We start from the raw sequence: 57,399 nt of genomic DNA, 5'->3' as shown, positions 1-57,399 counted from the left end.
ACGTCGAGGTAGAGCGTGCCGCCCATGACCCCCTGCGGAACAGCCAGATTGAGGAAACCGTGCAGCTGGGGTGTGACGCGGTCGTCGGTGAGAAGATGGTCCAGCACGGCTGACCAGACGGGGACATCCGGTACTTCGTGCAGAGACATATCCCCTCCGGGACCTAGACGCGACGGGCGATCGACGAGTCGCGCCGAACCTGTGGATAACTTCCGGGGCCACGCTAGTTCGCGGCTCTCGCGGAGCAAAATCCACTGTAGGACCCGGCCGCGTGTCTTTGCCACGGTTGTGGACAACGCCTGGGGATAATGGGCGGTCGCGTTCTGGGTTTGAGTTAACGCCCCTCACGACGTAGCCTTAGTCGGTTGACTTATGCCTATCAGGCAGTCCCGACCCCGTCCCCGGCAGAAGAGCATCGGGCGACACCACCTCCGGAGTGACCCATGAGCAAGCGCACCTTCCAGCCCAACAACCGCCGCCGCGCCAAGAAGCACGGCTTCCGTGCCCGCATGCGCACGCGTGCCGGCCGCGGCATCCTTTCGGCGCGTCGCGCCAAGGGCCGCACCGAGCTCTCGGCCTGACAGACCCGGTGCTCGCGAAGCCGAACCGACTCACCCGCGGATCGGACTACAAAGCCACAGTCCGACGGGGCTCTCGTTGTGCCGGAGCGCATACCGTCACCTATGTCGGAACCTCGGCTGAGACCGATGCACCTCGTTTCGGCTTCATCGTGAGCCGGCAGGTCGGCTCCGCGGTCACACGCAACACCATTCGCCGCCGCCTCAAAGCGGTGTGCGCTGAGGCGCTCCCGTCCATCCGCGGGGGCGCCTCGATCGTCATCCGCGTCCTCCCCTCAGCGGCGGCGACCGACTACGCGACGCTCCGCGCCGACGTGGTGCGGTGCCTGGAACGGAAAGCGTCGGCATGAGCGCCTCGACTCTTCCCACATCAGCCACGGGGTCCGGCCGGCTCACGGCCGCGGCAGCGCTGGCATCCGTTCCGCTCCTCCCCCGGAACGCCGGTCTCGCCCTGCTGCACGCGTACCGGTCTACGATCTCGCATGTCTACGGCGACGTGTGCAAGTACTACCCCTCGTGCTCCGCCTACTCGGTGGGCGCCGTGCAGCAGCACGGACTCGTGAAGGGCGTCGCGTTCACCGCCGCCCGTCTCGCACGGTGTCATCCCTGGGCTCAGGGTGGCATCGACGACGTCCGTCCTCATCGGGCCTTCCGTCACGAACTCACTCGGCACGGATTCGTCGTGCCCGCCCGAAAGGACTGATCGTGCAATTCGATCTCATTGGGACCATTCTGTGGCCGCTGAAATGGGCGGTCGAGCTCGTGCTCGTCGGCTGGCACTCGCTCTTCACCGCATTCGGCATGGCGCCCGCGGCCGGTCTGACGTGGGTGCTCTCGATCGTCGGCCTCGTCCTCATCGTGCGGGCGGCGCTGATCCCCCTCTTCGTCAAGCAGATCAAGAGCCAGCGCAAGATGATGGAGATCGCTCCGGAGCTGCGCAAGGTCCAGGAGAAGTACCGCGGGAAGAAGGACCAGCTCTCCCGCGAGGCCATGAGCCGCGAGACCATGGCGCTGTACAAGAAGCACGGCACCACACCTGTCTCCAGCTGTCTGCCGCTGCTCGTGCAGATGCCGATCTTCTTCGCCCTCTTCAGCGTGCTGAACGATGTTGCGAAGCACGCGACCAACAACCAGGGTGGCGTCGGACTGCTGACGCCCGAGCTGACCCGAGAGTTCTACGACGCCCGCCTGTTCGACGTGGCATCGATGCACGTGAACCTGGTCACGGCATGGGGCCAGGCCGACGGTCAGATCACCGTCGCGATTCTTCTGACGCTCGTCGTGCTGATGATCGCGTCGCAGTTCTTCACGCAGCTGCAGATCATCTCGAAGAACCTGTCGCCCGAGGCCAAGACCGGTCAGGCGTACCAGATGCAGAAGATCATGCTGTACATCCTGCCGCTGGCCTTCATCTTCTCGGGCGTCTTCTTCCCGCTCGGCGTCGTCATCTACTGGTTCGTCAGCAACCTGTGGACGATGGTTCAGCAGTTCATCGTCATCCGCGAGATGCCGACTCCCGGTTCCGACGCGGCGAAGGCACGCGAAGAGCGCCTGGCGCGCAAGGGCAAAGCTATCGACGCCGCGGGCAAGGTCGTGCCGATGGAGAAGTACCAGGCCGAGCAGCAGCGTCTGCTCGAGGAAGCCGAGCGCGTACGCGCGGCGGCTCCGAAGCGTCAGCAGCCCGTGGGCAAGCAGCGCGCCAAGAAGCAACAGTCCACCAAGAACACCGGTGCTGGGGGCGGAGCCGCCGGCGGTTCTGGATCCGCACCCGCTTCCTGACCTCCGGAGATCATGATGACGACGTCCGATCAGATTGCCCCCGAGCAGACCGCCGCCACCGAAGAGCAGCTCGAGCAGGAAGGCGACATCGCCGCCGACTACCTCGAGGGTTTGCTCGACATCGCGGACATCGACGGAGACCTCGCCATGGATGTGCGCGCCGGCCGCGCGTACGTCTCGGTCGAAGCCGATGACGCCGAGTCGCTGTCGAGTCTCGCGCATCCCGACACGGTGCAGGCACTGCAGGAGCTCACCCGCCTGGCTGTGCAGAGCGCGACGGGTCGGTTCTCACGGCTCATCCTCGACATCGGCGGATCGCGTGATGCCCGCCAGCGTCAGCTCGAGATGCTCGTCGACCGCGCCATCGAGCGTCTCGTCGAGGGCGCTTCCCAGGCCTCCCTGCCGGCGATGTCGAGCTATGAGCGCAAGCTCGTGCATGACATCGCTGCTGATCGCGGCTACGACTCCGAGTCGTTCGGCGAGGGTGCGGACAGGCACACCGTCTTGCGTCGGGGCTGATCCGCGGATGCCGGAACAGCTCGAGGCGGAGCCCGTCGCGGCCGCGGACATCTTCGGTGACCGCATCGACACCGCGCGCAGGTTCACCGCTAATCTTGCTGCGTACGGCGAGGAACGGGGACTGATCGGTCCGTTGGAGGTGCCGCGTCTGTGGACGCGACACATCCTCAACAGTGCGATCGCTGCTCCGTTCTTCGCGGGGGCTGCCGTCGACGTCGGATCGGGAGCAGGGCTGCCGGGGCTTGTGCTGGCCATCGCGCGACCCGACGTGGAGTGGACCCTCATCGAGCCGATGGAGCGCCGCACGGCATGGCTGTCGGAGCAGGTTGCCGATCTCGAGCTCGAGAATGTCAGCGTGGAGCGCATGCGCGGTGAGGAGTGGGCGCGAGGGCGCGTCTTCGACATTGCGACGGCGCGGGCAGTCAGTGCGTTGCGCACCCTTCTCCCCTACACCGCTCCCCTGGTGCGTCCCGGTGGTCGGCTTGTATTCCTCAAGGGCGCGAACGTGGGGCGCGAGATCGACGCCGCAGCTAAGCAGATCAGACAGTATGGTCTGCAGGACGTGTCGGTCGAGATCGTCGGAGAGGGCGTCTTGGACGAGCCCACTCGGGTATTTCTGGCCACTGTCACTCGTTGAGTCGGTAACATGTAGACATGTGTTGACCCGGTGATGAGCTCGTTGCCGTAGTAGACGTCCGTCGAGGTGATCGATGACGTCCCCTCCCATCCGATGAGGGTTCCGAGCCGCTCACACTTCGGCGCTTCACTGTTTTCGCGAGTCGGAGGCTCCATCGTTCTCCTCCGATGCAAGTCCCGAAGCGGTTCGTGAATGCCGTGCCGATAAGTTTCTGCGGTCTCTGTGCCCGGATCGCTCTGTCCCAGGATCGGGCTCGATTTGCGAGCCGTGCAGCGCGGATAGCTGCGCCGGCTTACGGGTCAGGATCGCGGCGGCCGGCACCGCACTACGCCCGGTGTGAGGTGATGTGGGCTCGCCCAACGCTACGGTGGTGAGGCACTGTCAACGCACGCGGTGCGTGGCGGCGACACAAGCGTGAGCTGGGCCGGATGATCTCCTCGTGCCGCTCAGGGTGGGTGTGATGCGGTGGATGCCGGTGTTCCGGTGAACCCGGGGCCCGGGAACAGGCGAGCGGCGGGTAAGGGCCTTGGCGTGCCGTGAACGTTTGCGTTTGGTCGTGTTCCCGACACGCTGGCTCGCGAGGTACTTCGATCGCGGACGGCGAGCGGTGCTCCTCATCCCCGGGGCCAGGAATGTCGGCACGCGTAGGCAGTTGCGTGGAGGGGCGGGTCGTGTGGCCTGACCTGCTGCCGCGACACCGCATCACCGAGGACCACCGGCCTGGTGAACCTGTGACGTGTGTCAGCCCGCGCGGGATGAGGCACTGCCTCGGATCGGCGGCGGGTGTTTCACGTGGAACACTTCGCGAAGTTCGATCTACGGGACCGAGGCGGTGAAGCGCCGCTGCGCGGGCTGTCATCGCTTCCGCTCCCCTGCCCCGTGGGCGGCCCGTGGGACCATCGCCCCCTGCGCGCTTGCTCGCTCTTCCCCGTCCGCCGCGGCGTCCCGTCACGCGGGTAGGCGTCGAAAAGAGTGGCGTGAAGTCGTGGCTTCGGCGCCGCGGCGTTGCAGTGTCAGGACGGGAACGGCGGAGCCGGCGTTGATGTGTCACGTCACGTCGCCCGCTAGCGCAGCATCTGGGTGATGTTTCACGTGAAACACGGCCGCGAGATTCGGCCTGAGGGAGCCGCGCCGCCCCAAAGTTCATATCGATCCACCTGATGATTGTCGCCATGAAGAGCCTCGAGAGCCCGCGACTTCGTGCACGTCGTGGCGGACAGAGAACCGTTCTGGTCAAGCCCGCTGCAATGCCTGTCCGGTCAACACTGGTTCCGCAAGAGACGCGGCATTGCAAGGCACGTCGGCAGGCATTTGGGAGCTTAGGGGAATGCGGCTGTCCTGTCGGGCTCACTCGCAGAGTATGCGTGAGGAGCCAGCTTCTTGAACTTGCGCTCGGCGGCACTTGCCAGGTGCCGAACAGAGATGCGGCCCTGCGAAGCCCACGGTCATTTGGTGTGGGGCACGTACACGTACACGCGGCGTGTTCGGAATGGGAGAGAGGCTGCTGAGGCCGAGCTCAGTCGCAGCAACGATGTCGGCTGCCGGGACGACGACGGTAGGAAGAGCTGGAAAATGTCGACGACGCCCGAGCACTAGGGAAAGTTCGAGACGAGACGCGTTCAGTGCTCCCCGCCATAGCCCAGCGCCTTTCGATGGAGTGCCCCTCTCACCGGGGTTGAGCCAGCAGCCAGCTCGTGCGACAAGAGGATCGCCCTCGCACCAGCTGGTGATGATGTCGTCGCGCCTGATAATTGCAGGTCGGTCCAGTCGCGGCGCCGCGCCGTCCATGAATCGGCGAGTCCTGCGTCCTGCGACCGCTCGCCCGTCAGTCTTGTCGTGCAGCTGGGTTGCGAACCGGCCGCACCGCTACCGGGCCCCAGTTGATGAGCCCCGTACATGCTCCGCTACTCTTGCGAGGGTCGCAAAGCGTTGCGCGCGACGTTTTCACGTGAAACGTAGTTCGACAGGACCCAGCGGGGTCTTTGGCGGTGCAACACGAGTGCTGTGGGTGCGTGGCGTCGAGAGGACGCCTGGCTCCCCGTCGGCTGCCGCGGCTGCTTCGGCCCGACCACGTCGTCCACGGACGGCCCCTTCCCTCTCTGGTGGCGGCGGAGTCTTGGCCAGCACAGCGGATGCGCGGGGGATACAACTGACATTTCCGCCTGCTCGTTCGTCAGCGAGGTCCGCCCCGAGTCGAGGTTGAGATCTGCACGAGCGGATGGCCACAACTCTGGCGCAGCTCCGCCCACGCCGCACTGTTGACGCGTCCGTCGGACATACGAGATCGCACGCGGTCCTTGTTGCGGGGCGATACGTCGGGACCATCGGGGGCGACTCGCTACCACTCGAGACGGTGACGATTGACAGGCGGCAGGGTGGGCGCCTCACTATCCGGAGAGCCCATAGTCGTCAGCTGGTGCGGCGCCAGCAGAAAGGAACGCACTCCTGCTCGTCGACAGTCTCGATTTCACCGCGCTGAGACCGTCCCCGACGTCATCTCAGTCTGTCGCCGCCGGGGTCACAGACGTAGGCGGTTGCATAATAGACGTTTCTCGTGAACCACCCGGCGGCAGGTACTGGCTTGACGCAGTGCAGCCCGCACGCGACCCCTGCGGTGAGTTGGCGAGACCGGGGTCGCGCGCTCTCGGTCGCGTGATGGCGATCGGCCCGGCGTGTATGAGTTCGTCTCGACACCGAGCGTCCGAACCACGGTCGGCCAGTGCGTCCTGGGGGAGCTTCCTAGCCTTCGACCCAACCCTCGAATGCCGTCACGACCCCGGTGAACGTCGCTTCCTGTCTGCCTCCGGCGCCGACACGCATGTGAAGGCTCATGTTTCACGTGAAACACTTTCCGACGAACGCACGCGTCCGGGTCGTCCATGACCGACGCACTATGGCAGGAGGCGTGTCACCCGAGACCGCGGGATTGCGGGTCGAGCGCTCATTTGTCTTCGTCAGCCAGTCACGCAGGTGGGCGGTCAGTCACACGTTCGCAGTGAGAAACCCGATGCCGCGAGGTTCCGTGTCCGGACCCTACACGCTCTCGAGCCTGCGAATCTGGCCGCGAACCTGAAGACGCGAGGCATTGTTTGTGAGACGTATGCTTCCCTCGCTGACATCGACCGCCTCGCGGAGCGTGCTTTGGTGCCTAAGCGACCGGGCCGTACGGGGTACGTCTCGGCCCATGACCGGATGCGAACGCAGCTCAGCTCAGAACGGGGTGCCACGCGTGGCGGGCGTTCGATAGACGCTCGGCCGCTGGGCATTCTTTGGAACGACGGCGATCGGTATGAGAGAGCCCGCGTGCGGGAGGGGTGGTGACAGGGGTCAGCTCTCCTATGAGTTCAGTCCACCAGCGTCCGTGAGACCTGCTCACGACATCCGTTCGCCGCTTTCAAGCAGCGATACCGCCCATGTTTCACGTGAAACAACGAGATTTTGGGCGTCGACGGGATATAAACGGATCCGCAGCAACGTCGGGATCTCAGACGCACGCTCCACACGTATCAGCAGTCAGGGGCGACCGGAAACTTCCGAACGCCACCATGATTCGTCACGACGACCCGACACGCCCGCCAGCGAGCAGAGGGCGCGGTTCTCGACGGGCGCAGCGCACCGCACTGTGCACGACGCGGGCCCACGTCTAGCGCCACACTGTCACTCCACGCAGCGGCATTCTCGATGGCCACTCTCGCAGTAGCGAGCGCGATGGGAGGCGATGTCAGGGGCCACAGGTAGACTGAGCGAGTTCGCGAAGGTGAGAGGTGTTTCACGTGAAACAATCCGGTGAGGCGTCTTCGTCCTTTTCGCTCGATGACTCCCCCATCGCTCGTGAGATCGCTGACCTATCGGCACGACGACGTGCGCTCGAAGTGGCCGACGTCAAACTGACGGGGCGCACCCGCGTGTTCACGGTGTCGAATCAGAAAGGCGGGGTCGGGAAGACCACCACCGCTGTTAACATGGGCGCAGCTCTCGCGTCGGTGGGTGCCCGCGTTCTCGTTATCGACCTCGACCCCCAGGGCAACGCGTCGACGGCCCTCGGTGTCGCCCACAACGCCGAGACCCCGAGCGTCTACGACGTTCTCATCAACGATGTTCCGCTCGTCGACATTATTCAGACGAGCCCGGAGTCCCCTGATCTGCTCTGCGCACCGAGCACCATCCATCTCGCCGGCGCAGAAATCGAGCTCGTCTCACAGGTCGCACGCGAGCATCGCCTGCGGGGGGCGCTTCGCGAGTACCTGGAGATCGAAAACAATCACCTCGACTTCGTGATCATCGACTGCCCGCCGTCACTCGGACTTCTGACGATCAACGCGTTCACAGCGGCTGACGAGGTGATGATCCCCATCCAGTGCGAGTACTACGCGCTAGAGGGGCTGAGCCAGCTGCTCGGCAGTGTGCAGATGATTCAGAAGCACCTCAATCCGAAGCTTCACATCTCGACCATCTTGCTGACGATGTACGACGGGCGCACACGGCTTGCACAGCAGGTCGCGGAAGAGGTTCGTTCGCACTTCTCGCACGAGGTGCTCAACACGGTCATTCCCCGCTCCGTTCGCGTCTCAGAGGCACCGAGCTTCGGGCAGACGGTCATCGCGTACGATGGCCAGTCGGCGGGCGCCATCGCTTATCGCGAAGCCGCGGTAGAAATCGTCGCTCGCGACACCATCGAAAAGGATTCCTGATGGCTAAGAGGACCGGACTGGGTCGTGGCATCGGTGCGCTGATCCCCACCGCCGAACCGTCGGAGGCTCGTCCCGTCGATGTGTTCTTCCCGGGTGCGTCGACATCCGAGAAAGAGAAGACGTCGTCGGGAACGGTTGACCCCGCGGCGGGCGATGATGCGCAGCTCGTCTCCGTTCCGGGCGCGCGCCTCATCCACGTCGACCCGGCGTCGATCGTTCCGAATCCTCGTCAGCCTCGAACCCATTTCGATTCGGACGACCTCGCTGAGCTGGTGCACTCCGTCCGCGAGTTCGGCGTGCTGCAGCCCGTCGTCGTGCGTGACAAGGGCGACGGGACGTACGAGCTCATCATGGGTGAGAGGCGAACGCGTGCGTCGCGTGAAGCGGGTCTCGCCACGATTCCAGCGGTCGTTCGTGAGACCGATGACGAGTACCTGCTTCGTGACGCACTCCTCGAGAACCTGCACCGGTCTCAGCTCAACCCCCTCGAAGAGGCATCGGCGTATCAGCAGCTGCTCGAGGATTTCGGCATCACTCAGGAGGAACTGGCGACGCGGATCGGGCGTTCGCGTCCTCAGATCAGCAACACCATTCGTCTTCTGAAGTTGCCTGTCCCCGTGCAGCAGCGCGTCGCCGCGGGTGTCCTGAGCGCGGGCCACGCTCGCGCCATTCTGTCGCTCGACGACCCGCGCGAGATGCAGAAACTCGCGGACAAGATCGTGAATGAGGACCTGTCGGTGCGCGCCGCCGAGGCGGCCGCGAAGATGCCCGGTGTGGTGCCGGTCCGCCAGAAGCCGAGATCCGGTGCCCGTCAGGCAGGACTCGACCAGATCGCCGACCGACTCGGCGACCGGTTCGACACGAAGGTCCGAGTGTCTCTCAGTGCTAAAAAAGGCCAGATCAGCATAGATTTCGCGTCCATTCAGGATCTGAATCGCATTCTCTCCACTCTCGGTGAAGACGGCTACACCGGCTAAATCGTCCGCGGCCGCGGTTAGTACCGTCGTGGCGAGGTGATCGCGGGCCCCGGTGTCGGCGGCCCGTCGTACGCTGGAATGGTGACAGCGAACGACGACACCCTGCGCCGCCGCGCCAGCCTCGAGCTGCTGCGCGCGGAGGCGTCCGACGAGCTGGCCGTGCTCATTCACGAGCGTCTGCGCGGCGGTGAAGACCCGTGGGACTTCATGGAAGATCTGCCGAGCGTCGACGAACTCGTCGTGCTCACTCTGCGCGCGGAGAACATCGCGGAGAACGGGGGCCAGCGTCCGAGCCGGTCGCGCAACTACCGCGTGCTCCGGCAGATCTCTCTTGATTACCCACCGCTGACACGCGCTGTGTGGCGCATCCTGGGCGATGAAGAGCCGCACCGCCGCTGGGACGCCAGCGCACGTCTCGACGCGTCCTGAGGGCGCTCGGCGCGTTTCAGCGCCCAACGCGCTCGAACGCATAGCGCGCTCGAACGCGTAGCGCGCTCGAACGCGTAGCGCGCATGAACGCGTGACGCGCATGAACGCAACGCGCATGATCGCATAGCGCGATCGAACGTTCAACTCACGTGATCTCGATGCGAGGGTTCGACCGCAAGTCTGTCCGGTGTGCGATGTCGTTCCGGCCGAGTCCTCGGCATCCGGAAGGCGGTCACACCGTCGATACGACGGGACGGTCGGCGCCCGGGCCGTGCGGCGAGTCCCGGGTACGACGAAGGCCCCGAGTCCGTGAGGAATCGGGGCCTTCGTCAGCAACGTCTCAGCCGAGGAACGGTGCGAGATCCTGCTCCAGCGCGAACTTCGGCTTCGCGCCGATGATCGTGGTCTTCACCTCGCCGCCCTGGAACACCTTCATCGCGGGGATCGAGGTGATCTGGTACTTCATCGCCAGATCGGGGTTCTCATCGACGTTGAGCTTGAGGACCGTGATCTTGCCCGCGTTCTCGTTCTGGATCTCATCGAGGACGGGAGCGACCATGCGACACGGTCCGCACCACTCGGCCCAGAAGTCCACGAGCACGGGTCCGTCAGCCTGCAGGACGTCCTGCTCGAACGTGGCGGAGGTCGTCGCCTTGGCAGTCATTGCATATCTCCTTAGATGGAAGCTTCAGTGAGTCGAAACGCCGGTTGGCGCGGATTTGTTCCTCAGACGACCGCAGCGTCAGGGAGACCCTCGAGGGGGCTCTCCGAGACGGCGGGCGCACCGGCTTCGCCGCGCGCGGCGAGGTAGTGCTCTACGTCGAGGGCAGCGACGGTGCCGCTGCCCGCGGCGGTGATGGCCTGGCGGTACGTCGGGTCGATCACGTCACCGGCGGCGAAGACACCCTCGACCGACGTGCGCGAGGAACGTCCGTCGACCCAGATGGTGCCCTGGTCGGTCAGCTGCAGCTTGTCATGGACCAGGTGCGTGCGCGGATCGTTGCCGATCGCGACGAACAGGCCGTCGAGGGGCAGCTCACTCGTCGAGTCGTCGACGGTCGAGCGAAGACGCACGCCGTTGACGGCTTCGTCACCGAGGATCTCGTCGACCGCGCTGTTCCAGATGAACTCGATCTTGGGGTTGGCGAAGGCGCGCTCCTGCATGATCTTGGAGGCGCGCAGCGAGTCCTTGCGGTGGATGACGTAGACCTTCGACGCGAACTTGGTGAGGAAGTTCGCCTCTTCCATCGCCGAGTCACCGCCGCCGACGACGGCGATGGTGCGGTCACGGAAGAAGAAGCCGTCGCACGTGGCACACCACGAAACACCGCGGCCCGACAGACGCTCTTCGCCCTCGAGACCCAACTTGCGGTAAGCGGATCCGGTGGCGTAGATGACCGAGACGGCCTCTTCGACCCTGCCGCTACCGAGCGTGATCGTCTTGACGGGGCCGTCGAGCTGAAGCGAGACGACGTCGTCGTACAGGACGTCGGCACCGAAACGCTCGGCTTGCGCCTGCATCTTGGCCATGAGGTCGGGGCCCTGAATGCCGTCGGGGAACCCGGGGAAGTTCTCGACCTCGGTGGTGTTCATGAGGTCTCCGCCGGCTTCGACGGAGCTCGCGACGACGAGGGGTTCCAGATTGGCTCGGGCGGCGTAGATGGCAGCGGTGTACCCGGCCGGGCCCGATCCGATGATGATGACGTGACGCACGGTTGCGCCTTCCTCTCGTTGATTCCGTCGGATGAAACCCATGCTAGCCGCGGGGTATTCCACGGCTGCGGGGCTAGCGCTTGGGGAGGAACCGTCGGCCCAGCGCGAACGCCGGTTCGAGCTCCGGCGTTCGCAGAAGTGCCAGGATGCCGATGTACACCGCGAGTACGACCGATCCGACCAGTGCGGCTCCCAGAGCGCCCGACACCACGGATGCCGACAGCCAGCCCTCGGGGCCGCCGCACAGCAGCACGACGCCCCAGCCCGCCGCGGCAGCGGGCACGGCGACGAGAACGAAACGCCCGAGCGGGGTCAGCCAGGCGCGCACACCGATGCCCCCGAGGCGTCGGTGCAGGATCACCGTGGCGACCACTACCTGCACGACGCTCGCAAGAGACTGACCCAGTGCGACCCCCGCCGCCAGCTGGGCAAGGGGAAGAGCCCCGGCGCCGACCGCGGCTCCGGCGATCAGGGCCGTCACGGCGACCAGCACGCCCTGCGCGAGGGTGAAGAAGAACGGCGTCCGTGTGTCGTTGTAGGCGTAGAAGGTGCGTTGGATGACGAAGAGCACGGCCAGCGGCAGCAGACAGACGAGGAAGCACAGCAGGACGGGGGCCGCGGCGAGAGCCTCGTCGGAGCTGTTCGTGAAGACGCGGGTCGCCGGCACGGCAGCGACGGCCAGCGCGGCGGTGGCGACGACGATGAACAGCCCGAGGACGCGGATGCTGCGGACGATGTCGGACTTCACCTCGTCGTGACGCCCGGCTGCGGCGTGCTCGCTGAGCTGCGTGAAGTACGGCGTCCCGATCGACAGCACGATGATCGAGTAGGGCAGCATGAACACCAGCCACGCGTTCTGCGTGGCGATGATCGCGGGTCCGGTCCCCGAAGCGCCGGACAGCACCCGTGTCTGGACGATTCCGGCCAGCTGTCCCACGATGACCATGAGGAACGTCCAACCGGCCAGTCGTCCGATGTGGCGCAGGCCCACGCCGCGCCAGTGGAAGTCGGGACGCAGCTGCAGACCGGCTCGGCGCCAGAACACCAGCAGCACGACGGTCTGCAACACGATCCCGCCTGTGGCGACACCACCGAGCAGAGCGATCATCGTGGGTGTCCACAGCAGGACGTCGGGGCTCGGCCCCCCGAACAGCAGCAGGAAGATGCCGAAACCGACGATGGAGACGACGTTGTTGACGATGGGTGCCCACGTGTACGGGCCGAACACCTTGCGCGCGTTGAGGATCTCCCCCAGAAGCGCATAGAGGCCGTAGAAGAAGATCTGCGGCAGGCACCAATAGGCGAATGCGGTGGCCAGCGCGATCTGATCGGGCTCGACCTTCGCCGGGTCGATGTAGACGGTGACGATCAACGGAGCGGCGATCATCGCAAGGGCGGTCGCCGCGAGCAGGATCACCGTTCCCAGCGTGAAGAGCTTCGAGACGAAGGCCCGGCCGCCGTCGGCGTGCGCGGCGGCCTTCACGATCTGCGGGACGATCACCGCCGTGAGTACACCGGTCGAGATCACCGTGTAGATGTTGTTCGGCAGCTGATTTGCGAGACCGAACGCGTCACCCGCGGCGCTGCCCACCGAGCCGACGATCGCGACGAGCACGACGATGCGCAGCAGCCCGCTCACGCGGGAGACGATCGTCCCCGCCCCGATGAGCACACTCGCCCGTCCGATACTGCTCACGGGCGGATCTCCTCTTCGTCGGGTGCGGTGTCGTCCGCGGACTCGGCGGGGCTGCGCCCGTCGTCATCCGGACCCTTCACGCCGATGCCGTCGACGGGGGTGTCGGCATCCTGAGTGGGGGTCGACTCCTCTTCCGCCCGCGTGCGACGTCGACGCGCGATCGTCCGGACGACGCCGAGGCCGAGGAAGGCCACCACGAGCACGACGATGACGATCAGCCCGATGCTCTCCCACTCGGCGCGCACCTCGACGTCGACCCTTTGCGGGGCCCCGACCGGCTGGTCGGTGGGGCTGTAGAGCTGCAGGTCGACGCTGACCTCGCCGTTGGCGATGCGTGCTTCGACGGGCACCTCGACGCGGGTGTTGGCCGCGGCCTGCGCCTCGACCATCGTGCGGTCCTGCACACGCAGACGCGCGTCGTTCGGGCTCACGTCGAGCACCACCGTGACGGGCCACGGCAGGTCGTTGCGCACCCAGGGTCGCAGCGGGGCGCTGGAGCTGACCAGGCGGAAGTCGGAGGAGAGGATGCCGACGGAATCCAGCGTGGTCTGCGTACCGGCACGGTGGTCGGCGACGGCCCGACGGGCGGCGTCGCCCGTCCACGAGACGCTGATGACCTGCAGCAACTCGGCGCGTTCGCGGCCGGTGAGCAACTCGGGTTGATCGAGGATCGTGGCGAAGCGGTCGACCGACTGCTCGTCGGAGAGCAGATCGCCCACCTCGGTCGCCCGTGTCGGGTCGACCGCGGGCGCGGCGAGGGAGACCTCGGATGCCGGCCGGCCCGAAACCTCGGCGAGCGTCGATGTCGCGAACCCCGGCGCGGAGGAGATCAGGCCGAGCGTGGCGCGCAGGCTCACGCGGGAGCGGTCGGTGCCGCGGTCGAGCACGGCGAGGACCGGCTGATCGCCGGCGGAGCTCCGCGCGATAGCGAGATACGCCTGCACGGCGGACAGGGACGCACTGCGGCGCGTGGCATCGTTCTGGCCGGCGGCGGCCGCGAGCACCCGTGACACCTCGGCGTCGTACACCGGGGTCGAGACGCCCGCGACGGCGGAGGACGCAACGCGAGAACCGCCGGAGACGCTCGTCGAAGCCGTCAGCACGCGAGTGGGCTCCTCGGGGGTTCCCAGGGCGCCGAGCGAGGCCACCGTCTCGGGCCCGGCCGACCCCGTTGCCGGCCAGAAGACGTTCGATGTCGCCGAGCCGATGTCGAGCAGCGTCGTCAACGTCGGATAGCTCGGCTGCCCCGGGCTCGCGGAGGGGACCGGCTCCGGACTCGAGACCGCGGAAACGGCGGGCGCCGGTCCGGTGAAATCGGCCTCATCCATGTACGACTGCAGCGACGTCGGGCCCAACGGGGCCGTCAGTCCGGCCTGCAGCTGGGCGGCCAGGTCGGCATCGCCGAACTGCAGCGCGAACCTGTCGTTCGGCAGCGCGAGCAGACGCTGCAGCCAGGCGACCGCGGTGGGCGGCGCAGCGGAGCCGAGAACACGGATCGCGGCCGGTATGGCCGGGTCGATGGCCAAAGTGGCAGAGGTGCCGTCGACGGCGTCGAGTTGGGCCGACAGCGCTCCGTCGACCGCCGTCAACTCCGCCAGCTCGTTGCCGGTCAGCAGACCGCGTGTCAGGGGGGCCGCGGTGATGGGCACCACGAGCGCGATCGGGGTGGTCGGACCGTCGGACGGCACGACGACCACGCTCGGTGCCGTCAGGCCGGCCGCCGACACGAGCACCGGGTAGACCCCGGCACCGCGGCCGGCGAGGGTCGCATCGGTTGCGGGGACGGTCAGCGTGATCGAGCTCTGCGCGCCGGAGGCGGTGGCATCCACCGTTCCCGTCGCCACCTGCTGCAGGTTCTGTCCCGACGCGTCGCCACCGAGCCAGCGGTCGAGGGAGGCGTCGTCACCGAGGGATGCCGTGCCGATCGAGAGGGCGACGGGGGTCGCGGTGGCGGCCGCGGACCCCGCCGACAGCGTGACGACGACCGCCAGCGGGTCGCCGGGGCGCAGGATCCCGTTCGCCGCGGGAGCCGCCGACAGTGCGGAGGCGACGGCCGCGGTCGTCGACGAAGGATCGGGGGTCGCGGCGAACGCGGCGGCCGACGGCAGCGCCACGCCGAGGGCCAGGGCACCGGCGGCGAGGGTCGCCAGCAGCCGGCGCGCGAGGGGGCGCCGCAGCACGGGGGAGCCCGAAGGCGGGGAAGTCACGGTCATACGAGCGTCGGTGGCACGAGGGGGCCTTGCACCGCGATGAGTCTAGGCCCGCGTTCCATGAAGCCCCCCGATAGCCTCGCGCAGACGCTTGAATGGACCGGTGCTTCCCGAACCCGACCCCCGCCTCTGTCAGGCGCTCGCCGCCGATCTCCGTGCCGCCGACTTCGCGAGCTCGACGCTCCGCGGGGCCTGGGGCGAGCAAGCGGATGACGCCGTGGCACGCGGCCTGCGCCGCCCGGCCGAGCGGGCGCTCGGCGCCCGCGACGACGCCCTCGCCGTGCTGGGGCGCCTGTGGGGGCTCGGTCTCACCGTGGATTGCGAGCAGGTGGTTTCGGCGCTGCCGTCGTTGGGTGTCGACGGTGCGGCCGCGCTGGGCCTCGTGCGCGTCGAGGGCGACGACGTGCATCCCGAGGTCGTCGTGCGGCCGCAGGCGTTCTCGGACGACGAGGGGGAGGTCGAGTGGTGGATCGCGAGCGACCTCGACGAGGCGGCGCTCGAGGGGCCTCTCCCCGAGGACCACGTCCTGGGTGTGGGCGGGGCCTCGCAGACCCTGGCCCGCCTGCAACTGACCCGCGGCGCGCGGACCGCACTGGACGTCGGGACGGGGTGCGGCATCCAGGCTCTTCGCCTGCGCCGCCTCGTGGACCACGTCGTCGCCACCGACGTCTCCGAGCGGGCGCTGCGGTTCACCCGGCTGAACGCGCTCCTGAACAGCGTCGAGGGCATCGAGACACGGCACGGCTCGCTGTTCGACCCCGTCGCCGGCGAGACGTTCGACCGGGTGGCATCCAATCCCCCGTTCGTCATCACGCCCCGTGTCGAGGGGGTTCCGGCGTACGAGTACCGCGACGGCGGGATGGAGGGCGATTCGCTGGTGGCGGCCGTCGTCGCGGGTGCGGGTTCGCATCTCTCGCCCGGAGGTGTCGCGCAGTTGCTGGGCAATTGGGAGTACCGCGAGGGTGAAGCGGGACTCGACCGCGTCCGCTCGTGGGTGGGCGAGGAGATGGATGGCTGGGTGATCGAGCGCGAGGTGCTCGACCCGCTCGCGTACGCGGAGCTCTGGGTGCGCGACGGTGGCACGGTTCCGGGAACGGCCGCGCACGGACGTCTCATCGACGCGTGGCTCGACGACTTCGCCCGCCGCGGCGTCACCGGCGTCGGCTTCGGATACCTGTTGCTGCGCAAGCCCCTGGCCGGAGGCCCCACCCTTGCGCGGTACGAGCGCGTCGCGGGGGGCGGAGAGTCCGCGTTCGGACCGCACCTCGCAGCCTGCCTCGCCGCGCACGACCGTGCGGCGCTGCTGGACGACGACGACCTCGCGGCGAGCGTGCTGCAGGTGGCGCCCGACGTCACCGAGGCGCGCCACTACCGCCCGGGTGAGGGTGATCCGTCGGTCATCGAGCTGCACCAGGGCGGTGGCTTCGCGCGGCGGACCGAGGTCGACCCGGCTCTCGCCGCGCTGGTCGGGGCGTGCGACGGCGATCTCGCCGTCGGTGTCCTGATCGACGCCATCGCGCAGTTGATGGAGGTGGATGCCGCGCACCTCCGCGACGATCTGCTGCCACGCGTGCGCGAGTTGCTGGTGACAGGCTTCGTCTCATTCGCCGACTGAGCCGCGCGGTCGGGGTCGCGGGCCACGCGAGAGTCCACGAAACGCAGACGTGGATGCCGTGGCATCCGGGTGTTCCGGACGCTCGATGAGGCCGTGGGCAGACGCACGATCGCTGTCGCCGGCCCCGGATAGGCTCGAAGACATGCTGAACATGGCCGAGGGTCTCGCGCGCCTCGAGGAGCTCGCCGCGCACCCCGTCGTCGCCACCGTCGCCCGTACCTTCGCCGAAGCCGGCCGTGATCTCGCGATCGTCGGTGGCCCGGTTCGCGACGCGCTGCTGGGCCGCACCACGCACGACTTCGACTTCACCACCGACGCCCGCCCCGACGAGATCCTCGCGCTGATCAAGCCCGTCTCGTCGGTCCAATGGGACGTCGGCCGCGCTTTCGGGACCATCGGCGCACGCGTCATGGGCGAACAGGTCGAGATCACCACCTATCGCGCCGACAGCTACGACGGGGTCACGCGCAAGCCCACGGTGGAGTTCGGTGACACCCTCGAAGCCGACCTCACCCGCCGCGACTTCACCGTCAACGCCATGGCGCTCCGCGTGCCCGCGCGCACGCTCGTCGACCCGACCGGCGGCGTCGAGGATCTGATCGCGGGGCGTCTTCGCACCCCCATCGACCCGGCCGTGAGCTTCGGCGACGACCCGTTGCGCATGCTGCGCGCGGCTCGCTTCTCGTCCCAGCTCGACTTCACCGTCGACCGAGCGACCCTCGACGCGATCGCCGACCTGCGGGCGTCGCTCGAGATCGTCAGCCCCGAACGCGTGCAGGCCGAGCTCGTGCGCCTGCTGCAGACCGATGACCCGGTTCGTGGCCTCCGCGTGCTCGTGGAGACCGGCCTGATCGAGGAGTTCCTGCCCGAGGTGCCGGCTCTGCGCCTCGAGGTCGACGAGCACCACCACCACAAAGACGTCTACGAGCACTCCCTCACCGTGCTGCGCCAGGCGATCGCGCTCGAGAAGAGTCGGCATCCGGATGCCGCCCCCGATGTGCCCCTGCGCCTGGCGGCGCTTCTGCACGACATCGGCAAGCCCGCGACACGACGCCTCGAGCCGGGCGGGGGCGTGACGTTCCACCACCACGACGTCAAGGGTGCGCGCCTCGCCCGCAAGCGCCTGCAGGCGCTGCGTTTCGACGCCGCGACCACCACCGTCGTCACGCGCCTCGTCGAGTTGCACCTGCGGTTCTTCGGCTACGCCGAGGGGGCGTGGACGGATGCCGCGGTGCGCCGGTACGTCCGCGACGCCGGGGCCGAATTGGAGCGCCTGCACATCCTCACCCGGGCAGATGTGACCACCCGCAACAAGCGCAAGGCGCAGCGACTGGCATCCGCCTACGACGACATCGAGGCGCGCATCTCCGCGCTTCGCGAGCAGGAGGAGATCGATTCGATCCGCCCCGAGCTCGACGGCAACCGCATCCAGGACGTGCTGGGGCTGAAGCCCGGGCGCGAGGTGGGCGAGGCATACCGCTTCCTGCTCGACCTGCGCCTCGACGAGGGCGTGGTCGGCGAGGAGGAGGCCGAGAAGAGGCTTCGGGAGTGGTGGGCGGCGCGGGGCTGACCCCGCGCGCTTTCATCGCTCGTTCGCGGGCTGCGGGAGCGTCGTGCGCGGGTTCGTCGGTGACACGCCGGCGGTGACGGTTCGACCCCCGCGCGCCGTCGGCCCCCTCCGCCCGACGGTACATGCCCGGAGGGGAATGGACACGGTCCCCCGCGGCGTGCGGGACGGTGTCCGTGAGCCCCCACTCCCCCGGAAGCCCGTCCCGCACGCCGGTCTCACCGGTACCGGTCGCCGTCGTCATCGTCGTGGGCCAGTGCCGCCACTATGAGGTGGGTCAGGTCGATGCTGATGACGCGCGGCTCGTCGCTCACGGGGCGACCGCCTCGGACGTCGCGGAGGCGAGGGGGTCCACGGTCGGGGTCGGAGCGGATTCTGTGGGAGGAGTCGTCGACGGTTCCGGCGTCGCCGCGGGGAGGGCCGGCTGCGCGGCATCCGGGAGCGGCTGGACGCGCTCGAACGGAGCGGGCGACAAGGTCGCTTCGGCCAGGTCGGCCTGATCCCACGTCCACTTCTCCGCGGGCACCTCACGCAGCGGGAAGGCGTTCCAGATCGGGGAGCTGCCCGGCACCGTATAAGGGACCGGAACAGGTCCGCCGCCACCCGCGTAGTAGGAGTCCGACAGGGTCGTCGTCTCCATTCCGACGGTGGTGACCGGTCGCCCATCCTGGTCGAAGAGCTGAACTCCCGAGAGGGCATCACCGTTCGCGTCGTACGCGTAGATGTTGCGAACACGGATGCCGTCGACGGAGAGACCGGGAGTCCATCCCTGAGAGGCCGACGCGCGGTTGCTGTAGACGGCCGCGAACAGGGAATTGCTCAGCGTCCCCAACGTCGTGGGCAGAGCCAGCACCGTGACAACGCTCACCACGACCGCGGTCGCGCGGAGCCACCGGAACGGCATCCATCTTCCCTGGCCCCACTGCACACTGACCGCGATGAGGGTCAGGAGGATGACCCAGGCGAGGGGGTTGAAGGTCAGCACGAGGACCGACGACAGGATGCCGCCCGTCCCGCCGAGGGGGACGAGCAACGCGACGACCCAGAGGTAGACGACGACTCCGCGGACCACCCACCACACGGGGCGGAGGGATGCCAGGAGGTCCAGGATCGAGGCACCGGCGGGGTTCCCGCGGATCCTCCTGCCCGTCGAACTCCACGCGTCGCGCGCGCGCTCCACGAGCGGCATCTTCTTCTGGGGAGCTGCGACGCGTTCGGGGAGTCCCGCGGCGGAACGGAGTTCCTCGGCGTAGGTCGCGGCATCCGGGAGCTCGAAGTACTCCCCCGCCTCGGCGGCCTGATCGGACAGATCGGCCTCGAGGCCGTCGAGCAGGTCGTCGACCTCGTCGGCCGGGAGGTCGTCGAGATGCGCGCGCACGGCGGCGGCGAAGTAGCGGATGTCGGAGCGAGTGGGCGTGGTGATCATCGTGCGTCTCCGATCGTGCGCAGCTTCTTCGAGGGGGTGGTGTCATCGAGCAGGGTCGTCATGGCCGAGGAGAAGTGGGTCCAGCTCGCGCGTTGCGCGTCGAGCAGCTCACGGCCCTGCGGGTTGATCGCGTAGTACTTGCGGTGCGGTCCTCCGTCACTCGGCACGACGTAGCTCGACAGCGCCCCCGCGGAGTAAAGCCGCCGGAGCGTCCCATAGACCGATGCGTCGCCCACCTCACCGAGCCCGGCCTCCCGGAGCCTGCGCACGATGTCGTACCCGTACCCGTCGTCGTGCTGCACGACCGCGAGTACGGCGGCATCCAGCACCCCTTTCAACAGCTGCGTCGTATCCACGCGCGCCCCCTTCGCTTGTCTGCCTCGGACAGTACCACGCAGTGCGCAGTAGTGCGTAGTACGGATACCTCACACGCGCCCGGCTTTCCGGGTCGGAGCGGTGTCATGCCTGCGAGCGGACTGCGAAACCGCACCGCAGCCGCATCCGCCGACCTACACTGAAACCCACCTCCGTCACCGCCGATGGGAGTCCTGTGCCCTCCTCCTGGTCGCGACCGGCCATCTCCCCCGAGACCTCGGGACTGCTGATCGCGCGCGCACACGACGAACTCCTCGCCGGCAACGAGGATCGGCGCCTCGACGACGTGCGTCCGCTGGTCACCGAGTCGTGGCGGCGGTCGATGGCATCCCTCGTCGGGCCCGAAGGACTCCCCGCGCTCGAGCTGGCGTCGGAGGAACTCGAGGGGTATCGCCGGGCTCATCCGCTGGCCGGGGTCATGGACATGGTGCGCGCCCTGCTCCTTCCCGGCACCGCCGAGGAGTCGGGTGTCGTCGTCGCTGTGGGAGACGCCGCGGGACGCCTGCTGTGGGTCGAGGGCGACCGGCACATCCGCACGCTCACCGGTGACATGGGCTTCGTCGCAGGAGCGAACTGGGCCGAGGATGCCGTGGGCACTTCCGCACCCGGGACCGCGCTGACCCTCGATCGCTCCGTGCAGATCCGGGGCGCCGAGCACTTCAACCGCCTCGTGCAGCCGTGGTCGTGCACGGCCGCTCCGGTGCACGACCCCGAGACTCGTCGCCTGCTCGGCGTGATCGACGTCACGGGAGGGCCCGAGGCGGTGACTCCCCAGGCTCAACTTCTCGTGGATGCCACGGCCCGGGCAATCGAGAGCGAGATCCTCGTGGCGCGGCTCCGCGCGCAGCAGGCCCCTCCTCCCACACGTGCAGCGCCGTCGCGGGCACTCCTGCGCACCCTCGGCCGGGATCGCGCGCTGCTCGAGGTGTCGGGGTCGACGCTCGAACTCAGCGCCCGCCATGCCGAGATCCTGCTGCTGCTCGCCGTGCACCGCGAGGGCCTCTCCGCCGAGGCGCTGAGCGAGGCCGTGTACGGCCACGCCGCCGTAGAGACGCTGCGGCCCGAGATGGTGCGCCTGCGCCGCGCCCTGGTTCCCCTCGCTCCGCGGGTTGTGCCGGCATCCCGGCCGTATCGACTCCTCGACGGACTCGAGACCGACGCCCAGCACGTGCTGTCGCTTCTCGACCGCGGTGCGCACCGGGTGGCTCTCGCGGCCTACTCGGGTCCGGTGCTTCCTGAGTCCGACGCACCGGGGGTGGTCGAGGTACGCGAATCGGTGCGCTCGACGCTGCGAGAGGCGCTGATCGCCGAGGCCGGTGTCGACGTGCTCCTCGCCTACGCCGACGCCGTCGACGGGCGCGATGACGAGGAGGTGCTGCGGCTGTGCCTGTCGATGCTGCCCCCGCGTTCGCCGAAGCGTGCCGGCCTCGTCGCACGGATCGAGCGCTTGGAGCGCGAGTGAACCGCGCTGACGCGACCACGCTTACGTGTGCGTTCACTCTTCGGTGGACCCGATGTCGGAGGCCCTCGTTACTCTGAACCCATGGACGAAAACGCGCTCGACATCTTCTCGGCAGCCCGTGCCCGTCGCGACGTGGCGCGCATCCGCGAGGCGCTGGCCGAGGTCATGGCGGGCGACGTCGCCCGCGTCATCGTCCGTTCGCCGCGCTACGGCCTCTACGCCCTCGAGGGCACCGTGCGTATCGGCGTGGGCGGTCAGCCCCTGGTCGGCGACGTGATCCTCGCGACGAGCTCCGAGATCCAGCGCATCGATCTCGGTATCGAGCCTCCGCAGCCGGCGCTCGAGGCAGACGTGGTCGATCCGTCGACCCTCCCCCACGGCACGCCCGTGCGCGTGACATTCCTCACGCCGACGCACCAGACCTTCGCCCTCACCGGCCCGATCACGGCGGGCAACGACCGGTTCCTCCTCGTCGGCAGTTGGATCGTCGCCGACGACCGCGTGATCGCCCCCCGTGTGCAGAGCATCGAGCGCCTCGACGACGTCGACCTGCACGAGGTCAACGTGCCGCCGCTGCGATCGGTGCTGGCCGACGCCGACGTGTAGTCGCCGCGACGAAGTTCGCCCGCGCCACGCGGTTGCGCACGCAGACGGATGCCACGGCCTCGGGGCCGTGGCATCCGCGCTTCCGGCGGGGTGAGGCCGCACGCAGGCGGATCTCGCGGCGATGGTCGCGAGGCCGTCGCCGGCCACGTAGGTCGATGCTGCCGCCGCGCTTCGAGCGCGGTGTCCACGTTCGGGCGGGGCATCGCGTTCAGGGCGCCGCCGTGCGCCGCGCGCCGTGCGCCGTGCGCCGTGCGCCGCCCGCGCCCGGGCGGCGAGACGGCCGCGGCTCGAAACCGCATTGCATTGACGAGGCCGCATGCGCTTGCCGTCAATCGGATGCGGTCTCGGCAAATGGGTGCGGCTTCGACGAGACAGCCCGCGCCGCTGCCCGCCCCGTGCCCCGGCGCAACTCGATGCAACGTCCCCCGGCGTACCGTCGGCGCATCGCCGCCCGAAGCAGACGCGGCGACTCATGACCGTCGAAGGAGACACGCATGACCATCGTCGAAGAAGGCGTCTCGAGCGTCTACGCCGCCCCGGGACAACGCGGGGCCGTCGCCGAATACCGTTCGCGGTACGGGCACTACATCGGTGGCGAGTGGGTCGAACCCCACAGCGGAGAGTACTTCGAGAACATCACCCCTGTCACCGGTAAGCCGTTCTGCGAGGTCGCGCGCGGCGACGCGCACGACATCGATCGCGCCGTGGAGGCGGGATGGAAGGCGTTCGCGTCGTGGAAGAAGACCACTCCCGCCGAGCGCAGCGTCATCCTGAACAAGATCGCCGACCGGATCGAAGAGAACCTCGAGAAGATCGCCGTCGCCGAGACCTGGGAGAACGGCAAGCCGGTGCGCGAGACGCTCGCGGCCGACATTCCCCTGACCGTCGACCACTTCCGCTACTTCGCCGGCGTGCTGCGGGCGCAGGAGGGCTCGCTCAGCCAGCTCGACGAGAACACCGTCGCGTACCACTTCAATGAGCCGCTGGGCGTGGTCGGCCAGATCATCCCGTGGAACTTCCCCATTCTCATGGCGGCATGGAAGCTCGCTCCTGCTCTCGCGGCGGGCAACTGCGTCGTGATCAAGCCGGCCGAGCAGACTCCGGCATCCCTGCTCTTCCTGTTCGACATCATCGGCGACCTGCTGCCGGCGGGTGTCGTGAACATCGTCAACGGCTTCGGTATCGAGGCGGGGGCGCCGCTGGCGCAGCACAAGCGCATCCGCAAGATCGCCTTCACCGGTGAGACCACGACCGGCCGACTGATCATGCAGTACGCCTCGCAGAACCTCATTCCGGTGACGCTCGAGCTCGGTGGCAAGAGCCCCAACGTGTTCTTCGAGGACGTGGCGCTGCGGAGCGACGATGCCTATTACGACAAGGCGCTCGAGGGCTTCACGATGTTCGCCCTCAACCAGGGCGAGGTGTGTACGTGCCCGTCGCGATCGCTGATCCAGCGGTCGATCTACGACCAGTTCCTCGGCGACGGCCTCGAGCGCGTGAAGAAGGTGCGCCAGGGCAATCCGCTCGACCCCGAGACCATGATCGGCGCGCAGGCCTCGAACGACCAGCTGGAGAAGATCCTGTCGTACATCGACATCGGCAAGGCGGGTGGCGCCAAGCTGCTGACAGGTGGAGAACGCGTCGACCTCGGCGGCGACCTGACGGACGGCTACTACATGGCGCCGACCGTTTTCGAGGGCACGAACGACATGCGGATCTTCCAGGAGGAGATCTTCGGTCCTGTGCTGTCGGTCACCTCGTTCGACGACTTCGACGATGCCATCTCGATCGCAAACGACACGCTGTACGGCCTGGGCGCCGGTGTGTGGAGCCGTAGCGGCGACACCGCCTACCGCGCCGGCCGGGCTATCGAGGCCGGCCGCGTCTGGACCAACACGTACCACCAGTACCCCGCGCACGCCGCGTTCGGCGGGTACAAGCAGTCGGGCATCGGCCGCGAGAACCACCTCAAGATGCTCGACCACTACCAGCAGACGAAGAACCTGCTGGTGTCGTATGCCGATGGGGCTATGGGCTTCTTCTGATCGGCAGGGCGCCGCGACGCAGGGTCGTCGGCGCTCAGTGACCCCCGGGTTCGCGCCGGGGGTCACACCCGTTCGGGTGGTGCGGCTGTGGGGCCGTGCGTGTCCCACTTGTGGCTGCCTCGCGGTGACCCTCGTCCCAGTTATGGCGGGTGGCCGGGCCCGCAGCCGACACATTTTGGGACAGGAATTGAAAGGAATGGGACATGATCACCCAGCCCTCACGCGTCGACGTGACGGATGCCGCGGCCGCGCTGCTGCGCGAGCTCACGGTGAAGCACGGCCCGCTGATGTTCCATCAGTCGGGCGGCTGCTGTGATGGCAGCTCACCGATGTGTTACCCGGTGGGAATGTTCATCACGGGCCCCAGCGACGTGCACCTCGGCGACATCGACGCGGGACTCGACGACTCCATCGAGGTCTACATGTCGGAGTCGCAGTTCGAGTACTGGAAATTCACTCACCTGACGATCGACGTCGTTCCCGGCCGCGGCGCGGGCTTCTCGGTGGAGGGCCCGACCGGGATGCGGTTCCTCATCCGGTCGCGGATGCTGACGGAGGAAGAGGCGGAGGCGTTCGGGGTGGTTCAGACGGTTCGCGAGTGAGGCTGGCGCGCCACATCTTGTCTCGTGCCCACGAGGTGAGGGAGAAGACGATTCCGAGCATCGGTACGGCGAGAGCCGCGTCGGGTGCCAGCCCGGCGATCAAGAAGCCTGTCAGGACCACTGACGCCACGGCGACCCACCAGGTTGCGGGTCGGATCGGATCAACGAGGAGGCCCCACCCGGCGCCGATGAGGGCCGCGTAAACCGTCACGATCATTGTGAGATTGGCGGTGTCCCCCACGGCGGCGCCCCCTGAAATGCGGATGAGGGAGCCAGCGTGCCACGATCAGCGCCAGATAACTCTCCGTCGTCACCTACGACGGTCGCCGATTTCACCCCCTTGCCTCACCCGAGCTCGCATATCGCGGAGGAGGCCGCGAGAAGAAGGGGCGCGCGATGACGATCCGCTTCAGGGAGTCCGCCTCTCACATGGCCGTCGTGGCATCCGGCCTTTTCGTCGGCGGGGGTCTCCTCGCGATTCTCGCTATGGCGCTCGCCGCCGTCGCCTTCGCGAACGCGGCGACGACAGTGATCCCGCTCGTGGTCACGTTTCGGGGCGCCCGTGACGCTGACGGTTCGCCTTCGGTGGTCATCGACGGCTCGTTCGACAGTGGTGTCATTGCTGCCGTCCTCTTCGCGTTCATCTGGTGGGCGGTGATGGTCCGCATCGCCTCGAGGAGATGACGCGCGGGTTCGATACGAGCCCCGACGCTGACGTCAGGCCGGCTTCGACGCCCGGATCGTGTAGCTCAGCGGAATGACCGACGGCTGCTCGGTCAGGGCCCACTCGCCGTCGGCGCGCATGGTCATGCGGCCGGGCAGCGCCTCCCAGGGCACGCTGTCGTGCTCGACAAGTGCGTCGAGGCGCAGGCCTCGGTCGAGCAGGGCGGTGACGATTTCGCCGAGGCCGTGGTTCCACTCGTACGTGCGGGTCGCGGTCAGCGGGGCGGACACCTCGACGTAGGTTCCTGCGTCGTCCCATTCGAGAGGGGCGGTCTGCTCGAAGTAGGGGAAGGTCGGCACGAGGCCCGGGAGCTCTTCGTTAAGGGACCACAGGACCGGATGCCCCTCGCGGATGTGCAGCGTGCCCCCCGGAGCCAGCAGGTCGGACACCACTGCCGCCCACTCCGTGATCGACGGCAGCCAGCACAGTGCGCCGATACCGGTGTAGACGAGGTCGAACTCTCCGCGGGGCAGAACCGCTGCGGCATCCCGGACGTCCGCCTGCACGAAATCGACGTCGGCACCGGCCTCCGCGGCCAGGTGGCGGGCCTCGGTGACGGCGTTCTCAGAGAAGTCGAGACCGTTCACGCGCGCGCCCAGGCGCGCGAGCGACAGGGTGTCGGTGCCGATGTGGCACTGCAGGTGCACCGCACGCAGGCCCGTGATGTCACCGAGCAGGCGCTGATCGAAGCGGACGACGTCCGACAGGGCCTCGATGTCTGCGACGTATCGCTGCACGCCGTAGCCTGAGCCGTCGCGGGCTGCGTGCAAGGTCGCACGCTGGTCCCAGTTGGCGCGATTGGCGTCGATGTAGGCCGAGGTCATGGCATCCCTTTCTGCCGGCACAGCCTTGCAACGATACAGATTTCGGAGGCAACGCCCCCTCCGTCGAAGCTCCAAGCGGGATGCCGTGACCCCGCGTGACGGGTCGGCGGGCGCGATGTCGGAGGCGCGCGTTAGCCTGGCGGAATGTCGGGCAAGGTCTACGTCATCCACGAGAATCCCCAGTGGATTCCCCCGTTCGCAGCGGCGTTCGAGGCCGAAGGGGTGCCGTTCGAAGAATGGCTGCTCACCGACGGCTCGATCGACCTCGCGGTCGAACCGCCGGACGGCGTCTTCTGGTCGCGACTGAGTGCCTCGGCGCACACGCGTGACCACGCGCACAGCAAGGAGTTCGGCCGCGCCGTGTTGCGCTGGCTCGCGTCGTGGGGCCGCACGGTCATCAACGGTGCCGACGTCCTCGAGCTCGAGGTGAGCAAGGTCGCGCAGCACGCGGCGTTGCGCCACGCGGGTATCGACGTTCCTTGCACGGTCGCCGTCTTCGGCACCGACGACCTCGCCGCGGCCGCGGAACGCTTCGGCGCGCCGTTCATCAGCAAGCACAACCAGGGCGGTAAAGGCTTGGGCGTGCGGCGGTGGGACTCCATCGACGACTTCACGGCGTGGATCGCCGGACCCGACTTCGAGCACTCCCCCGACGGCATCACACTGCTGCAGGAGCTGCTCGTGGCCCGGACGCCGTTCATCACCCGGGCTGAGTTCGTCGCGGGCGAGTTCGTCTACGCCATGCGCGTCGACACCAGCGCCGGCAGCTTCGAGCTGTGCCCCGCCGAGGCGTGCGCGGTCCCGGGCGCCGACGGCGTCGAGCCCGAGCCGCTCTTCCGCCTGCGCGACGATGTCGACCCGGCGCTGATCGACCGCTATCTCGCGTTCCTCGCGGCCGAGGGTGTAGGGATCGCCGGCGTCGAATTCATCGAGACGCTCGACGGCCGCACGGTGACGTACGACGTGAACACCAACACGAACTACAACCCCGACGTCGAGGCATCCGCTCCCCGCTCAGGACCGCGCGAGATCGCGCGCTGGCTCGGCTCCCTGCTGCCGCGCGAAGTGGTCGGCATCCGTGGCTGAGCCGTCGACACCGCACAGCGAGTGGGACGGCTTCGGCTTCGCCACGCGGCAGGTGCACGCCGGCGAACAAGAAGACCTCACCCACGGTTCGCGCATCACGCCCGTACACCTCTCGGCGGCCTACCGGTTCGCATCGTTCCAGGAGGCGACCGACCGGTTCGCCGGTGCTGACCTCGGCCACCTCTACTCTCGCAATGCCAATCCGACCAACCAGGTCGCCGAACGTCGACTCGCCTCGCTCGAGGGCGGTTCGGGCGCAATCGTCGTGGGCTCCGGCCAAGCGGCCATCACGGTTTCGCTTCTCGCACTCGCCGGCTCCGGTGAGCACATCGTCTCGACCGCCAGCATCTACAGCGGCACGCGCGTGCTGTTCGACCGCACGTTCGCGCGCATGGGCGTCACGGTGGAGTACGTCTGGGACCCGACGGACGAGGCCGAGTGGAACGCCCTGATCCGCCCCGAGACGAAGGCGATCTTCACCGAGACGCTGCCCAACCCCAAGAACGACGTCGTCGACATCGCCCTCGTCGGGCGCATCGCGAAACGTCACGGCATCCCGCTCGTCGTCGACAACACCATCGCGACGCCGTTCCTCATCCGCCCCATCGAGCACGGTGCCGACATCGTCGTGCACTCCGCCACGAAGTTCCTCTCGGGTCACGGCGCCAACCTCGCCGGGGCGGTCGTCGACGGCGGAACGTTCGACTGGGTGGCATCCGACCGCTCCTACCCCGCACTCACCGATACCCCGATCGCCACCCACCCGTCGCTCGTCGAGGCGTTCGGACCGCGCGCGTTCGAGCTGTCGCTGCGCTTCGGGATCGCCAACGACACCGGGCCGGCGCTCTCGCCGCTCAACGGATTCCTGCTGCAGCAGGGCATGGAGACCCTGTCGGTGCGCATGCGGCAGCATCTCGCCAGCGCGCGGACGATCGCGGAGTGGCTCGAGCAGCACGACGCCGTCGAGAGCGTCGACTACGCCGGACTCCCCTCGCATCCTCAGCACGACCTCGCCGTGCGCGACTACGGCGGGCTCTCGGGCTCGGTCTTCTCGTTCACCGTGCGCGGCGGACGCGACGGGGCCGAACGCTTCTTCGACGCCCTGCGCCTGTTCAGCCGCATGACGAACATCGGCGACACGCGATCGATGGCACTGCACCCCGCCACGACGACGCACATCGGCTTCACGCAGGAGACGCGCGACCGCCTCGGGATCGCCGATGGCCTCGTGCGCCTGTCGATCGGGCTCGAGGATGCCGAAGACCTGATCGCCGACCTCGATCAGGCGCTGCGCGCGGCGGTGTGACGCGTCCCGGGACGACGCCGGGGCTCGTGAAGGGGCCGCCGGCGCCGCGGGGGCGTGTGCTCCGCCGACTCAGTGGGTTCGGCACGCCGGGCAGACCCTGAGCTTGTCGAAGGGGCCGGGCACGCGGCCGCGCGCGGTGGCTTCGACGAGCTCAGCCACCTCGCATTCGCCTCGCGTCCTGGTGCACGGCCGCGGGCGGCGGGCTTAGTTGAGTGTCCAAGACATGCCGTGCGCGCCGGGCCGCTGCGGCGTGTTCTGGACACTCAACAGGTTGGGCGCAGGGTCCGCCTGCGGCGGGCGGCGGCGGCGATGCCGGGCTGCCGGCGCAGTTGACTGTCCAAGACATGCCGTGCGCGCGGCCGCGGCGCGGCGTGTCTTGGACACTCAAGCGGGGTGGGAGAGCGACTCACCCGTCGCGCTGCGCCTCCAGGCGCCGCACGCGCGGGATCACCTCGGCGGCGAAGCGCTGCATCTCGGGCAGGTGGGGGGAGAACTGCAGCAGCAGCGTCGAGACGCCGACGTTCGCGAACTCCACGATCCGCTCGGCGACCTGATCGGGCGTGCCGACGAGGTTGGGGCGCAGACCGCGGTTCGACACCGAGTACTCCTTGAGGTCGACCGGGGTGTCGAGCTTCGACTTGCTCACGAAGTCCTGGTACGAGCCGTACGCCGCGCCCCCGCGCACGTCGGTGATCCGCTCGATCTCGGCCTGCGCCTCGGCTTCGGTGTCGCGCACCACGGCGTAGGCGGCCATGCCGAACGCCTCGAACGGCTTCCCGCCGGACGAGTCGCGACGGCGTCGCATGTCGGCGACCTTCGTCGACAGCTCCTCGAGCGTGCCGCCGTGGGTCAGGTACGCATCGGCGAAGCGGGTGATCGCCGTGCGACCGGCCTCGCTCTCGCCACCGGCGTACAGGCGCGGGATGACGCGGGGCTTCGGCTCGGTGTACGTCCCCTCGGTGCGGTAGTACTCGCCCTCGTATGAGAACGGCGTCTCGGTCCACAGCCCGCGCAGCACCTCCACCCACTCGATCGTGCGGGCGTAGCGGTCGTCGTGCGCGCTGAACAGGCCGTCGTACTGCTTCGCCTCCTCGGCCCACCACGCCGAGACCACGTTGAGGGTGAACCGTCCGCCGCTGATCTCGTCGATGGTCGCCGCCTGCTTCGCGGTGTGGAAGGGGTTGTGGAAACCGGGACGCACCGCCGCCATGAGCTCCAGCGACGAGGTCACCGCCGCCAGCGCCGCGGTGACGGCCCACGCGTCGAGCGACGGAGCCTCGACGCCCTTGATGTCATTGAGGTTCAGCTCGGGGATCAGCGTCAGGTCGAACCCGCCCTCCTCGGCGGCGCGGGCGATCTCGGCGATGTGGGCGAACGAGACGGGCGTCTGCTCATCGTCGACGTTGCGCAGCCACCCGCCGAAGATCGGGGTCCAGTAACCGAAACGTACGCGCTGGGGGGAGGTCATGGCATCCATCCTTCCGGCTGCGCGCGACAGAGGGGTCGGCCCCGACACTCTCTGTCATGTCGGACGCGGAACGATGCGTGCCCCCGGTACCGGTAACACGGCGTTGGGCTTTCGTCATAGCGGCGTAACACGGCATCCATAGGTTTCTTCCAGGATCGGCCAACCGATCCGTCCCCCCCCGTCGCGCGAGAAGCTCCACGTCGCGCGACGCGAATCCCATGGAGACCCCGTGCAGAGACGCATTCTCGCGGGCACTGTCGTCTGCGGCCTCGCCGCGACCACCGTGTTCGCCGCCCTCCCGGCCTCGGCCGCGATGGTTCCCTCTTCGTTGAGTGTGGTGCGACCCGTGTCGCCGCTGATCGACATGCCGACCAGCTACCCCGCTCAGCCCGAACTGAAGGTCTTCCCCGACCTGCCCGAAGACGCGTCGATCGCGCGCGGTGTGCGCCCGTATGACGAGATCGCGCCGTTCCTGAACACGCTCATGGACACCAGCGATCGGGTCTCGGCTCAGGTCGTCGGCACCTCGGCGCAGGGTCGCGACATCTACCTCGTGACCGTCACGACCCCCGAGACCACCGCGCAGACGGCACAGCAGTCCGACTGGCGCGACCTCGTCAAGGCCGACCCGACCGCCGCCGCCGCGGATGCGACGCTGCAGAGCGAGTACAAGGTGCCGATGTGGTTCAACGGCAACATCCACGGCAATGAGTGGGAGGGCACCGACGCGACCCTCAACTACATCGAGGACCTCGCCACGTCCACCGACCCGGCCACGACCGAGATGCTCGACGACCACCGCGTCTACTTCACGGTGACCAACAACCCCGACGGCCGTGCCCTCGGGCAGCGCGGAACCGCGAACGGCTACGACCCGAACCGCGACTTCATCACGGGCGCCACGGCCGAGGCATCCATCGTGCGCGACCTGGCGAGCGTCATCCAGCCGACGTACTTCATCGACTTGCACGGCTACACGGACGTGCTGCAGGTCGAGCCTTGCGGACCCCCGCACGGTGAGAACTACGAGTACGACCTCTTCGTGCCGCACGCCTACGCCACGGCGTTGGAGATCGAGGATGCCGTGACCGCGGCGAACATCCCCGGTAACACCTACTACGACCCGGCGACCGCCGGCGTGACCGAGACCAACACCGGTTTCATCAACATCCCCTACCGCGACCAGCGGTCGGGCTGGGATGACTGGCCCCCGATCTTCGCGCCGCAGTACGTGGCGTACCAGGGCGCCATCACCAACACCGTCGAGCTGCCGCTCGGGCGTTCGGGCGACCAGCCCGCCCGCGCGAAGGTGAACATCGAGGTCGCGGAGGTCGTCATCGACACCGTCGTGGACTACGTCGACGAGCACAGCGATGCGCTGCTCGACAACCAGATCGAGATCTTCCGCCGCGGCGAGGCCGGCGAGCCCAGCCGCGAGATCCCCGCCGACGTCGCACCCGAGGACCTCGCCCCGGGCGTGCCCGCGGAGTGGACCGACATCTGGGATGAGACCGACATCTACAACGCCGACTTCCCGCGCGCGTACGTCATTCCCGTGGGCGGCGGTCAGCGTTCGGATTCCGATGCGCAGACGCTCGTGCAGCAGCTGCTGGTCAACGGCATCGAGGTGGAGCGTCTGACGACGGGCGCGCGCCTGAACGGCGTGGACTACCCGGCGGGCTCGTTCTACGTCGACATGCATCAGCCGCTCCGTGGCCTGGCGAACGTGCTCCTGGCCGACGGCTCCGACATCTCGGACCGCGTCCCCGACATGTACGACATCTCGGCGTGGAGCCTCTCGCTGCTCTGGGGTGCGGATGTCGCGCGCATCGGCGAGACCACCGACCCGGCGCCGACCACCGCGGTCGAGGCGGTCACCGAGGCCCCGCTGACGGGTTCCGTGCCCGCGGGCGCCGGCTCGCTGACGTTCGAGCCGCGGGGTGTGGCCGACTGGCAGGCGATCAACGCATTGCTCGCCGCGGGCGTCGCTCTGTCGCAGCTGCCGGACGGCACCGTCGTCGTGGGAGCGGACGCCCGGTCACGCGATGCGGCCGCCCTGGCTGCCTCGGTGTTCGGTGTCGACTTCGAACTCGGCGGGGCGGCGGCGACCGACGCCACCGAGCTGCGCAGCGTGCGTATCGGATACGTCGGCGACGCGGGGGACCGCGATGCACTGACCAAGCTCGGCTTCACCGGACTCGTTCCCGTGACCGCCGCCACCCTGGCCGCGGGTGAGGTCGACCTGTCAGCCGTCGACGTCCTCTACGTGGGAACCGGGCTCAGTTTCACGCCGGAGGAGCAGGCCGGCGCCGACCGGGTGACGGCCTTCATCGCTGCCGGCAACCCCGTCGTGGGTCGCGGCGCCGGCGGTGCCGCCTTCGTGAACACCTTCGTCGCACCGCTCACCGCGGTGACCGGCACCCGCGGATCGAACGGCATCGCCCAGGTCGAAACGCCCGCTGAGGGTGTGCTGGGCGACTACCCGCAGGACACCGCCTTCGGGTATCCGTTCGCGTGGTTCCCGGCCCCGGCCGCCGGAGTGACGATCGAGCAGCGTTACGCCGGCTCCGACCCCTTCGTGGCTGGTCACTGGCGCAGCACTCCCGGCCAGTCGATCCAGGATGCCGCGGGCCAGGCGTCGGCGGTCTCCCTCACGGGTCCGTCCGGGACACGCGCCTTCGTGTTCGGCACGTCGCCGACCTTCCGCGCGCACCCGGTCGGCGCCTTCAGCGACATCGCCCGCGCGGTGTTCTGGGCCGCGGATGAGCCCGTGGTCATCGAGCCGACCCCGACCCCGACTCCGGAGCCGACCGTGGCGCCGACCCCGGAGCCGACGCCCGAGCCGACCGTGGCGCCGACGCCCGAGCCGACGCTCGAGCCCACCCCGGAGCCGGCCGTCGCACCGACGGCCGAGCCGACCGCGGCCCCCACGGCCGTACCGACGCTCGCGCCGACCGCCTCGGCGACTCCGGCTCCCGGCACCGGCTCGGGACCGCTCGCGCAGACCGGCGCCGCCGACGTGTCATCGCTGGGCTGGCTCGCGCTCGCCGCAGGCATGATCGGTGTCGGGCTGATCGTGATCGGTCGGACGCGCTCGAAGACCTCGACGCGCTGACCCCGCTCCGGGGAGGGGCACCCGCCCCTCCCCGGAGTCCCCCTCTGGAGTTCCACCCATGACCCACCTCGAAGAGCCCTCGCAGACACCGGATGCCACGGCCTCCGACCCGGCATCCCCCCGTCCTCCCCGCCGAGCGGCGCTCGCCGTGGGTTCGGCCCTCGTCCTCGGCGGCGTCGCCCTGGCCATCTGGGCGGTGACCACGACGGGTTCGACCGCACCGGAGGCGCAGCCGACGTCTGCGGGAACCGTCTCGACTGCCTCGTCGCCTCCCGCGGCCGGAGCGTCGCCGGCGTCGGCGCCGGCGTCGGCGCCCGCGCCCGTGGCATCCACTCCCCCGTCGGTCCCGACGGACGGCGCGGTCATCTCTGCTTTCGCGGTCGAACCGACGGTCGCCGCCTGTCCTGACGACCGCGCCAGCACCGTGCCGCTGACGTTCTCGTGGACCACCGAGAGAGCTGAGCGCGCGTGGATCGGCGTAGGAACCACGGATGCTTCAGCCCAGCCCGCCGCCGAGGTCGACCTCGACTCGGCCGGTTTCTCCGGCCTCGTCTTCGCGTGCAGCGACGCCGACCAGGTGTTCACCCTCACGGTTCAGGGCGCCGCCGGGACGGTCAGCGAGACCGTCGCGATCACGCGCGAGCTCGACTGATCCCTCGCGGCGTTCCTGCGCCGGGCCCGAGGTGACTGAGCGCGTCGAAGCCAGCGGTCGGCGCGCGTGCGGTGCTGTCTCGTCCGGAACATTGGGTGGGCTCAGCGTCCTCCCACGCGGGAGAGCCGGGCCCGAGGTGGCTGAGCCTGTCGAAGCCACCGGTCCACTGCCTCACACACCGTCGAGCATCTCCTTCGACCGCGCCGTCTGCTCGCGCAGCGCCTCCGCCAGAGCGACCACCGCGGGGATGCGCAGCGAGTCGGCGCGCACGACCATCCAGTACGGCAAACGCTCGCTGACGATCTCGGGCAGCAACCGTACGAGGTCGTCGTGACGGTCGGCGGCGAAACAGGGCAGCATCCCGATCCCGGCGCCGGCGCGGGTCGCCTCGACCTGCACGAGCACGTTCGTCGAGGTCACTCCGTCGCGCATCCGCGGCACGACGCGACGCGGCAGGTCGAGCGCCTCCACCTGCAGCATCGCGTCGACGAAGTAGACGAGGCGGTGGCGCTGCAGATCCTCCAGGTCCCGGGGGCTCCCGTGCGTCGACAGGTACGCGCGTGAGGCGTACATGCCGAGCGTGTACGGCCCGAGCTCCACGCTCGACCCCCGAGTGGTCTGCGGCTGCCCCACCACCACCTCGAGGTCGAGCCCCGGCCTGTGCAGAGAGGCGCGCCGCTGGGCGGCGACGATCTCGACAGACAGATCCGGATGCCGCTCCCGCAGACGCGCGATCGCGGGGGCGGCGATGAAGGCGCTGAAGCCGTCGGTCGCCGACATGCGGACGACACCTGACACCGGATCGGGCTCCTCTCCCCCGGCCGCGAGTTGCGACATGGCCGCTTCGATGCGTCCGGCCGTCTCGGTGGCGTGCTGGCCGAGGGCGGTGAGCTCCCACCCCCGCCCGGACTGCGTGACCACCCGGCCGCCCAGCGCCTCCTCCAGCGCGCCGATCCGGCGCGCCACCGTCGTGTGGTCCACCCCGCGCAGCTGCGCGGCGGCGGTGTAGCGGCCGGTGCGCGCGACCGCCAGAAGAGTGAGCAGGTCGTCGGCGCGGACGGTGTCGGCATCCATTCTGCAATTCTGCACACCCGCGTCGTGCAACTGGGCATTGCCGCAGTGCGTGCACCCGCCCAGACTGACGTGCGGATGTCACCGCCGACACCGAAGGAGCGTCATGGATTCCCCCACCCGCGCACGTCAGAGCGCTGAGCCCCCCACGAACCGGATCCGCCGGGTCGTCGCCGCCTCCATGGCCGGCACGGTCGTGGAGTGGTACGAGTTCTTCCTCTACGCCACCGCCGCCAGCCTCGTGTTCGGCACCTTCTTCTTCCCGTCGTCCGGCTCACAGCTCGACGGCATCATCGCCGCCTTCGTCACCTACGCGGTCGGCTTCGTCGCGCGGCCGCTGGGTGGAATCGTGTTCGGCCAGATCGGCGACCGGTTCGGCCGCAAGCCCACGCTGCAGGCGACGATCATCATCGTCGGCGCCGCGACGTTCCTCATGGGATGCCTCCCCGGATTCGCGAGCGTCGGTTACTGGGCCCCCGCGATGCTCGTCGCCCTGCGCTTCATCCAGGGCTTCGCGGTGGGAGGGGAGTGGGGCGGCGCCGTGCTGCTCGTCGCCGAGCAGAGCCCCGACCATCGCCGTGCGTTCTGGTCGAGCTGGCCGCAGGCCGCTGTGCCCGTCGGCAACCTGCTGGCCACCCTCGTGCTGCTGATCACGTCGTTCGTCCTCAGCCCCGCGGCGTTCCTCGACTGGGGCTGGCGCATCGCCTTCTGGCTCTCGGCCGTGATCGTGCTGGTCGGGTTCTGGATCCGCCGTCACGTCGAAGAGGCACCGATCTTCCTCGAGGCCAAGGCGCAGGTCGAGCAGGAGAAGGCGACCTCGTTCGGTGTCGTCGAAGTGCTGCGCCGCTACCCCAAGGGCGTCGTGCAGGCGATGGGCGTCCGCTTCGCGGAGAACATCGTCTACTACATCGTCGTCAGCTTCTCGATCGTCTACCTCAAGGTCGTGCACTCCTACGACACCAGTCAGCTGCTGCTCGCACTGCTCATCGCCCACGTCGTGCACTTCGCCGTGATCCCGCCGCTCGGCCGGCTCGCCGACCGCGTCGGACGCCGCCCGGTGTACCTCGTGGGCGCGATCCTCAGCGCGACCTGGGCTTTCTTCGCCTTCCCGATGTTCGACACGCTCAACCCCGTGATGATCGTGCTCGCCGTGACGATCGGCCTGGTGTTCCACGCCGGCATGTACGCCCCACAGCCCGCCGTCATGGCCGAGCTGTTCCCGACGCGCATGCGCTACTCGGGCGTCTCTCTCGGCGCCCAGGTGACGGCGATCCTCGCGGGTTCCCTCGCTCCGATCCTCGCGACGCAGTGGCTGCGCGATTTCGGCTCGTGGATACCGATTGCGCTCTACATCGTCGCGGCGTGCATCGTCACCTCGATCGCTGTGCTGTCGTTGAAGGAGACACGCGGGATCTCGCTGCGGGACATCGACGCCGCCGACGCGGCGCGTACGGCCGACCGCGTGGGAGCGAAGGGATCCGCATGAGCACCGACCTGACCGGCCGTCGCGCCCTCGTCACCGGGGGCGCGAGCGGTATCGGCGAAGCGATCGCGCGCGCGTTCGCGGGCGCCGGGGCCGAGGTCACCGTCGCCGACCTGAACGCCGAGGGCGCCGAACGCGTGGCCGCCGACATCGGCGGTCGCCCGTGGGTCGTCGACCTGTCCGACACCGCGGCGCTGCATGAGCTCAGCCTCGACGTGGACATCCTCGTCAACAACGCCGGCATCCAGCACGTCAGCCCCATCGAGCAGTTCGACCCCGAGCGTTTCTCGTTCATGCTCCGGCTCATGCTGGAGGCGCCGTTCCTCCTCATCCGCGCGGCGCTGCCGAGCATGTACGAGCGCGGCTTCGGGCGTGTGCTCAACGTCTCGAGCGTGCACGGCATCCGCGCGTCGGCGTTCAAGTCGGCGTACGTCACCGCGAAGCACGGTCTCGAGGGCCTGTCGAAGACCACGGCTCTCGAGGGCGGCCCGCACGGCGTGACGAGCGTGTGCATCGACCCGGGATACGTGCGCTCGCCGCTGGTCGAGAAGCAGATCGCCGACCAGGCCCGCGCCCACGGCATCGCCGAGGAGGAGGTGCTCGAGACGATCCTGTTGCAGGATGCCGCGATCAAACGCCTCGTCGAGCCGACCGAGGTCGCCTCGCTGGCGCTGTGGCTGGCGGGACCGGATGCCGCGATGGTCACCGGCGCGAGCTACACGATGGACGGCGGGTGGTCGGCGCACTGACGCGTCGCGCGGGGTCGGGACCGCGCTTGTCGAAGTGCGCGGGGTCAGGACCCCAGCACGTCGAACACGATGGTGAGGATCCACCACGCGCCGATCGCCACGGCGACGAGCACCGTCACCCACGAGAAGCCGCGTCGCAGGCGTCGCCCTGGCGCTGCGACACCGACCGGGGGAGGAGTGAGCAGCGCGGCCGGTGCCGTCGACGCCCCCGGCAGCCCGGATGCCACCGCTCCCTCCGTCGGGGCCGCGGCCAGGCGCTCGTCACGCCACCTCGCCCACTGCGCGAGCTTGTCGTCGAGCGCGCCCACGGTCGACATGACCCACTGCCAGGTCGCGGGATCGAGCGTCGAAAGGTCGCGGCGGGAGTAGAGGAACAGCCACTCGTCGACGATCTCGACGTCGAGCTGCGCGGCGTTGTCGATGAAACGCGCCATGACATCGGGCGTGAACAGGTAGAGGGCGTCACGCTCATAGCCCTCGGGGCAGTACAGCGCGAAGTGCTGGTCGAAGTCGCCCTCGAGACTGAGGCGTTGCCCACGGCCGAAACTGACCGGCAGATTGGAACCGCCGAACAGGCCGTTGTTGCCCACGGCATCCAGCACGATGTGGGGGAGCGGAGTGTCGAGGCGGAGCGCGGCATAACCCCACCGGTGGGTCTGCTTGTTCTTGCCCGAGCCGGTTTCGTAGCTGTAGTTGGCGACCTCGATGAACCGCGGATGCTCCCGGCGCATGAGATCGTGCGTGCCCCGGTCGTTGCCGATGCCGAAGATCATGCCCGGGAGCGGGGGATTCGTGTATCCCGGATGCCAGGTCATGCCGTTCGCGCGCGCGAAGCGGTCGAGCCGATAGCGGCGGACGGCCGAGCCGCGTAAGCCGCGCACGATCGCCACGGCGACGAACGCGACGATGGCGAGGATCACGAGGAGGGGCAGGGCGACGAGGGCGCTGCCGCTGCTTTCGGTGATCACCGTGACGAAGATGGAGAAGAACAGCGGGACGCCGATGAGGGCGAACGCGAGTCCCACGACCACGAGGATCACCACCGACACGGTGCGGCCCCGCAGCGCGCCCCGCTCCCGCAGCTCGGCGGTGAACGCACGTACCGCCGCCGTGTCGACGGGCTCTGTCAGCGGCGCGGTGTCGAGTTGCGCAGGTGTCGTCGTCATGTATCGCCTCCCCGTTCGACCGTATCGGGAGCGTCGGACATCGGGGAGGGGGAGCGCAGGCGTTCCCGCGCCGTCGTGGCCGGACGCCGTCGCTGCGGTCGCTGAGAAACGCGGACCCATGGCATCCGCTAGACTACGAAGGTTGTCCGGCGACGCCCATGCGCGTGTGAGCCCGTGACGACGTGCACCACACCCTCCTGCTGCCGGGAAATGCCCGTCAGCCGTTCTAGTCCGAAGGAGGTGGGTTAGTGACGCACCAGTACGAACTCATGGTCATCTTCGATCCCGAGGTCGACGAGCGCCAGGTCGCTCCGAAGCTCGACGGATTCCTCAAGGTCATCACGGCCGATGGAGGAACCATCGACAAGGTCGACATCTGGGGCCGCCGTCGTCTCGCCTACGAGATCCGCAAGAAGAACGAGGGCATCTACGCCGTCGTCAACTTCGTCGCGACCAGCGAGGCCACGAACGAGCTCGACCGTCAGCTGAAGCTGAACGAGCAGATCATGCGCACCAAGGTCCTGCGCGCCGAAGAAGCGATCGCTCAGGTCGCCGCCGAGGCCAAGCGCTCCGAGGAGAAGGCTGCCCGCAAGGCCGCCGCTCCCCGCAAGGTCGAGTCCGCCGAGAAGGCTGCGAAGTAACGACGATGGCCGGCGAAACCGTCATCACCGTCGTGGGCAACCTCACCGCCGACCCCGAGCTGCGTTACACGCAGAACGGTCTGCCGGTGGCGAACTTCACGATCGCGTCGACCCCCCGCACGTTCGACCGTCAGGCGAACGAGTGGAAGGACGGCGAGGCGCTCTTCCTGCGCGCCTCGGTGTGGCGCGAGTTCGCCGAGCACGTCGCCGGTTCGCTGACGAAGGGCAGCCGTGTCATCGCGACCGGTCGCCTCAAGCAGCGTTCGTACCAGGACCGTGAGGGAAACAACCGCACCTCCATCGAACTCGAAGTCGATGAGATCGGCCCCTCGCTCCGCTACGCGACCGCCCAGGTCACCCGTGCCGCTTCCGGCGGCGGCGGTGGCGGCGGTGGCGGTCAGCGCCCGCAGGTGCAGCAGTCGAACGACGAGCCGTGGTCGACCCCCGGCTCGAACAACGGCGGCGGCAACAGCAACAGCGGCGCAGACGCGTGGAGCACTCCCGGTTCCTACGGAGACGACACCCCGTTCTGATCTTCGCTGCGCCTCACGGCGCGACGACCCCTGAAATTCCGGATGCCATGCCCCGGTCCGCGTGACCGGCTCGGCATCCGAACCACACGAAAGAAGGAAGCATGGCTGGCAAGGCCACTGGCGACCGCCGCAAGCCGCGGAAGGGCGCGAAGAACGCAGCCCCCGCGAAGGCGATCCGCGTCGGCGTCATCGACTACAAGGACGTCGCAACCCTCCGCAAGTTCATCTCGGAGCGCGGGAAGATCCGCGCCCGTCGTATCACCGGTGTCTCCGTGCAGGAGCAGCGCCTGATCGCCCGCGCCATCAAGAACGCGCGCGAGATGGCTCTCCTGCCCTACGCCGGCGCCGGCCGCTAAGGAGCACCCGATGGCAAAGCTGATTCTCACGAATGAGGTCACCGGGCTCGGTAGCGCCGGTGACGTTGTCGAGGTCAAGAGCGGGTACGCCCGCAACTACCTCATCCCGCAGGGCTTCGCCGTGGCCTGGAGCCGCGGTGGCGAGAAGCAGGTCGCGTCGATCCGCGCGGCCCGCGAGTCCCGTGCGATCCACGACCACGAAGACGCCGTGGCCCTGAAGAACTCGCTCGAGTCGAACACCGTCAAGCTGGCCGTCAAGGCCGGTAACGAGGGTCGCCTCTTCGGTTCGGTCAAGACCGCCGATGTCGCCGACGCCGTCAAGGCCGCCGGTCTCGGCGAGCTCGACAAGCGCAAGATCCAGATCACCTCTTCGATCAAGTCGGTCGGCGAGCACGAGGCGACCGTTCGCCTGCGTGACGACGTCACCGCCGTGATCACCCTTCAGGTGGTCGCCGCGAAGTAATTCGCAGCACTCTCGAGAACGGCCCCGTTCCTGCTTCGGCAGGGCGGGGCCGTTCCGCGTTCCCGGGCGGCGCCGGCGTGGGTTGGGGCGGGGTTGGGGCGCGTTTCGTGCCTTTGGGGCGTTCTTTGTCCGCCCCAATGCACGGAACCCGCCCCAAACAGGGCTGGGGCGGCGGCCGCGAAACGCGGAGCCCGCCGCAAACCGGGGGAGCGGCCGCCGCGACGTGAGGGCCCCGCCGCGTGTCGCCGGGTTTCCGCCACGACGACCGGAGCCTCGCCGCTTAGGTACGATTTGCTCCACACAGCACTCCGGGGATGCCCCCGATACGTCCACGAGGAGACATCGTGACCGCTTTCGCACGCCTGCGCCGCGCCGCCGCCCTGACCGCCGTTGCCGCCGCCACGGTCGTCTCGCTCACCGCCTGCGCCTTCGCCCCGACCGGTTCCGAAGCCGGTGCAGCCCCCGCCTCCGAGGGCGCTCTGCAGACCGTCACCGCAGGCAAGCTCACCATCGCCACGGGCGAGCCCGCGTTCTCGCCGTGGGTAGAGAACGACGATCCCGCCTCGGGCGAGGGTTTCGAAGCGGCCGTGGCCGACGCCGTGGCCACGCAGCTCGGCTTCTCGAAGGACGATGTCGTGTGGGTGCGCTCCACGTTCGACAGCGCCATCGCCCCGGGTCCGAAGGACTGGGACCTCAACGTGCAGCAGTTCTCGATCACCGACGAGCGCAAGAACGCCGTCGACTTCTCGTCGCCGTACTACACGACCACGCAGGCCGTTGTGACGACCGGGTCGTCGCCCGCTGCGTCCGCCACCACGGTCGATGAGCTGAAGGGCATCCCGGTCGGCGTCATGAGCGCCACGACCAGCTACCAGGTCGCCGAAGACCAGCTCGGCACCGCCAATCTCAGCGTCTACAACTCCAACGACGATGCTGTGGCCGCACTCCAGGCGGGCCAGGTCGACGCGATCATCGTCGACCTCCCCACCGCGTTCTACCTCGCCGGTGCCGTGCTCGACGACGGCAAGGTCGTGGGCCAGCTGCCCGATTCCTCGGTCGGCGGTGACGAGCTCGCGTTCGTGCTGCCCAAGGACTCGGCGCTGACCACCGCGGTCAGCGAGGCCGTCGACGCTCTGCGCGCGGACGGCACGCTCGACGAGCTGCAGCAGACGTGGCTCGGCGGCACGGCCGCCGCTCCCGTGCTGAAGTAACAGCCGTGGCATCCACCCCCCTCGATGCCGAGTGGCGTCCGAGCGAGCTCGAACTCGGTCGGCGTCTCGAGCGGCGTCGGCAGTCGATGACGTCCGTGCTGATCGCGTTCGTCAGCTCCGTCGTCTTCGTCGTCGTGGTGGGGTGGGCGGTCCTCTCCAGCCCCGGCTGGGAAGACGTTCGCCGCAGCTTCTTCGACGTCGACATCGCGATCGCGAGCTTCCCGTCGATCCTCGTGGGGCTGTGGCTGAACATCCAGGTGCTGTTCGTCGCGGCGTTCGCCGTGGCGATCCTGGGTACGACGCTCGCGGTGCTGCGGTCGCTGCGGGGACCCGTCTTCTTCCCGCTGCGCGCCCTGGCCACGGTGTACACCGACCTGTTCCGCGGCATCCCCCTGCTGATCGTGCTGTACCTCGTGGGCTTCGGGCTGCCCGCGCTGGGCATCTTCGGACGTGTGCCGGTCGTGCTGTGGGGAACGATCGCGATCGTGCTGACCTACTCGGCGTACGTCGCCGAAGTGCTGCGCGCGGGCATGGAGGCCGTGCATCCCTCGCAACGGGTCGCCGCCCGCTCGATGGGCCTCACGCACGGACAGACGCTGCGCATCGTCGTCATCCCGCAGGGCGTGCGCAAGGTCATCCCGGCGCTGATGAACGACTTCGTGTCGATGCAGAAGGACGTCGGGCTCATCTCGGTACTCGGAGCGGTGGATGCCGTGCGCGCAGCGCAGATCGCCGCGGCCGAGTACTACAACTTCACGCCGTACGTCGTGTCGGCGCTGCTGTTCGTGGCCATGGCGCTGCCGATGATCCGGCTCACCGACTACGTCTCGGCGCGGCTGGCGAAGCGCGAGCAGATGGGCGGGGTCGTGTGAGCGTGCTCGACGTCCGCAGCGTTCGCAAGACCTTCGGCGACCACGTGGTGCTCGACGGCATCGACCTCGCGATCGACCAGCACGAGGTCGTCGTGCTCATTGGAGCGTCGGGGTCGGGCAAGTCGACGCTGCTGCGCACCATCAATCTCATCGAGCGTGTCGATGACGGCCAGATCCTGCTCAACGGCGACGACCTGACCGATCCCACCATCGACGAGGACTCCGCCCGCGCACGCATCGGCGTCGTCTTCCAGCACTTCAACCTCTTCCCGCACCTGCGCGTGATCGACAACGTCACCCTCGCCGCGCGCAAAGTGCACCGGATGCCGAAACCCGACGCCTACGCCCGCGGCACCGAACTGCTCGAGCAGCTCGGCCTCGGGGCCAAGGCGCGGGAGTTCCCCGACCGTCTCTCCGGCGGCCAGCAGCAGCGCGTCGCGATCGTTCGGGCGGTGATGACCGATCCCGAGCTGCTGCTGCTCGACGAGATCACCTCGGCGCTGGATCCGCAGCTCGTCGGCGAGGTGCTCGACCTAGTGCGGGTGCTGCGCGACCGCGGGTCGACCATGCTCATGGCGACGCATGAGATGTCGTTCGCTCGTGAGGTGGCCGACCGCATCGTCTTCCTGAAGAACGGACGCGTCGTCGAGCAGGGCACGCCCGCGCAGATCCTCGACGCCCCGCAGCATCCCGACACGATCGCCTTCCTCGAGCGCGAGCGTCGCGGCGGCGCGCTGTAAGACCGGGCTCCCGGGCCGGGGGTGGCTTCGACAGACTCAGCCACCACGTGTCAGCGCTCTCTGTGCGGCGGAGGTGCATGAGCCTGTCGAAGGGACGGCACCCGTCACCGACTCGCGTGCTCGCGAAGGTCGCTGCGCCTGTCGAAGGGACCGGACTCCCTCGGACGTCCCGACGCCCCGGGCGCGCCACGACACCGGATGCCGCCCCCAATAGCCGGCATCCGGTGTCGCCTACCGGGGAGGGGTCACCCCCTTCCCGGGGTCGGCGCGTCAGACGGTTGCGCGGTGACGACGCAGCAGCAGCGCGCCTCCGGACACGAGGGCCAGCAGACCCGCCGTGCCGAGGCCGGCGGCCGCCGACCCGTCAGAGCCCGTGACGGCGAGCGTTTTGCCGGAGCCCGAGCGTGTGCTCGTGCCCGAGGCGACGGGCGCCGCGACCGAGTACGACGTGGACGAGACCGACGCGGTGGAGCCCATCACCGGAGTCGTGGTGCCGGACGTTCCGGGCGTGCCGGGGGTCCCCGGTGTTCCGGGGTTGCCGGGCGTTCCAGGGTTGCCGGGGGTACCGGGCGTTCCAGGGTTACCGGGTGTTCCGGGGTTGCCGGGCGTTCCGGGCTGACCGGGGTTGCCGGGCGTTCCGGGGTTGCCGTGGGTACCGGGTGTTCCGGGGTTGCCGGGTGTTCCGGGCGTGCCGGGCGTGCCAGGGTTCCCAGGTGTCCCAGGTGTCCCAGGTGTCCCAGGCGTTCCGGGGTTACCGGGTGTTCCGGGGTTGCCGGGGGTGCCGGGCGTACCGGGGTTGCCCGGCGTCCCAGGCGTCCCCGGGTGACCGGGCGTCCCCGGGGTCCCCGGCGTTCCCGTACTCGAACCGTCCGTGGTGCTGTCACCGATCACCGACACGGCGTTGCCGCCGATGGTGACGGGCAGGCTGACCGGGACGATCAGCTGATTGCCGCCGACGAGGCTGTCGCTCCCGTCGGTCGAGATACCACCCAACAGGCCGCCCGATGTGCCGCCGGTGGTGGTGGCATCCTTCGAGGTGCTGTCGCCGATCACCGAGACGGCGTTCCCGCCGATGGTGACGGGGGCGGAGATCGGCAGGATCGCCTGGTTGCCGCCGAGGATGCCGCCGCTTCCGTCGGTGGTCACGTCGCCGATTCCCGCACCGGAGGTTCCGCCGGTGGTGGCAGCGCCGTCGGTGGAGCTGTCACCGATCACGGACACGGCGTTGCCGCCGATCGTGACGGGCAGCGAGATCGGGGCGACGAGCTGGTTGCCGCCGATCAGGCTGTCGGTGCCGTCGGTCGTGACGTCGCTGCCGGTGCTCGGGTGGCCGGAGCCGTCCGTGCCGCCAGTGGTGGTGGCATCCGTCGACGCGCTGTCGCCGATCACCGAGACGGCGTTCCCGCCAATGGTGACGGGCAGTGACACCGGCAGGACGGCCTGGTTGCCGCCGATGATGCTGTCGGACCCGTCCGTGGAGACGTCGCCTGTGCTCGGGTGGCCAGAGCCGCCCGTGCCTCCGGTGGTGGTGGCATCCGTTGACGTGCTGTCGCCGATGACTGACACGGCGTTGCCGCCGACGGTGACGGGCACCGAGACCGGCACGACGGCCTGGTTGCCGCCGAGCAGGCTGTCCGACCCGTCGGTCTGCACGTCGCCGTCCGAGCCCGAGCCGGACGCTCCGCCCGTGGTCGTGGCATCCGAGCTGGTGCTGTCGCCGACCACCGACACGGCGTTGCCGCCGACGGTGACGGGAACATCGACCGACACGATGCCCTGGTTGCCGCCGAGCAGGCTGTCCGACCCGTCAGTGGTCACGTCGCCACCCGAGCTGGAGCCGCCTCCGTCGTGGCCGGAGCCGCCGTGCCCGGAGCCGCCCTCCGTCGAGCCGTCATGGCCCGCGCCCGACGATCCGCCGGAGGTGGTGGCATCCGAGGTGTGGCTGTCGCCGATCACCGAGACGGCGTTGCCGCCGACGGTGACGGGCAGGTCGACCGAGACGAGGGCCTGATCACCCGAGAGCAGTCCGCCTGCTCCCGAGGTGTCTGCGGCATTCGCGATGCCGCATCCGAGAACGGCCAAGCCGCTCCCGACGAGCGCGCCCCAGAGGGCACGCGAGTAGAACTTGCGCATGAGAGTTTCTCCTGTAGATGAGTGAGGGTGCGCGAACGCGCGGGGTCGTCTGCCGCGCAGAGCACGGCGCGACCGGCCTCAGTCAGGAGAAGCGTCGGTGTCGTAGACGGGAATGCCGGGGAGGTCGTCGTCGACGTCGCCCCCGCGAGCGAGAAGAGCCAGCGCGAACAAGAGTGCGCCGTGATCGGCGGTCGCGGCGGTCGTTCCTGCGGCGCTTGAACCCGCGGATGTCGAGGATCCCGCGCCGGTGCCCACCCCGAGCGCTGCGGGAGCGGCGTCTTGGGAGTCGACCGGGGCGGCGGGCGCCTCAGTGGAGGAGGGGATGGATGCCGGGGCCACGGCCTCGAAGTAGCGCGCGACCTCCGCAACCGCTATCTCCACGCGTGTCGTCGGGGCCGGGGCGGAGACGGCGGGCAACGGGGGAGCGGTGACCGTCTTGGTCGCCTCCGTTACGGCCGGCGCCGTAATGCCCGAGGGGGCTGCCGGCGGCGTCACGGGGGGAGCCGTGGCGCCGGGTGCAGGGGAGAGCACCTCGCCGCCGTCGCCGGGGAGCGACGGGACGACCGGAGCGATCTCGGGCGCCGTACCGACGACGACCGGGAGCGTTTCGTCGACAGCCCCGGCCACGCCGGTGACGACGCCACCTAGGCCGGTCTGCTCGACGACGGGACCCACGATGGGGAGGGATTCGGCGGTGTCGACGACCGGGTTGACGATCGCGCCCACGACGCCGGAAGAGGCGGCGTCGGTCACGATGTCGGCCACGGTGCCGACCGTGCCACCCACGAGCGTGTTGGCGGTGTCGACGAGGGCAGGGGCCGTGTCGGTGACGACTCCGGCAACGGGCACGACGAGCTGCGCCACGGGGGCCGTGACCGCCTCGGCGGCGGGTTCGACCGTGTCGGCGACCACCCCGACGACCGGCGTGACGATGCTGTCGGCGACCGGCTCGACCACGGCGGCGGCGACCGGCTCCGCGAATCCGGTCGCGACGGGCTCGACGACCTCGGAGACGACGGGTTCCGCAACCTGGGTGACGACGGGTTCCACGACCGTTGTGACTACCGGTTCCGCGACGGCGACTACTGGTTTCGCGACGGTGGAAACCGGCTCCTCGACGGCCCGGGCAGCCGGCTCGATCGCGTTGGTGACTGGCTCGACGGCCTTCGTGACCGGCTCGACGGTTTTGGCGACAGGTTCCACTGCGCGGGCGACCGGCTCCACCGTCTGATCGGTCGGCTCCGCGGTGTCACTGGCCACCGGCTCCGAGACGGTGTTCGCGACCGGCTCCACAACGGCAGTAGCGACCGGCTCGACGACGTCCCCGGCGGTGTCGGTCACGCCGTTCACCGTCGAGCCGACGGCCCCCAGCAGACCCGACCCGGAGTCGTCAGCGGAGGCCGACGTCGCACTGGCGAAGAGCGAGAGCACGGCGATGGCGAGGGTCACCAGCGCGCCGAGCAGGAACACGCGCAGAGTGCGCGGCATCCCCGTCCTCAGCGTGGCATCCATGATTCGCCCCCCAAAGGTGAATCGTCGGTGACTCAGGTCGGCGACGATACGCCTGGATCCGCGCGGGCGAAAGAGGGCGGGTGAACTGTCAGTAGTGGGTACGTAACGAGATGGTGGCGGGGCGACACGCCCAGGCGTTGGAAGATTTGACATCGGATGCCGTCCGTCGGTACGCCGCCGCCGAGTTATCCCCCGAGTTGTACACATGTGTTTGTCAAGTCGAGGAACCTTCAACGCCTACTTCAACCGGGATTTCCTCACACAACCTGTGGACAAATAAAAGCCAGGTGAGAGTGCATATAGGACGTCAAATCCACAGTCATCCACCGACTTGTCCACAGGAGTTGTGCACAGAGACTGCGGCGTTTCCCGCACACTCTCCACAGAGTTATCCACAGGCACATTTGCGTGGGTCGAGGGTGGTATCTACCGTGGGGGCAGCCCCTCGGGCATCCCTGTCACCCTGGCGCGCGCGTCGATGTCGGACGTCGGTGATCAGATGCTCCCGAGGTCGTTCCACCTCTCGCCATCGCATCCTTCGCGCGCGCGTGAGGGGGGCGCAGGGGCGGCCCGAGAGCAGAAGGAGAGCCCGTGTCGATAGCTGACATCGCCGAGGAGCGTCTCGGAAAAGCGCCGCGTCCCGAGCGCACGCCCCCGCACGACATCCTCGCCGAACAGAGCGCTCTGGGCGGCATGCTGCTGTCGAAGGATGCGGTGGCCGATGTCATCGAAACGCTCCGCGGCGGCGACTTCTACGTGCCGAAGCACGAGCTGATCTTCGAGGCCATCCTCACGCTCTACTCGCACGGCGAGCCCACCGACGTCGTCGCCGTCACCGACGAGCTCATCAAGACCGGCGAACTGCAGCGCGCCGGGGGAGCGGACTACCTCCACACCCTCACCTCGATCGTCCCCACGGCCGCCAATGCCGGGTACTACGCGTCGATCGTGGCGGAGCGCGCGCTGCTGCGCCGTCTGGTCGAGGCCGGCACGCGCATCGTGCAGATGGGCTACGCCGGCGAGGGCGACCCGGTCGATCTCGTCAACAGCGCCCAGGCCGAGATCTACAACGTCTCGGGCGACGACAGCGCCGATGACTACATCCCCCTGACGATGGCGGTGGATGCCGCGGTCGAAGAGATCGAGGCCGCTCGCGGTCGCGACGGGTCGATGACCGGCATCCCCACCGGCTTCGCCGGTCTCGACCAGCTCACGAACGGCCTGCACCCGGGCCAGATGATCGTGCTCGCCGCGCGCCCCGCCATGGGTAAGTCCACGCTCGCGCTCGACTTCGCCCGCGCGGCCGCGATCAAGTCGAACGCGCCGTGCATCTTCTTCTCGCTCGAGATGGGTCGCTCCGAGATCGCCATGCGCCTCCTCAGCGCCGAGGGGTCGATTCCCCTGCAGAGCATGCGAAAGGGAACGCTCGACTCGCGCGACTGGACCACGGTCGCCTCCACGCGCGGCCGCATCAACGACGCGCCCCTCTACATCGACGACAGCCCCAACATGACGCTGGTCGAGATCCGGGCGAAGTGCCGTCGTCTGAAGCAGCGCGAGGGTCTGAAGATGGTCGTCATCGACTACCTGCAGCTGCTCACCAGCGGTAAGCGCGTGGAGTCGCGTCAGCAGGAGGTCAGTGAGTTCTCGCGTGCGCTGAAGCTGATGGCGAAGGAGCTGCAGGTTCCCGTCATCGCGCTGTCGCAGCTGAACCGTGGCGCTGAGCAGCGCGCCGACAAGAAGCCGGCGCTTTCCGACCTGCGTGAGTCGGGCTCGATCGAGCAGGATGCCGACATGGTGGTGCTGCTACACCGCGAGGCCGCATACGAGAAGGACTCGCCGCGCGCCGGTGAGGCCGACCTGATCGTGGCGAAGCACCGAAACGGACCGACGGACACGATCACGGTGGCGTTCCAGGGGCACTATTCGCGGTTCGCGGATATGGCGCCGGGGATGTAGCTCAGACGTGCTCCGGCGGGCCGACCTGCGTGAGATCGCCGCGGTCGATTACCAGCGGCATCAAGACGTGAGCCGACTCGCCCATGATGTCCCGCTCCGAGGCGACTACGCCAGACCAGCTTGGATGGCGCGGATGTTGGTTGCGAGGACGCCTCGGCTGAGGAGCCCGGGCCCGAGCGGGCCGGCTGTGTCTTGACCGAGGAGCGGCAGCTGTCGTAGCGCTGTCCTGGCATCCGGGCTCAGTTGCTCGAGTTGCCAGCGGATCTCGTCACGGACAGCATCGGCCTGATCGGGTCTCGACAATCCCGCAGCTTTGGCCGCGTATGCGGCCGCCCCGAGGGCATGGGCGCCCATATGGGCGACGCCGGCGGCTTGCGCAGCTGCTCGTGCGGCAGCGATGGCCGGTGGGGTTGTGACGTCGTGGGCGGCGCGCCCCGCAACGAAACGGCGTCGGATCTCTCCGGCGGCATCGAGCTCGCCGCGCGCGAAGGCGCGGGTGCGAGCGATCGCGTCGCGCGGCCGAAGGTCTGTCGGCGCCTCCGACTCGAAAACGGCGAGGACTCGTTCAGCGCAGTCAGCGGCCCACGCTGCCACGACCCGCCGATCGATCTCGCTCAATGCCTGCGGCGACCCCATCACGCCGAGCCTGCCCGACGAGAAGCGCGAACTTGCGCTGCCTCGTGGGCGTCGCGCAACAGCGAGAGGGCTTGCTCCGACGTCGACTCTGCCGGGTTCACCACAGACACCCATCCGGCCGTCCCGTACAGCGGGTGCGAAACGAACACATCGGGATCTGCAGCGCTCGCACCTTCACGCACGATCTGCGTTGCGCGGTCGCGTCCGACGTGAATGTTCACGCGGAACCGACCAGGCTCGTCGAGTCTCGATTCCTCGTCGTCGGGATAGTTCTTCGTCACGATCGTCCCGAACGGCTGAGTCCGCTCCGGCATCACACCATCCGGCGCGTAGTAGAAGAACGCATCACCCCACGCCAACCCCGGCGAGCCGCTCCCCTCTCCCGGGATGACCACGAGCACTCCGTCGAAGTTGCTGACAGCATCGAGAATCTCTTTCATCTCCACTCCTCAATCGTCAGCCTCAAGTGCTTATGTGGACTTTGAGCAGGGAGGAGCATGGATGCGGGCCGCAAAGCCTCAAGAGGCGGGATGGACAACAGCTGCCGCCGCTCGGATCGTGGGCTACTCCACGCAACAGGTTCGTGACCTTGAACGGCTCGGAGTCCTCCCCGCCGCCGAGCGCACCCCCAACGGCTACCGGCTCTACCAAGAACGCCACATCATCGCGCTTCGCGCCTATCGCGCACTTGCCGCAGCGATTGGACCCGTGCCGGCGCGACAGATGATGCCCGCACTCGTACACGGCACCCTCGAAGCCGCCGCAGAGAAGATCGACGACCTTCATGCCTTGCTCGCTCGCAGCCGAGACCACGTCCGCGAGGCAAGCCGCGGCCTCCAAGCCATCCTCACCGACACCACCCACGTCTTCGACGACCACGACTCCATGACGATCAGTGAGCTCGCTGAGGCCCTCGGCGTTCGCTCCTCGGCACTGCGCCACTGGGAGCACGAAGGGCTCGTCAACCCCGACCGGATCAGCCAGTCTCAAACCCGCCGATACAACGCCCGGGCAATCGCCGAAGCACGTATCGTCGCAGCACTGCGAAGCGGCGGACACCGCATCCCACCAATCTCCCGCGTACTCGAGCAGCTTCGCGAGCACGGCCTGACGGCGGAAGCACAAGCACTTCTCGACCAGCGGCTGTCCGACCTAAGCCGTCGCAGCGTCGCGCTCCTCGGCGCCTCAGGAGATCTGCACACCCTGCTGAACGAGCGGCAGCAGCAGTGGCCGAACTGAACTCGTCTGGACCATGGGTGACGAGTGACGCGACACTGCCGGATGTACCTCTGATCCCGCACGCCCGCGGAATGCCGTTAGTCAGCGTGCCTCGCCGCCCAGTGCGGACTCTGGATCAAGCCCAGGAGGTTACCGAACGGGTCACTGACGGACGCCGACGACCAGCCCTCTCCGCGCTGCGTGATCGGGTCGAAGACTGTGGCTCCGAGGGAGGTGAGGCGATCGATGGCGGACTGGATGTTGTCGACGTGGATGCTGACCAGCGCGCCGCCCGGCTGTGCGAGCACCGGACGGAAGCGGGCATCCATGAGGGCGAACTCGTCTTCGTCGTCGCCGAAGCGCCACTCCGCGTACTGGAGGGGGCCCTGTTCGGGGCGGACGAAGTATGGGGGCGTGCCGAAGACCTCGGCGTACCAGGCGACGGCTGCAGTCATGTCTGCGGCGACGAGATTGAGGTTTGCAAGACCACGGAACACGATTTCTCCTTCTTCGTTGCGACTGTTTCTTCTACACTCCCGGGTGAAGTGATCACCGACTGATCACTTCAGAAACGAGGTCGAGGATCCGCGCTGACCGCCTCATTCAGGCACTCTTCGTCCTTCAAGGGCGCCCGCAGATCACGGCATCCGAACTCGCTGCGGAACTCGAAGTCTCCGTCCCGACCGCGCGCCGAGACCTCGAGGCACTCGCGATGTCCGGTGTGCCGATCTACCCGACGCGGGGGAAAGGCGGCGGTTGGCGCCTGATCGGCGGAGCGCGCACCGATCTCACCGGTCTAACTCAAGGGGAGGTGAGCGCGCTGGTCGTCGCGCTCACGCAGAGCGGAGCGGCGACGCCCGAGCGGATCGCCGCGATGCGCAAGCTGATGCGCGCGGTGCCGGAGCCGTTCCGGGCGGGCGCGCAGCGAGTGGCAGCGGCGACCGTGCGCGATGCGCCCTGGGGTGACAAGGAAAATGACGAGCCTCCCGCGGCGGTGTCCAAGCTGCAGCGGGCCATCGCGGACGGTTTCCGGGTTCGGCTGCGCTACGACGGCTCCTCCGGCACGACCGAGTCGGAGGTCGTCCCCTTGATCGTCGGCAGCCGCGGGCCGCGCTGGTACCTGCTCGCCGCGCCGGTGGAGGAGGGGACGGACGCTGCCGACGAGAACCGGCTGCGGACGTATCGGGCTGATCGGATCGCGGAGCTTCTGGTCCTGGATGCGCGGGGCACCCCACCGGACGCCTTTGATCGGGCACATGCGTGGACCGACATGGTCGAGCGGGTGGAAGGCTTTCGAGGCGCGGTACGCGCGATCGTGCAGGTCGAACCCTGGGCGGTGAGGGCGATCAGCGACCGGTTCGGTGCGCAGGCGCGGATGCTCGACGCAGAACCCCGCGGTGAGGGCCGTATGCGCATGGAGGTCAGCGCCCATCGCGCCGACGCGCTGGCCGAGCAGCTGGCGGGCTGGACCGGCGCCGCCGAGGTCATTGCCCCCGCGTCGGTGAGACTCGCCCTCCACGACCTCGGCGAGCGGATGGCGGCGCTGTACCGACCCTCGGCCGTCGGCTCGTCCGAGCACGGGAGGTGAGCACCACTTTCGATCCCTGGTCTTCGAAGGGTGCGGCGGCAAAGACTGGTGGCCCGAGAGCTGCAGGTCCTCGTCATCGCCCTGTCGCAGCGGAGGTGGCGCAGAATAGCGCGCCGCGCGCTCCCCGGAAAACGCGGCGGCCGCGATCGGACCGCGCGAACTCACCTGTCGATGGACACCATGTTCGCCTCGTCGTGGCGCTCGCCCGCGGCCGGCTCCAGGCTCGTCAGACGGGTGATCTGGTCTTCGGTCAGCTCGACCTGATCCGCGGCGGTGTTCTCTTCCATCCGCTCCACCCGCCGGGTGCCGGGGATCGGGGCGATGTCGTCTCCGCGGGTGAGGATCCAGGCGAGCGCGGTCTGGGCCGGCGTGGCTCCGATCTCCTCGCCGATCGCGCGCACCTCGTCGACCAGACGAAGGTTGCGTGCGAAGTTCTCGCCGACGAAGCGGGGGTTGGTCTTGCGCCAGTCGTCGTCGGGGATGTCCGCCGCCGAGCGGATCTGCCCGGTGAGGAGGCCGTGCCCGAGCGGCGAGTAGGGAACGAAGCCGATGCCGAGCTCACGCAGGACCGGCAGGATCTCCGCTTCCACGTCGCGGGTCCACAGCGAGTACTCCGTCTGCAGAGCGGTCACCGGCTGCACGGCGTGTGCGCGGCGGATGGTCTGGGCGGACGCTTCAGAAAGGCCGAAGTGCAAGACCTTTCCCTCCGCGATCAGATCCGCGACAGCCCCGGCGGTCTCCTCGATGGGCGTGTTCGGGTCGACGCGGTGCTGGTAGTACAGGTCGATGTGGTCGGTGCCGAGGCGCCGCAGTGACCCCTCCACCGCTGCCTTGATGTTCGCGGGGCTGCTGTCGATCGTGCCGGGGCCACCGCCCGAGTGGGAGACGAGACCGAACTTGGTCGCGATCTTCACTTGGTCGCGGCGGCCCGTGATCGCCTGACCGACGATCTCTTCGCTGAGGTAGGGGCCGTAGATCTCCGCGGTGTCGATGTGGGTGACGCCGAGATCGAGCGCACGGTGGATCGTGCGGACCGACTCGTCGTTGTCGAGGCCGCCGCCGGTCGTGTAGGTGCCGGCCATGGTCATCGCGCCGAGACCGATGCGGGAGACGTCGAGAGTTCCGAGGTGAGCGTTCTTCATGATCGTGTCCTGTTCATGTTCGTGGGGTGGGCCGGGCCGGTGAGGCGTGCATCGCCTCGAGGCCGAGTGAGCGGATCCAGCTGTCCCGTGTCTCGGCCCACGAAGAGTCAACGCGCATTCACGCGCGTGAGCGTGGCCCCGGTTATGGGTGCACCGGCAGGGACCCTCTCAGACCTCGCAGGCGGCGTACTTTCGATCACATGGATGCCACCGACGCGATCACCGAGTTCCTCACCACGAGGCGCGCGAAGCTGACCCCGGCCCAGGTGGGATTGCCGGATTTCGGTGGCCGCCGGCGGGTACCCGGACTCCGGCGCGAAGAGGTCGCGCTGGTGGCCGGGATGAGCGCGGAGTACTACAAGCGTCTCGAGCGCGGGAACGCCACGGGAGTGTCAGAGGCGGTCATCGACGGGGTCAGCCGCGCGCTGCAGCTCGACGATGCGGAGCACGCGCACCTGCTCGACCTGATCCGCGCCGCGAACGCCGGTGCCCACCCGCAGCCCCGCCGGAGCACGGCGCGCAGGTCGCAGATCACCGCGGGCTTGCGGCAGACGATCGATGCGATGTCGACCGTGCCCGTCTACGTGCAGAACGGCCGCCTCGACGCCGTGGCCGCCAACAGGCTCGGGCGTGCCCTGTACTCCGAGCTCTTCGACGACGCCCGACCGCCGGCGAACGCCGCTCGATTCCTGTTCCTCGATCCCCGGGCACCGTCGTTCTACCGGGAATGGGAGTCGCAGACCCGACAGATCGTCGCGGTACTCCGCGCCGAGGCCGGCCGCTCGCCCCACGATCGGCAGCTCAGCGACCTGATCGGCGAACTCTCCACCCGCAGCGACCTGTTCCGGAAGCTGTGGGGAGCCCACGACGTGCGGGAACACCGCGCCGGCCTCAAACTTCTTCACCACCCCGTGGTCGGCGACCTCGACCTTACCTTCCACGCCATGGATCTGGCATCCGACCGGGGTCTGCAGATGATCGTCTTCTCCGCCGAACCCGGGTCAGCGACGCACGAGCGCCTGCAGCTCCTGGCCAACTGGGTCGAAACCGACGCGCCCGTCACTCAGTGAGCGGTGTCGGGCCGGCTCGTCGGTCGGCGCCCGTCAGCGCCCCACGTACCCCATGTGCACCGCGTTGTAGCGATCGCCGTGCACGCCCACGCTCTGGGCGAGGGTGTCGAGGTCGGCGAGGTCATCCGCCGACAGCGCCACCTCCGTCGACCCCGCGTTCTCTTCGATACGGGTGACGCGTCGCGTACCGGGGATCGGGACGATCCACGGATGCTGGGCCAGCAGCCAGGCGAGTGCGACCTGCCCGGGCGTGGCTCCTCGCGTTTCGGCGACCGTGGCGATGCGCGTCACGAGGGCGTGGTTGGCTTCGCGGTTCTCTTCCGTGAAGCGGGGGATCGTCGATCGCACATCGCCGTCGGCGAAGGACGTGGTCTGGTCGACGGTGCCCGTGAGGAACCCTTTGCCGAGCGGGCTGAACGGCACGAACCCGATACCGAGTTCAGCCAGCGTGGGCAGCACCTCGGCCTCCGGGTCGCGGGTCCAGAGCGAGTACTCGCTCTGCAGCGCCGTGACGGGGAACACCGCGTGCGCTCGCCGGATCGTCGTGGCGGACGCTTCCGACAGCCCGAAGTGACGCACCTTCCCCTCGGCGACCAGCTCGCCGACGGTGCCGGCGACGTCTTCGATCGGCACGTCGGGGTCGACACGGTGCTGATAGAACAGGTCGATCACGTCCGTGCGCAGTCGTCTCAGCGAGGCATCCGCGACGGCGCGGATCTGCTCCGGCCGGCTGTTGAGCCCGACGCTCTTGGCATCCTGAATGTCCCACCCGAACTTCGTCGCGATGGTGACGTGGTCGCGGACGGGCTCGAGCGCCTCGCCGACGAGCTCCTCGTTGACGTAGGGGCCGTAGACCTCCGCGGTGTCGAAGAACGTGACTCCCCGGTCGACCGCAGCGCGGAGCACGCCGATCATGTCGTCGCGGCTTCCGGGGTTGGGTCCGTAGCTCTGCGACATGCCCATGCAGCCGAGTCCGACCGCCGAGACCTGTAGTCCCTGCCCCAGTGTGCGAGTGTGCATTCTCAGTCCTTCCTCCGTGCTGTGCGTGCATCGATTCCCGCCTTGGGAGACGCCGCGACGTCGTTCGTCGCCTGCCAACTGGCGAGCAGCCGGAACCGCTCCTCGCTCTCCGAACCGGTCTGCGGAACGTAGACGAGGAACGTGAGTCCCGGATGCTGGACGAACTGCATGTCTTCGTAGCTGAGCTCCAGCGCTCCGACGACGGGGTGGGTGAAGTGCTTCGTCCCGGCGCCGTGTTGCCGCACGTTGTGAGCACCCCATCTGACGCGGAACTCGTCGCTGCGCGTGGAGAGTTCGCCGACGAGATCCTGCAGGGCGCGGTCGTAGGGGTCGCGGCCGGCCTCGGTGCGCAGGATGCCGACCGTGATGTCGGCCGCCTTCTCCCAGTTCGGGTGGAAGTCGCGGGCGCGCGGGTCGAGGAAGGTGTACCGGGCGAGATTCCCGTCGCCCGGTGACTCGAACACCTCTGTCTGCAGGGCGCGTCCGAGGGCGTTGACGGCGAGGATGTCCATCCGGCCGTTGCGCACCATCGCCGCGCCGCCGGTGATCGCGTCGAGCATCAGCTCCATTCCGGAGCGGACGGATGCCGGGGTGCCCGGCTTGCGACGCGATCTCGGCGGCGTCTGTCCAGCCGCGCGGGCCAGATCGAACAGGTGCTCGCGTTCGGCGTCGTCGAGCTGCAGGGCCTGCGCGATCGCGTGCAGCACGGATTCGGATGCGCCGGCGATCTGTCCGCGTTCGATCTTGGCGTAGTACTCGATGCTCACGCCGGCGAGCGTCGCGACCTCGTTGCGGCGCAGGCCCGGCACTCGCCGGTTGCTGCCGCCGGGGATTCCCACGTCGTCCGGGGTGACTTTCGCGCGACGAGAGGTGAGGAACTCCCGCACCTCTGCCCTGTTGTCCATGCGTTCGACGTTACGCGCGGGCCACCGCGCCGTGGGATGCCCTGTCAGTACACGTAACGCCAGAGACTTCCTCCTCCACGCGGGAGGCGGTTCATTGGTGGTGTCTGACAAGGAGGACACCATGACCGATGAGCAGAACGGATGGACCGGAGGGCAGCGCGCCTTCGGAGACTTCGCACCGGGCCTCGTCCACTACACCGACAAGGTGCTGTTCGACGAGGTGTGGCAGCGCAAAGACCTTTCCCCACGCGACCGGAGCCTCATCACCGTCGCCGCGCTGACCGCGATGGGCAAGACCGATCAGCTGCGGTTCCACCTCGACTACGCCCGCCAGAACGGGGTCACCGACGACGAGCTGAAGGAAGCGACTCTCCACCTCGCGTTCTACACCGGCTGGCCCAACGGCATGGCCGCGATGACCGTGCTGAAAGACATCACCGACGAGACGGACACGTGAGATGACCTTCGACAGCCTTTTCCCGCGCGGAGACAAGAACGACGCGTTCGCGCAGTACTTCATCGGGCAGAGCTACCTCGCCCCCCTCGCGAGTCTCGGCATGAGCGTCGCGAACGTCACTTTCGAACCGGGATGCCGCAACAACTGGCACCGCCACAACGCCACCGCCGGTGGGGGGCAGATTCTGCTCGCGACCGCCGGCAGCGGTTGGTATCAGGCAGAGGGCGAGGAGCCGGTCAGCCTCACCCCCGGCACGGTCGTCGAGATCCCCGCGGGCACGAAGCACTGGCACGGCGCCAAGGCCGACTCGTGGTTCAGCCACGTCGCCATCGCCGTGCCGGGCGAGGACACCTCGAACGAGTGGCTCGAGCC

The 57,399-nt window shown here is 68.6% G+C and carries 54 protein-coding genes (2 of these 54 only partly in view); 35 read left to right on the top strand and 19 right to left on the bottom strand.

Going from position 1 to position 57,399, the window contains the following annotated elements:
- Positions 1-149, bottom strand: partial view of a chromosomal replication initiator protein DnaA gene (dnaA, locus tag ASF76_RS03065; protein ID WP_055952715.1) — the start only. The gene continues 1,279 nt to the left of window position 1, outside the view; the window shows 149 of its 1,428 coding nt (coding positions 1-149); it begins with the start codon at positions 147-149; the stop codon falls past the left edge of the window.
- Positions 150-443: 294 nt separating this feature from the next.
- Here dnaA and rpmH point away from each other — a divergent pair, with 294 nt between their 5' ends.
- The 9 genes from rpmH (at position 444) to ASF76_RS03020 (ending at position 9,610) form a co-directional block, all read left to right on the top strand.
- On the top strand, positions 444-581 hold the full coding sequence (rpmH, locus tag ASF76_RS03060; RefSeq protein WP_055952712.1) for a 50S ribosomal protein L34: 138 nt from the start codon (positions 444-446) through the stop codon (positions 579-581).
- Positions 582-589: 8 nt separating this feature from the next.
- Complete coding sequence (gene rnpA / locus ASF76_RS03055) at positions 590-928, top strand: ribonuclease P protein component (protein ID WP_055952708.1); 339 nt, start codon at positions 590-592, stop codon at positions 926-928.
- Complete coding sequence (yidD, locus tag ASF76_RS03050; RefSeq protein WP_055952705.1) at positions 925-1,281, top strand: membrane protein insertion efficiency factor YidD; 357 nt, start codon at positions 925-927, stop codon at positions 1,279-1,281. The genes rnpA and yidD overlap by 4 nt, the downstream gene beginning before the upstream one ends.
- 2 nt (positions 1,282-1,283) lie before the next feature.
- Complete coding sequence (gene yidC / locus ASF76_RS03045) at positions 1,284-2,357, top strand: membrane protein insertase YidC (RefSeq protein ID WP_200936070.1); 1,074 nt, start codon at positions 1,284-1,286, stop codon at positions 2,355-2,357.
- Between the two features lie 12 nt (positions 2,358-2,369).
- Positions 2,370-2,876, top strand: a complete 507-nt coding sequence (locus tag ASF76_RS03040; RefSeq protein ID WP_055952702.1) for a Jag family protein — start codon at positions 2,370-2,372, stop codon at positions 2,874-2,876.
- A 7-nt stretch (positions 2,877-2,883) separates the two neighbouring features.
- Positions 2,884-3,513, top strand: coding sequence for a 16S rRNA (guanine(527)-N(7))-methyltransferase RsmG (rsmG, locus tag ASF76_RS03035; RefSeq protein WP_055952699.1), 630 nt, complete (start codon positions 2,884-2,886; stop codon positions 3,511-3,513).
- A gap of 3,764 nt (positions 3,514-7,277) precedes the next feature.
- Positions 7,278-8,204: a ParA family protein gene (locus tag ASF76_RS03030; RefSeq protein ID WP_055952697.1), complete on the top strand. Its 927-nt coding sequence runs from the start codon at positions 7,278-7,280 to the stop codon at positions 8,202-8,204.
- A complete protein-coding gene (locus ASF76_RS03025) occupies positions 8,204-9,181 on the top strand; it encodes a ParB/RepB/Spo0J family partition protein (RefSeq protein WP_055952694.1) in 978 nt (325 codons plus the stop codon). Before ASF76_RS03030 ends, ASF76_RS03025 begins: the two co-directional genes overlap by 1 nt.
- 81 nt (positions 9,182-9,262) lie before the next feature.
- Positions 9,263-9,610, top strand: a complete 348-nt coding sequence (locus ASF76_RS03020) for a tryptophan synthase subunit alpha (RefSeq protein WP_374108651.1) — start codon at positions 9,263-9,265, stop codon at positions 9,608-9,610.
- Between the two features lie 340 nt (positions 9,611-9,950).
- On the opposite strand, the gene trxA is transcribed toward ASF76_RS03020, so the two are convergent.
- The 4 genes from trxA to ASF76_RS03000 all read right to left on the bottom strand — a co-directional run bounded on the left by trxA (position 9,951) and on the right by ASF76_RS03000 (position 15,226).
- Positions 9,951-10,274, bottom strand: a complete 324-nt coding sequence (gene trxA, locus ASF76_RS03015; protein ID WP_055952687.1) for a thioredoxin — start codon at positions 10,272-10,274, stop codon at positions 9,951-9,953.
- A 62-nt stretch (positions 10,275-10,336) separates the two neighbouring features.
- Positions 10,337-11,323 (bottom strand): thioredoxin-disulfide reductase, encoded by a 987-nt coding sequence (trxB, locus tag ASF76_RS03010; RefSeq protein WP_055952684.1) that lies wholly within the window; start codon positions 11,321-11,323, stop codon positions 10,337-10,339.
- A gap of 73 nt (positions 11,324-11,396) precedes the next feature.
- Positions 11,397-13,019 (bottom strand): murein biosynthesis integral membrane protein MurJ, encoded by a 1,623-nt coding sequence (gene murJ, locus ASF76_RS03005; protein ID WP_055952681.1) that lies wholly within the window; start codon positions 13,017-13,019, stop codon positions 11,397-11,399.
- Positions 13,016-15,226 carry a DUF6049 family protein gene (locus tag ASF76_RS03000; protein WP_156459101.1) on the bottom strand — a complete coding sequence of 737 codons (2,211 nt, stop codon included), beginning with the start codon at positions 15,224-15,226 and terminating at the stop codon, positions 13,016-13,018. Before ASF76_RS03000 ends, murJ begins: the two co-directional genes overlap by 4 nt.
- 106 nt (positions 15,227-15,332) lie before the next feature.
- On the opposite strand from ASF76_RS03000, the gene ASF76_RS02995 reads away from it, so the two are divergent.
- Both ASF76_RS02995 and ASF76_RS02990 read left to right on the top strand, forming a co-directional pair.
- Positions 15,333-16,844 carry a DUF7059 domain-containing protein gene (locus ASF76_RS02995; RefSeq protein WP_082484807.1) on the top strand — a complete coding sequence of 504 codons (1,512 nt, stop codon included), beginning with the start codon at positions 15,333-15,335 and terminating at the stop codon, positions 16,842-16,844.
- Between the two features lie 142 nt (positions 16,845-16,986).
- Positions 16,987-18,414 (top strand): CCA tRNA nucleotidyltransferase, encoded by a 1,428-nt coding sequence (locus ASF76_RS02990; RefSeq protein ID WP_055952673.1) that lies wholly within the window; start codon positions 16,987-16,989, stop codon positions 18,412-18,414.
- Between the two features lie 307 nt (positions 18,415-18,721).
- Here the strand turns inward: ASF76_RS02990 and ASF76_RS02985 are convergent, their stop codons facing one another.
- On the bottom strand, positions 18,722-19,837 hold the full coding sequence (locus ASF76_RS02985) for a hypothetical protein (RefSeq protein ID WP_055952670.1): 1,116 nt from the start codon (positions 19,835-19,837) through the stop codon (positions 18,722-18,724).
- Positions 19,834-20,193, bottom strand: coding sequence for a PadR family transcriptional regulator (locus ASF76_RS02980; protein ID WP_055952667.1), 360 nt, complete (start codon positions 20,191-20,193; stop codon positions 19,834-19,836). Before ASF76_RS02980 ends, ASF76_RS02985 begins: the two co-directional genes overlap by 4 nt.
- Before the next feature lie 194 nt (positions 20,194-20,387).
- On the opposite strand from ASF76_RS02980, the gene ASF76_RS02975 reads away from it, so the two are divergent.
- The 5 genes from ASF76_RS02975 to ASF76_RS02955 all read left to right on the top strand — a co-directional run bounded on the left by ASF76_RS02975 (position 20,388) and on the right by ASF76_RS02955 (position 25,611).
- On the top strand, positions 20,388-21,674 hold the full coding sequence (locus tag ASF76_RS02975) for a GAF domain-containing protein (protein ID WP_055952664.1): 1,287 nt from the start codon (positions 20,388-20,390) through the stop codon (positions 21,672-21,674).
- A gap of 81 nt (positions 21,675-21,755) precedes the next feature.
- Positions 21,756-22,280 (top strand): hypothetical protein, encoded by a 525-nt coding sequence (locus ASF76_RS02970; RefSeq protein WP_055952661.1) that lies wholly within the window; start codon positions 21,756-21,758, stop codon positions 22,278-22,280.
- Positions 22,281-22,774: 494 nt separating this feature from the next.
- Complete coding sequence (exaC, locus tag ASF76_RS02965) at positions 22,775-24,325, top strand: acetaldehyde dehydrogenase ExaC (RefSeq protein WP_055952658.1); 1,551 nt, start codon at positions 22,775-22,777, stop codon at positions 24,323-24,325.
- Between the two features lie 203 nt (positions 24,326-24,528).
- A complete protein-coding gene (locus ASF76_RS02960; RefSeq protein ID WP_055952655.1) occupies positions 24,529-24,927 on the top strand; it encodes a DUF779 domain-containing protein in 399 nt (132 codons plus the stop codon).
- Positions 24,928-25,323: 396 nt separating this feature from the next.
- Entirely contained in the window at positions 25,324-25,611 is a 288-nt protein-coding gene (locus ASF76_RS02955) for a hypothetical protein (RefSeq protein WP_055952652.1), read from the top strand.
- A gap of 33 nt (positions 25,612-25,644) precedes the next feature.
- Here the strand turns inward: ASF76_RS02955 and ASF76_RS02950 are convergent, their stop codons facing one another.
- Entirely contained in the window at positions 25,645-26,475 is an 831-nt protein-coding gene (locus tag ASF76_RS02950) for a class I SAM-dependent methyltransferase (protein ID WP_055952649.1), read from the bottom strand.
- Positions 26,476-26,619: 144 nt separating this feature from the next.
- Here ASF76_RS02950 and ASF76_RS02945 point away from each other — a divergent pair, with 144 nt between their 5' ends.
- Positions 26,620-27,561: an ATP-grasp domain-containing protein gene (locus ASF76_RS02945; RefSeq protein ID WP_055952645.1), complete on the top strand. Its 942-nt coding sequence runs from the start codon at positions 26,620-26,622 to the stop codon at positions 27,559-27,561.
- Positions 27,554-28,867, top strand: a complete 1,314-nt coding sequence (locus ASF76_RS02940) for an O-acetylhomoserine aminocarboxypropyltransferase/cysteine synthase family protein (RefSeq protein WP_055952642.1) — start codon at positions 27,554-27,556, stop codon at positions 28,865-28,867. The genes ASF76_RS02945 and ASF76_RS02940 overlap by 8 nt, the downstream gene beginning before the upstream one ends.
- A gap of 406 nt (positions 28,868-29,273) precedes the next feature.
- Here the strand turns inward: ASF76_RS02940 and ASF76_RS02935 are convergent, their stop codons facing one another.
- On the bottom strand, positions 29,274-30,335 hold the full coding sequence (locus ASF76_RS02935) for an LLM class flavin-dependent oxidoreductase (protein ID WP_055952638.1): 1,062 nt from the start codon (positions 30,333-30,335) through the stop codon (positions 29,274-29,276).
- A gap of 229 nt (positions 30,336-30,564) precedes the next feature.
- Between ASF76_RS02935 and ASF76_RS02930 the strand changes: the two genes are divergently transcribed.
- Complete coding sequence (locus ASF76_RS02930; protein WP_055952635.1) at positions 30,565-33,450, top strand: M14 family zinc carboxypeptidase; 2,886 nt, start codon at positions 30,565-30,567, stop codon at positions 33,448-33,450.
- A gap of 58 nt (positions 33,451-33,508) precedes the next feature.
- Entirely contained in the window at positions 33,509-34,102 is a 594-nt protein-coding gene (locus ASF76_RS02925) for a hypothetical protein (RefSeq protein ID WP_055952632.1), read from the top strand.
- 171 nt (positions 34,103-34,273) lie between these two features.
- Here ASF76_RS02925 and ASF76_RS02920 read toward each other — a convergent pair whose 3' ends face one another.
- The gene (locus tag ASF76_RS02920; protein WP_055952629.1) at positions 34,274-35,176 is read right to left on the bottom strand and encodes a LysR family transcriptional regulator; all 903 of its coding nucleotides are present in this window, start codon (positions 35,174-35,176) and stop codon (positions 34,274-34,276) included.
- Between the two features lie 103 nt (positions 35,177-35,279).
- Between ASF76_RS02920 and ASF76_RS02915 the strand changes: the two genes are divergently transcribed.
- Both ASF76_RS02915 and ASF76_RS02910 read left to right on the top strand, forming a co-directional pair.
- Complete coding sequence (locus ASF76_RS02915; protein WP_055952626.1) at positions 35,280-36,659, top strand: MFS transporter; 1,380 nt, start codon at positions 35,280-35,282, stop codon at positions 36,657-36,659.
- Positions 36,656-37,405, top strand: coding sequence for a 3-hydroxybutyrate dehydrogenase (locus tag ASF76_RS02910; RefSeq protein ID WP_055952623.1), 750 nt, complete (start codon positions 36,656-36,658; stop codon positions 37,403-37,405). Before ASF76_RS02915 ends, ASF76_RS02910 begins: the two co-directional genes overlap by 4 nt.
- Positions 37,406-37,449: 44 nt before the next feature.
- Here the strand turns inward: ASF76_RS02910 and ASF76_RS02905 are convergent, their stop codons facing one another.
- On the bottom strand, positions 37,450-38,571 hold the full coding sequence (locus ASF76_RS02905; protein ID WP_055952620.1) for a hypothetical protein: 1,122 nt from the start codon (positions 38,569-38,571) through the stop codon (positions 37,450-37,452).
- 248 nt (positions 38,572-38,819) lie between these two features.
- Between ASF76_RS02905 and rpsF the strand changes: the two genes are divergently transcribed.
- From rpsF to ASF76_RS02870, 7 genes are all read left to right on the top strand, one after another.
- Positions 38,820-39,212, top strand: coding sequence for a 30S ribosomal protein S6 (gene rpsF, locus ASF76_RS02900; RefSeq protein ID WP_013584644.1), 393 nt, complete (start codon positions 38,820-38,822; stop codon positions 39,210-39,212).
- A 5-nt stretch (positions 39,213-39,217) separates the two neighbouring features.
- On the top strand, positions 39,218-39,745 hold the full coding sequence (locus ASF76_RS02895; RefSeq protein ID WP_055952617.1) for a single-stranded DNA-binding protein: 528 nt from the start codon (positions 39,218-39,220) through the stop codon (positions 39,743-39,745).
- A 101-nt stretch (positions 39,746-39,846) separates the two neighbouring features.
- Positions 39,847-40,101 (top strand): 30S ribosomal protein S18, encoded by a 255-nt coding sequence (rpsR, locus tag ASF76_RS02890; protein WP_013584646.1) that lies wholly within the window; start codon positions 39,847-39,849, stop codon positions 40,099-40,101.
- A gap of 10 nt (positions 40,102-40,111) precedes the next feature.
- Entirely contained in the window at positions 40,112-40,564 is a 453-nt protein-coding gene (rplI, locus tag ASF76_RS02885; RefSeq protein WP_055952614.1) for a 50S ribosomal protein L9, read from the top strand.
- A 344-nt stretch (positions 40,565-40,908) separates the two neighbouring features.
- Entirely contained in the window at positions 40,909-41,775 is an 867-nt protein-coding gene (locus ASF76_RS02880; protein WP_235561219.1) for an ABC transporter substrate-binding protein, read from the top strand.
- A gap of 5 nt (positions 41,776-41,780) precedes the next feature.
- Positions 41,781-42,647: an amino acid ABC transporter permease gene (locus ASF76_RS02875; RefSeq protein WP_055952608.1), complete on the top strand. Its 867-nt coding sequence runs from the start codon at positions 41,781-41,783 to the stop codon at positions 42,645-42,647.
- Positions 42,644-43,387: an amino acid ABC transporter ATP-binding protein gene (locus tag ASF76_RS02870; RefSeq protein WP_055952605.1), complete on the top strand. Its 744-nt coding sequence runs from the start codon at positions 42,644-42,646 to the stop codon at positions 43,385-43,387. The genes ASF76_RS02875 and ASF76_RS02870 overlap by 4 nt, the downstream gene beginning before the upstream one ends.
- 270 nt (positions 43,388-43,657) lie before the next feature.
- Here the strand turns inward: ASF76_RS02870 and ASF76_RS17280 are convergent, their stop codons facing one another.
- Together ASF76_RS17280 and ASF76_RS02860 are read right to left on the bottom strand one after the other, a co-directional pair.
- Positions 43,658-45,520, bottom strand: coding sequence for a chaplin family protein (locus tag ASF76_RS17280; RefSeq protein ID WP_055952602.1), 1,863 nt, complete (start codon positions 45,518-45,520; stop codon positions 43,658-43,660).
- Positions 45,521-45,598: 78 nt separating this feature from the next.
- Positions 45,599-47,032, bottom strand: coding sequence for a hypothetical protein (locus tag ASF76_RS02860; protein WP_156459100.1), 1,434 nt, complete (start codon positions 47,030-47,032; stop codon positions 45,599-45,601).
- Positions 47,033-47,623: 591 nt separating this feature from the next.
- On the opposite strand from ASF76_RS02860, the gene dnaB reads away from it, so the two are divergent.
- Positions 47,624-48,991 carry a replicative DNA helicase gene (gene dnaB, locus ASF76_RS02855; RefSeq protein WP_055952596.1) on the top strand — a complete coding sequence of 456 codons (1,368 nt, stop codon included), beginning with the start codon at positions 47,624-47,626 and terminating at the stop codon, positions 48,989-48,991.
- Between the two features lie 105 nt (positions 48,992-49,096).
- Here dnaB and ASF76_RS16580 read toward each other — a convergent pair whose 3' ends face one another.
- Positions 49,097-49,627 carry a putative immunity protein gene (locus ASF76_RS16580; protein ID WP_082484806.1) on the bottom strand — a complete coding sequence of 177 codons (531 nt, stop codon included), beginning with the start codon at positions 49,625-49,627 and terminating at the stop codon, positions 49,097-49,099.
- Positions 49,627-50,067, bottom strand: a complete 441-nt coding sequence (locus ASF76_RS02850) for a DUF6194 family protein (protein WP_235561230.1) — start codon at positions 50,065-50,067, stop codon at positions 49,627-49,629. Before ASF76_RS02850 ends, ASF76_RS16580 begins: the two co-directional genes overlap by 1 nt.
- Positions 50,068-50,101: 34 nt before the next feature.
- Between ASF76_RS02850 and ASF76_RS02845 the strand changes: the two genes are divergently transcribed.
- Entirely contained in the window at positions 50,102-50,866 is a 765-nt protein-coding gene (locus tag ASF76_RS02845) for a MerR family transcriptional regulator (protein ID WP_235561218.1), read from the top strand.
- A gap of 77 nt (positions 50,867-50,943) precedes the next feature.
- Here the strand turns inward: ASF76_RS02845 and ASF76_RS02840 are convergent, their stop codons facing one another.
- Positions 50,944-51,342, bottom strand: coding sequence for a VOC family protein (locus tag ASF76_RS02840; RefSeq protein WP_082484805.1), 399 nt, complete (start codon positions 51,340-51,342; stop codon positions 50,944-50,946).
- A 59-nt stretch (positions 51,343-51,401) separates the two neighbouring features.
- On the opposite strand from ASF76_RS02840, the gene ASF76_RS02835 reads away from it, so the two are divergent.
- Positions 51,402-52,433, top strand: a complete 1,032-nt coding sequence (locus ASF76_RS02835; protein WP_327037556.1) for a helix-turn-helix transcriptional regulator — start codon at positions 51,402-51,404, stop codon at positions 52,431-52,433.
- A gap of 161 nt (positions 52,434-52,594) precedes the next feature.
- Here the strand turns inward: ASF76_RS02835 and ASF76_RS02830 are convergent, their stop codons facing one another.
- The gene (locus ASF76_RS02830) at positions 52,595-53,575 is read right to left on the bottom strand and encodes an aldo/keto reductase (protein WP_055952583.1); all 981 of its coding nucleotides are present in this window, start codon (positions 53,573-53,575) and stop codon (positions 52,595-52,597) included.
- 200 nt (positions 53,576-53,775) lie between these two features.
- Between ASF76_RS02830 and ASF76_RS02825 the strand changes: the two genes are divergently transcribed.
- Entirely contained in the window at positions 53,776-54,645 is an 870-nt protein-coding gene (locus tag ASF76_RS02825) for a helix-turn-helix transcriptional regulator (protein WP_055952579.1), read from the top strand.
- A 33-nt stretch (positions 54,646-54,678) separates the two neighbouring features.
- Here the strand turns inward: ASF76_RS02825 and ASF76_RS02820 are convergent, their stop codons facing one another.
- A complete protein-coding gene (locus ASF76_RS02820; protein WP_055952576.1) occupies positions 54,679-55,665 on the bottom strand; it encodes an aldo/keto reductase in 987 nt (328 codons plus the stop codon).
- Positions 55,666-55,667: 2 nt separating this feature from the next.
- The gene (locus ASF76_RS02815) at positions 55,668-56,570 is read right to left on the bottom strand and encodes a helix-turn-helix transcriptional regulator (protein WP_055952573.1); all 903 of its coding nucleotides are present in this window, start codon (positions 56,568-56,570) and stop codon (positions 55,668-55,670) included.
- Between the two features lie 121 nt (positions 56,571-56,691).
- On the opposite strand from ASF76_RS02815, the gene ASF76_RS02810 reads away from it, so the two are divergent.
- Both ASF76_RS02810 and ASF76_RS02805 read left to right on the top strand, forming a co-directional pair.
- Positions 56,692-57,027: a carboxymuconolactone decarboxylase family protein gene (locus tag ASF76_RS02810; protein WP_055952570.1), complete on the top strand. Its 336-nt coding sequence runs from the start codon at positions 56,692-56,694 to the stop codon at positions 57,025-57,027.
- 1 nt (position 57,028) lies between these two features.
- On the top strand, positions 57,029-57,399 hold the 5' portion of the coding sequence (locus ASF76_RS02805) for a cupin domain-containing protein (protein ID WP_055952568.1). It continues 61 nt past the right edge of the window; only the first 371 of its 432 coding nucleotides appear in the window; it begins with the start codon at positions 57,029-57,031; its stop codon lies off the right edge, out of view.

Origin of the sequence: Microbacterium sp. Leaf151, from assembly GCF_001424225.1 — a bacterium.
Lineage (GTDB): Bacteria > Actinomycetota > Actinomycetes > Actinomycetales > Microbacteriaceae > Microbacterium.
The sequence above is the reverse complement of the archived record's forward strand: the minus strand, read 5'-3'. Positions and strand labels throughout refer to the sequence as shown.

Bases quoted from the DNA above. Each gene is read 5' to 3' on its own strand.
- ASF76_RS02905 (WP_055952620.1), bottom strand. From the start codon at position 38,571: ATGACGACGACACCTGCGCAACTCGACACCGCGCCGCTGACAGAGCCC.
- ASF76_RS02990 (WP_055952673.1), top strand. From the start codon at position 16,987: ATGCTGAACATGGCCGAGGGTCTCGCGCGCCTCGAGGAGCTCGCCGCG.
- ASF76_RS02985 (WP_055952670.1), bottom strand. From the start codon at position 19,837: ATGATCACCACGCCCACTCGCTCCGACATCCGCTACTTCGCCGCCGCC.
- ASF76_RS02945 (WP_055952645.1), top strand. From the start codon at position 26,620: ATGTCGGGCAAGGTCTACGTCATCCACGAGAATCCCCAGTGGATTCCC.
- yidD (WP_055952705.1), top strand. From the start codon at position 925: ATGAGCGCCTCGACTCTTCCCACATCAGCCACGGGGTCCGGCCGGCTC.
- ASF76_RS02825 (WP_055952579.1), top strand. From the start codon at position 53,776: ATGGATGCCACCGACGCGATCACCGAGTTCCTCACCACGAGGCGCGCG.
- ASF76_RS02970 (WP_055952661.1), top strand. From the start codon at position 21,756: ATGGACGAAAACGCGCTCGACATCTTCTCGGCAGCCCGTGCCCGTCGC.
- ASF76_RS02915 (WP_055952626.1), top strand. From the start codon at position 35,280: ATGGATTCCCCCACCCGCGCACGTCAGAGCGCTGAGCCCCCCACGAAC.
- ASF76_RS02860 (WP_156459100.1), bottom strand. From the start codon at position 47,032: ATGGATGCCACGCTGAGGACGGGGATGCCGCGCACTCTGCGCGTGTTC.
- ASF76_RS02935 (WP_055952638.1), bottom strand. From the start codon at position 30,335: ATGACCTCCCCCCAGCGCGTACGTTTCGGTTACTGGACCCCGATCTTC.
- ASF76_RS02895 (WP_055952617.1), top strand. From the start codon at position 39,218: ATGGCCGGCGAAACCGTCATCACCGTCGTGGGCAACCTCACCGCCGAC.
- ASF76_RS16580 (WP_082484806.1), bottom strand. From the start codon at position 49,627: ATGGGGTCGCCGCAGGCATTGAGCGAGATCGATCGGCGGGTCGTGGCA.
- trxA (WP_055952687.1), bottom strand. From the start codon at position 10,274: ATGACTGCCAAGGCGACGACCTCCGCCACGTTCGAGCAGGACGTCCTG.
- ASF76_RS17280 (WP_055952602.1), bottom strand. From the start codon at position 45,520: ATGCGCAAGTTCTACTCGCGTGCCCTCTGGGGCGCGCTCGTCGGGAGC.
- ASF76_RS02925 (WP_055952632.1), top strand. From the start codon at position 33,509: ATGACCCACCTCGAAGAGCCCTCGCAGACACCGGATGCCACGGCCTCC.
- rplI (WP_055952614.1), top strand. From the start codon at position 40,112: ATGGCAAAGCTGATTCTCACGAATGAGGTCACCGGGCTCGGTAGCGCC.
- ASF76_RS02955 (WP_055952652.1), top strand. From the start codon at position 25,324: ATGACGATCCGCTTCAGGGAGTCCGCCTCTCACATGGCCGTCGTGGCA.
- ASF76_RS02910 (WP_055952623.1), top strand. From the start codon at position 36,656: ATGAGCACCGACCTGACCGGCCGTCGCGCCCTCGTCACCGGGGGCGCG.
- ASF76_RS02960 (WP_055952655.1), top strand. From the start codon at position 24,529: ATGATCACCCAGCCCTCACGCGTCGACGTGACGGATGCCGCGGCCGCG.
- ASF76_RS02830 (WP_055952583.1), bottom strand. From the start codon at position 53,575: ATGAAGAACGCTCACCTCGGAACTCTCGACGTCTCCCGCATCGGTCTC.
- rsmG (WP_055952699.1), top strand. From the start codon at position 2,884: ATGCCGGAACAGCTCGAGGCGGAGCCCGTCGCGGCCGCGGACATCTTC.
- rpsR (WP_013584646.1), top strand. From the start codon at position 39,847: ATGGCTGGCAAGGCCACTGGCGACCGCCGCAAGCCGCGGAAGGGCGCG.
- exaC (WP_055952658.1), top strand. From the start codon at position 22,775: ATGACCATCGTCGAAGAAGGCGTCTCGAGCGTCTACGCCGCCCCGGGA.
- ASF76_RS02810 (WP_055952570.1), top strand. From the start codon at position 56,692: ATGACCGATGAGCAGAACGGATGGACCGGAGGGCAGCGCGCCTTCGGA.
- ASF76_RS02820 (WP_055952576.1), bottom strand. From the start codon at position 55,665: ATGCACACTCGCACACTGGGGCAGGGACTACAGGTCTCGGCGGTCGGA.
- rpmH (WP_055952712.1), top strand. From the start codon at position 444: ATGAGCAAGCGCACCTTCCAGCCCAACAACCGCCGCCGCGCCAAGAAG.
- ASF76_RS03040 (WP_055952702.1), top strand. From the start codon at position 2,370: ATGATGACGACGTCCGATCAGATTGCCCCCGAGCAGACCGCCGCCACC.
- ASF76_RS02850 (WP_235561230.1), bottom strand. From the start codon at position 50,067: ATGAAAGAGATTCTCGATGCTGTCAGCAACTTCGACGGAGTGCTCGTG.
- ASF76_RS03025 (WP_055952694.1), top strand. From the start codon at position 8,204: ATGGCTAAGAGGACCGGACTGGGTCGTGGCATCGGTGCGCTGATCCCC.
- ASF76_RS02950 (WP_055952649.1), bottom strand. From the start codon at position 26,475: ATGACCTCGGCCTACATCGACGCCAATCGCGCCAACTGGGACCAGCGT.
- ASF76_RS02815 (WP_055952573.1), bottom strand. From the start codon at position 56,570: ATGGACAACAGGGCAGAGGTGCGGGAGTTCCTCACCTCTCGTCGCGCG.
- ASF76_RS02920 (WP_055952629.1), bottom strand. From the start codon at position 35,176: ATGGATGCCGACACCGTCCGCGCCGACGACCTGCTCACTCTTCTGGCG.